General features: G+C 66.4%; 47 protein-coding genes, 12 tRNA genes and 1 pseudogene (1 of these 60 cut by a window edge). 42 read left to right on the plus strand and 18 right to left on the minus strand.

Translation table 11 applies throughout. The annotated features are described in order from the left end of the window. Together N7590_RS05015 and N7590_RS05020 are read right to left on the minus strand one after the other, a co-directional pair. On the minus strand, positions 1-589 hold a 589-nt coding region (locus N7590_RS05015), incomplete at its 3' end, for a hypothetical protein (protein WP_279935215.1). Between the two features lie 110 nt (positions 590-699). Continuing rightward, positions 700-1,719 (minus strand): zinc-binding alcohol dehydrogenase family protein, encoded by a 1,020-nt coding sequence (locus N7590_RS05020; protein WP_164088039.1) that lies wholly within the window; start codon positions 1,717-1,719, stop codon positions 700-702. 357 nt (positions 1,720-2,076) lie between these two features. On the opposite strand from N7590_RS05020, the gene N7590_RS05025 reads away from it, so the two are divergent. The 4 genes from N7590_RS05025 (at position 2,077) to N7590_RS05040 (ending at position 5,142) form a co-directional block, all read left to right on the plus strand. Beyond that, entirely contained in the window at positions 2,077-3,165 is a 1,089-nt protein-coding gene (locus N7590_RS05025) for an OmpA family protein (RefSeq protein ID WP_053448892.1), read from the plus strand. Positions 3,166-3,384: 219 nt separating this feature from the next. After that, positions 3,385-3,891: a hypothetical protein gene (locus N7590_RS05030; protein ID WP_053510889.1), complete on the plus strand. Its 507-nt coding sequence runs from the start codon at positions 3,385-3,387 to the stop codon at positions 3,889-3,891. Positions 3,892-3,911: 20 nt separating this feature from the next. Beyond that, positions 3,912-4,721, plus strand: coding sequence for a pseudouridine synthase (locus N7590_RS05035; RefSeq protein ID WP_279935216.1), 810 nt, complete (start codon positions 3,912-3,914; stop codon positions 4,719-4,721). 85 nt (positions 4,722-4,806) lie between these two features. Further along, positions 4,807-5,142: a hypothetical protein gene (locus N7590_RS05040; RefSeq protein ID WP_053448895.1), complete on the plus strand. Its 336-nt coding sequence runs from the start codon at positions 4,807-4,809 to the stop codon at positions 5,140-5,142. Between the two features lie 161 nt (positions 5,143-5,303). On the opposite strand, the gene kbl is transcribed toward N7590_RS05040, so the two are convergent. After that, positions 5,304-6,512: a glycine C-acetyltransferase gene (gene kbl / locus N7590_RS05045; protein ID WP_008268606.1), complete on the minus strand. Its 1,209-nt coding sequence runs from the start codon at positions 6,510-6,512 to the stop codon at positions 5,304-5,306. A gap of 197 nt (positions 6,513-6,709) precedes the next feature. Between kbl and N7590_RS05050 the strand changes: the two genes are divergently transcribed. Beyond that, positions 6,710-7,402, plus strand: coding sequence for a TorF family putative porin (locus N7590_RS05050; protein WP_164242999.1), 693 nt, complete (start codon positions 6,710-6,712; stop codon positions 7,400-7,402). Between the two features lie 150 nt (positions 7,403-7,552). Here the strand turns inward: N7590_RS05050 and tdh are convergent, their stop codons facing one another. Further along, positions 7,553-8,575, minus strand: a complete 1,023-nt coding sequence (gene tdh, locus N7590_RS05055; protein WP_008267065.1) for an L-threonine 3-dehydrogenase — start codon at positions 8,573-8,575, stop codon at positions 7,553-7,555. A gap of 432 nt (positions 8,576-9,007) precedes the next feature. Between tdh and N7590_RS05060 the strand changes: the two genes are divergently transcribed. The 7 genes from N7590_RS05060 to N7590_RS05090 all read left to right on the plus strand — a co-directional run bounded on the left by N7590_RS05060 (position 9,008) and on the right by N7590_RS05090 (position 17,582). Then, positions 9,008-11,173 (plus strand): S46 family peptidase, encoded by a 2,166-nt coding sequence (locus tag N7590_RS05060; protein WP_053448897.1) that lies wholly within the window; start codon positions 9,008-9,010, stop codon positions 11,171-11,173. Positions 11,174-11,351: 178 nt separating this feature from the next. After that, entirely contained in the window at positions 11,352-11,996 is a 645-nt protein-coding gene (locus N7590_RS05065; protein ID WP_008268389.1) for a histidine phosphatase family protein, read from the plus strand. A 41-nt stretch (positions 11,997-12,037) separates the two neighbouring features. Continuing rightward, a complete protein-coding gene (folC, locus tag N7590_RS05070) occupies positions 12,038-13,309 on the plus strand; it encodes a bifunctional tetrahydrofolate synthase/dihydrofolate synthase (protein WP_164241305.1) in 1,272 nt (423 codons plus the stop codon). 81 nt (positions 13,310-13,390) lie between these two features. Beyond that, positions 13,391-14,446 carry an SPOR domain-containing protein gene (locus tag N7590_RS05075; protein ID WP_053448899.1) on the plus strand — a complete coding sequence of 352 codons (1,056 nt, stop codon included), beginning with the start codon at positions 13,391-13,393 and terminating at the stop codon, positions 14,444-14,446. Between the two features lie 43 nt (positions 14,447-14,489). Beyond that, positions 14,490-15,251, plus strand: coding sequence for a CvpA family protein (locus N7590_RS05080; RefSeq protein WP_164241306.1), 762 nt, complete (start codon positions 14,490-14,492; stop codon positions 15,249-15,251). A 30-nt stretch (positions 15,252-15,281) separates the two neighbouring features. Then, on the plus strand, positions 15,282-16,748 hold the full coding sequence (gene purF, locus N7590_RS05085; RefSeq protein ID WP_008265108.1) for an amidophosphoribosyltransferase: 1,467 nt from the start codon (positions 15,282-15,284) through the stop codon (positions 16,746-16,748). 12 nt (positions 16,749-16,760) lie between these two features. Beyond that, entirely contained in the window at positions 16,761-17,582 is an 822-nt protein-coding gene (locus N7590_RS05090; protein WP_204275101.1) for a ferritin-like domain-containing protein, read from the plus strand. 67 nt (positions 17,583-17,649) lie between these two features. Here the strand turns inward: N7590_RS05090 and N7590_RS05095 are convergent, their stop codons facing one another. Next, positions 17,650-19,107 (minus strand): DUF2235 domain-containing protein, encoded by a 1,458-nt coding sequence (locus N7590_RS05095; RefSeq protein WP_164241308.1) that lies wholly within the window; start codon positions 19,105-19,107, stop codon positions 17,650-17,652. Positions 19,108-19,332: 225 nt separating this feature from the next. Here N7590_RS05095 and N7590_RS05100 point away from each other — a divergent pair. Further along, positions 19,333-20,584: pseudogene (locus tag N7590_RS05100) on the plus strand (M12 family metallo-peptidase). Between the two features lie 87 nt (positions 20,585-20,671). Here N7590_RS05100 and lpxH read toward each other — a convergent pair. The 9 genes from lpxH to N7590_RS05145 form a co-directional block, all read right to left on the minus strand. Then, positions 20,672-21,418, minus strand: coding sequence for a UDP-2,3-diacylglucosamine diphosphatase (gene lpxH / locus N7590_RS05105; protein WP_053510875.1), 747 nt, complete (start codon positions 21,416-21,418; stop codon positions 20,672-20,674). A gap of 56 nt (positions 21,419-21,474) precedes the next feature. Further along, the gene (locus N7590_RS05110) at positions 21,475-22,014 is read right to left on the minus strand and encodes a phosphatase PAP2 family protein (RefSeq protein ID WP_004154533.1); all 540 of its coding nucleotides are present in this window, start codon (positions 22,012-22,014) and stop codon (positions 21,475-21,477) included. Next, positions 21,995-23,140, minus strand: coding sequence for a glycosyltransferase family 1 protein (locus N7590_RS05115; protein WP_053510873.1), 1,146 nt, complete (start codon positions 23,138-23,140; stop codon positions 21,995-21,997). Before N7590_RS05115 ends, N7590_RS05110 begins: the two co-directional genes overlap by 20 nt. A gap of 157 nt (positions 23,141-23,297) precedes the next feature. Continuing rightward, a complete protein-coding gene (locus tag N7590_RS05120; protein ID WP_164241310.1) occupies positions 23,298-26,264 on the minus strand; it encodes a TonB-dependent receptor in 2,967 nt (988 codons plus the stop codon). 268 nt (positions 26,265-26,532) lie between these two features. After that, positions 26,533-28,059 carry an exopolyphosphatase gene (ppx, locus tag N7590_RS05125; RefSeq protein WP_164241311.1) on the minus strand — a complete coding sequence of 509 codons (1,527 nt, stop codon included), beginning with the start codon at positions 28,057-28,059 and terminating at the stop codon, positions 26,533-26,535. 302 nt (positions 28,060-28,361) lie between these two features. After that, positions 28,362-30,449, minus strand: coding sequence for a polyphosphate kinase 1 (gene ppk1, locus N7590_RS05130; protein WP_164241312.1), 2,088 nt, complete (start codon positions 30,447-30,449; stop codon positions 28,362-28,364). A gap of 4 nt (positions 30,450-30,453) precedes the next feature. Further along, positions 30,454-31,785: a phosphate regulon sensor histidine kinase PhoR gene (gene phoR, locus N7590_RS05135; RefSeq protein ID WP_164241313.1), complete on the minus strand. Its 1,332-nt coding sequence runs from the start codon at positions 31,783-31,785 to the stop codon at positions 30,454-30,456. Positions 31,786-31,891: 106 nt separating this feature from the next. Next, positions 31,892-32,581, minus strand: a complete 690-nt coding sequence (gene phoB, locus N7590_RS05140) for a phosphate regulon transcriptional regulator PhoB (RefSeq protein ID WP_005408258.1) — start codon at positions 32,579-32,581, stop codon at positions 31,892-31,894. A gap of 116 nt (positions 32,582-32,697) precedes the next feature. Next, positions 32,698-34,398, minus strand: a complete 1,701-nt coding sequence (locus tag N7590_RS05145) for a M48 family metalloprotease (RefSeq protein WP_180878948.1) — start codon at positions 34,396-34,398, stop codon at positions 32,698-32,700. 88 nt (positions 34,399-34,486) lie between these two features. On the opposite strand from N7590_RS05145, the gene grxC reads away from it, so the two are divergent. From grxC to N7590_RS05175, 6 genes are all read left to right on the plus strand, one after another. Then, positions 34,487-34,777 (plus strand): glutaredoxin 3, encoded by a 291-nt coding sequence (gene grxC / locus N7590_RS05150; RefSeq protein WP_004154541.1) that lies wholly within the window; start codon positions 34,487-34,489, stop codon positions 34,775-34,777. Then, positions 34,774-35,166, plus strand: a complete 393-nt coding sequence (locus N7590_RS05155; RefSeq protein WP_005408260.1) for a carboxymuconolactone decarboxylase family protein — start codon at positions 34,774-34,776, stop codon at positions 35,164-35,166. The genes grxC and N7590_RS05155 overlap by 4 nt, the downstream gene beginning before the upstream one ends. A gap of 318 nt (positions 35,167-35,484) precedes the next feature. Continuing rightward, positions 35,485-36,489 (plus strand): isocitrate dehydrogenase, encoded by a 1,005-nt coding sequence (locus N7590_RS05160; RefSeq protein WP_014036138.1) that lies wholly within the window; start codon positions 35,485-35,487, stop codon positions 36,487-36,489. Between the two features lie 259 nt (positions 36,490-36,748). Continuing rightward, positions 36,749-37,492, plus strand: coding sequence for a cysteine hydrolase (locus tag N7590_RS05165; RefSeq protein WP_164241314.1), 744 nt, complete (start codon positions 36,749-36,751; stop codon positions 37,490-37,492). 53 nt (positions 37,493-37,545) lie between these two features. After that, a complete protein-coding gene (locus N7590_RS05170; RefSeq protein ID WP_164241315.1) occupies positions 37,546-38,454 on the plus strand; it encodes a LysR family transcriptional regulator in 909 nt (302 codons plus the stop codon). Positions 38,455-38,479: 25 nt separating this feature from the next. Further along, positions 38,480-39,229 (plus strand): sulfite exporter TauE/SafE family protein, encoded by a 750-nt coding sequence (locus tag N7590_RS05175; RefSeq protein WP_164241316.1) that lies wholly within the window; start codon positions 38,480-38,482, stop codon positions 39,227-39,229. Positions 39,230-39,288: 59 nt separating this feature from the next. On the opposite strand, the gene N7590_RS05180 is transcribed toward N7590_RS05175, so the two are convergent. After that, positions 39,289-40,047 carry a Bax inhibitor-1/YccA family protein gene (locus tag N7590_RS05180; RefSeq protein WP_164086056.1) on the minus strand — a complete coding sequence of 253 codons (759 nt, stop codon included), beginning with the start codon at positions 40,045-40,047 and terminating at the stop codon, positions 39,289-39,291. Positions 40,048-40,227: 180 nt separating this feature from the next. On the opposite strand from N7590_RS05180, the gene N7590_RS05185 reads away from it, so the two are divergent. The 18 genes from N7590_RS05185 (at position 40,228) to N7590_RS05270 (ending at position 51,274) form a co-directional block, all read left to right on the plus strand. After that, positions 40,228-40,304, plus strand: a tRNA-Pro gene (locus tag N7590_RS05185). Positions 40,305-40,343: 39 nt separating this feature from the next. Beyond that, positions 40,344-40,420: transfer RNA gene (locus N7590_RS05190), tRNA-Arg, on the plus strand. 173 nt (positions 40,421-40,593) lie between these two features. Further along, positions 40,594-40,670: transfer RNA gene (locus N7590_RS05195), tRNA-His, on the plus strand. Positions 40,671-40,749: 79 nt separating this feature from the next. Next, a tRNA-Lys gene (locus N7590_RS05200) sits at positions 40,750-40,825 on the plus strand. A gap of 196 nt (positions 40,826-41,021) precedes the next feature. Further along, positions 41,022-41,097 (plus strand) — tRNA-Lys (locus N7590_RS05205). Between the two features lie 220 nt (positions 41,098-41,317). After that, the gene (locus tag N7590_RS05210) at positions 41,318-41,596 is read left to right on the plus strand and encodes a hypothetical protein (protein ID WP_164241317.1); all 279 of its coding nucleotides are present in this window, start codon (positions 41,318-41,320) and stop codon (positions 41,594-41,596) included. Positions 41,597-41,706: 110 nt separating this feature from the next. Next, a tRNA-Leu gene (locus N7590_RS05215) sits at positions 41,707-41,791 on the plus strand. A gap of 189 nt (positions 41,792-41,980) precedes the next feature. Further along, positions 41,981-43,276 (plus strand): trigger factor, encoded by a 1,296-nt coding sequence (tig, locus tag N7590_RS05220; RefSeq protein WP_008268226.1) that lies wholly within the window; start codon positions 41,981-41,983, stop codon positions 43,274-43,276. A gap of 76 nt (positions 43,277-43,352) precedes the next feature. Continuing rightward, on the plus strand, positions 43,353-43,979 hold the full coding sequence (clpP, locus tag N7590_RS05225; RefSeq protein ID WP_004146318.1) for an ATP-dependent Clp endopeptidase proteolytic subunit ClpP: 627 nt from the start codon (positions 43,353-43,355) through the stop codon (positions 43,977-43,979). Positions 43,980-44,105: 126 nt separating this feature from the next. Beyond that, positions 44,106-45,395, plus strand: a complete 1,290-nt coding sequence (gene clpX, locus N7590_RS05230; protein ID WP_004154600.1) for an ATP-dependent Clp protease ATP-binding subunit ClpX — start codon at positions 44,106-44,108, stop codon at positions 45,393-45,395. A gap of 142 nt (positions 45,396-45,537) precedes the next feature. After that, entirely contained in the window at positions 45,538-47,985 is a 2,448-nt protein-coding gene (gene lon / locus N7590_RS05235; protein ID WP_053512047.1) for an endopeptidase La, read from the plus strand. 217 nt (positions 47,986-48,202) lie between these two features. Further along, the gene (locus N7590_RS05240; protein ID WP_004146343.1) at positions 48,203-48,475 is read left to right on the plus strand and encodes an HU family DNA-binding protein; all 273 of its coding nucleotides are present in this window, start codon (positions 48,203-48,205) and stop codon (positions 48,473-48,475) included. An 11-nt stretch (positions 48,476-48,486) separates the two neighbouring features. Then, positions 48,487-48,561, plus strand: a tRNA-Val gene (locus N7590_RS05245). Positions 48,562-48,587: 26 nt separating this feature from the next. After that, positions 48,588-48,664 (plus strand) — tRNA-Asp (locus tag N7590_RS05250). A gap of 83 nt (positions 48,665-48,747) precedes the next feature. Further along, positions 48,748-48,824, plus strand: a tRNA-Asp gene (locus N7590_RS05255). Positions 48,825-48,911: 87 nt separating this feature from the next. Continuing rightward, a tRNA-Asp gene (locus tag N7590_RS05260) sits at positions 48,912-48,988 on the plus strand. A 106-nt stretch (positions 48,989-49,094) separates the two neighbouring features. Then, positions 49,095-49,171: transfer RNA gene (locus N7590_RS05265), tRNA-Asp, on the plus strand. A gap of 147 nt (positions 49,172-49,318) precedes the next feature. Then, positions 49,319-51,274 carry a peptidyl-prolyl cis-trans isomerase gene (locus tag N7590_RS05270; RefSeq protein WP_164241318.1) on the plus strand — a complete coding sequence of 652 codons (1,956 nt, stop codon included), beginning with the start codon at positions 49,319-49,321 and terminating at the stop codon, positions 51,272-51,274. Positions 51,275-51,492: 218 nt separating this feature from the next. Here the strand turns inward: N7590_RS05270 and N7590_RS05275 are convergent, their stop codons facing one another. Together N7590_RS05275 and gloB are read right to left on the minus strand one after the other, a co-directional pair. After that, positions 51,493-52,692: a lytic transglycosylase domain-containing protein gene (locus N7590_RS05275; RefSeq protein ID WP_053512060.1), complete on the minus strand. Its 1,200-nt coding sequence runs from the start codon at positions 52,690-52,692 to the stop codon at positions 51,493-51,495. Next, on the minus strand, positions 52,689-53,453 hold the full coding sequence (gene gloB, locus N7590_RS05280; RefSeq protein ID WP_053448921.1) for a hydroxyacylglutathione hydrolase: 765 nt from the start codon (positions 53,451-53,453) through the stop codon (positions 52,689-52,691). Before gloB ends, N7590_RS05275 begins: the two co-directional genes overlap by 4 nt. A gap of 11 nt (positions 53,454-53,464) precedes the next feature. On the opposite strand from gloB, the gene N7590_RS05285 reads away from it, so the two are divergent. The 3 genes from N7590_RS05285 to dnaQ are packed head-to-tail and all read left to right on the plus strand — an operon-like array spanning position 53,465 to position 55,310. Beyond that, complete coding sequence (locus N7590_RS05285; protein ID WP_053448922.1) at positions 53,465-54,109, plus strand: hypothetical protein; 645 nt, start codon at positions 53,465-53,467, stop codon at positions 54,107-54,109. A 12-nt stretch (positions 54,110-54,121) separates the two neighbouring features. After that, positions 54,122-54,574, plus strand: a complete 453-nt coding sequence (gene rnhA / locus N7590_RS05290; protein WP_014036151.1) for a ribonuclease HI — start codon at positions 54,122-54,124, stop codon at positions 54,572-54,574. Between the two features lie 4 nt (positions 54,575-54,578). Further along, a complete protein-coding gene (dnaQ, locus tag N7590_RS05295) occupies positions 54,579-55,310 on the plus strand; it encodes a DNA polymerase III subunit epsilon (protein ID WP_053448923.1) in 732 nt (243 codons plus the stop codon). A gap of 65 nt (positions 55,311-55,375) precedes the next feature. Here the strand turns inward: dnaQ and N7590_RS05300 are convergent, their stop codons facing one another. Next, a complete protein-coding gene (locus N7590_RS05300; protein WP_279935218.1) occupies positions 55,376-56,080 on the minus strand; it encodes a protein phosphatase 2C domain-containing protein in 705 nt (234 codons plus the stop codon). A 165-nt stretch (positions 56,081-56,245) separates the two neighbouring features. Here N7590_RS05300 and N7590_RS05305 point away from each other — a divergent pair. Both N7590_RS05305 and N7590_RS05310 read left to right on the plus strand, forming a co-directional pair. Next, positions 56,246-56,336: transfer RNA gene (locus tag N7590_RS05305), tRNA-Ser, on the plus strand. A gap of 306 nt (positions 56,337-56,642) precedes the next feature. After that, positions 56,643-56,713, plus strand: the 5' end (the start) of a protein-coding gene (locus tag N7590_RS05310) for a DUF6165 family protein (RefSeq protein WP_053448924.1). 334 nt of this gene lie beyond the right edge of the window; 71 of the gene's 405 nt are visible here — the first part of the coding sequence; the start codon lies at positions 56,643-56,645; the stop codon falls past the right edge of the window.

Genomic DNA, 56,713 nt, shown 5'->3' on the forward strand with positions numbered 1-56,713 from the left:
CGGGCCGGCCGATGCCGAACCAGCCCAGCGTTACTCCGCACAGCGGACCGATCAGCAGGGCGAAGGCCAGGGTGCCGAGGCCGACGTTGCCGCCCAGCCACCAGCCCAGCAGCAGCACGCTGCCCTCGATCAGGCTGCGCACCTTCCAGATCGGCCAGCCGGTGCGGGCGTGCAGGCCGGTCATCAGGCCATCGCGCGGGCCCGGGCCGAGCTTGGCGCCGATGTACAGGCCGGTGGCAAGGGCGACCAGCAGCATGCCGGCGCAGAACATCGCCAGCTGCCAGCCGAGGCCGACGGCAGGCGGCAGCAGCCACAGCCCGAACTGCGCGGACGGGCCGATCAGCAGCACGTTGAGCACGGTGCCGACGCCCGGCTTCTGCCGCAGTGGCCACCACAGCAGCAACACCAGAGCACCGATCACGTTGGTGGCGAGGCCGAACGAAAGCGGGGTCTGTGCGGCGATACCCTGTGACAGCACGTCCCATGGCGCGACTCCGATCGCGGCACGGATCATCAATGAGGCGCCGAAGCCATACAGGAACAGGCCGACGATCAGTTGCAGCAGGCGCAGGGGCAGGGCGGTGGGCATGACGGGGCTCGGGGTGGAGGATCTGTTTCCACCGTAAGCTCGATTCAGCCGCTTCCATAGATACAGATGACGGCCAATCCGACCGCACAGGTGGATGCGCCGCGCCGGCGTCAGTCGTCCCAGCCTGCCAGCGCCAGCTTGCCCACCGTGCGGCCGCTGGCCAGGCGTTGATGCGCGCTGTCCAGGTTGGCTGCATTTATCCTGCCCAGCGTTTCGCTGAGGGTGCCGCGCAGCTGGCCGGCGTCGATCATGCTGGCCGCGCGGCTGAGAATCCGGTGCTGTTCGATGCGGTCGGCGGTGCCGAAGCGCGAGCGCGCGAACATGAATTCCCAGTGGATGCCGATGCACTTGGCCTTGTAGGGATCGCCGATGCGCAGCGCGCCGCGCGGTTCGACGATCAGGCCGACATGGCCCTGCGGTGCCAGCAGCTGGCCCAGCTCATCCCAGTAGTGGTCGGTGTCGGCCAGGTTGAGCGCGACCTGTACCGCATCGATGCCCAGCGCCTGCAACTGCGGGAGCAGCGCATGCCGATGGTCGATCACATGCTGGGCGCCCATCTGCCGGCACCAGTCAACCGAGGTTTCGCGGGACGCTGTGGCGATCACCTCGAAGCCTGCGTGGCGGGCCAGCTGGATCGCCATCGAGCCGACGCCGCCTGCGCCGCCGATCACCAGCAGGTGCTGGCCGGCATGACGGCGGTCATCCAACTGCAATGGCATGCGCTGGAACAGCAACTCCCAGGCGGTGAGCGTGGTCAGTGGCAGGGCCGCGGCTTCGGCGAAATCCAGCGTGGTCGGTTTGCGTGCGACCAGGCGTTCATCCACCCACTGGTACTGGGCGTTGCAGCCCGGGCGAGTGACATCGCCTGCGTAGTAGACCTCGTCACCGGAGGCGAACAGGCTGGCCTCGTCACCGATCGCCTCGACCACGCCGGCGGCATCCCAGCCCAGTACACGGGGCGTTGCGAGCGTGGCCGGATCGGTGGCGGCACGCTGCTTGCCGTCGACAGGGTTGACCGAGACCGCTTCGACCCGGACCAGCAGATCGCGGCCACTCGGAGGCAGCGGTGGTGGCAGGCGGACATCGCACAGGGAAGGGGCGGATTCACGACTCAGGGCGACGGCTTTCATCTCGGCTCCGGCTGGGTTCGTGGTCCCATCATAAGGTTCCTCACCTTTCCGCAAGTGCGCTGAAGGCTGTGGAGCATCGGGTTGCGCGGCATGTCGTTTTCGCCACTTAAACACCGTCAAACCCTTGCAGCGCGCGGGTCTTGCGGATTTTCATCATCCTGTATAGGGTTTCAACGTCGGACCGGTGGAGGGTCGGGCGCGATATTTCACATGTTACGGGACTGTTAACATGACCTTCACCCGCCTGAGCATAATGTTCGCGGCGGTGGCGTGCTGAATCGGCTGTCGAACATCGACGCACTAGTGCTGGCCCATGCCTCTACCGGTTTCATACCCCCGAAATAGGAGCTGTACTCAATGAACAAGAAGATCCTTACTGCCGCGCTGCTGGGTGGTCTGGCTTTCGCCCAGGCTGCGTCGGCGCAGGAGTTCGATGACCGCTGGTACCTGACCGGTTCGGCCGGCTTCAACTTCCAGGACAACGACCGTCTGACCAATGACGCTCCGTTCGTGACCCTGGGCCTGGGTAAGTTCATCAGCCCGAACTGGTCGCTGGACGGTGAGCTGAACTATCAGAACCCGAACTTCGATTCGAACAAGGACCAGAACTGGTCGCAGTACGGCGTCTCGCTGGACATGCGTCGCCACTTCATCAAGGAAGGCCGTGGCTGGAACCCGTACATCCTGGGTGGCCTGGGCTACCAGAAGTCGGAAGAGACCTACCCGCTGAGCGCCGCTGGCCCGGGCAAGCGCAAGGACGGCAACCTCGCCGCCAAGGTCGGCGTCGGCCTGCAGACCACCTTCGAGAAGCGCGTTGCCGTGCGCGCCGAAGTGGCCTACCGCGCTGACTTCGACGACCAGAGCATCGCTGCACGCGACGAAAGCTGGTTCGGTGACGTGCTGGCTTCGGTCGGCGTCGTGATCCCGCTGGGCCCGGCTCCGGTCGCGGCTGCTCCGGCTCCGGCTCCGGTTGCCCCGAGCTGCGCCGACCTGGACGACGACGGTGACGGCGTCAACAACTGCGACGACAAGTGCCCGAACTCGCAGCCGGGTCAGACCATCGGTCCGGACGGTTGCCCGGTGCCGGTCTCCATCGACCTGAAGGGCGTCAACTTCGACTTCGACAAGTCGAACCTGCGTCCGGACGCCGTGGCGATCCTGAGCGAAGCCACCGAGATCCTGAAGCGTTACCCGGATCTGCGCGTTGAAGTTGCCGGTCACACCGACTCGAAGGGTACCGACGCTTACAACCAGAAGCTGTCGGAGCGTCGCGCCACCGCCGTGTACAACTACCTGACCAAGAACGGCGTTGACGCCGGTCGCCTGGTCGGTCCGATCGGCTACGGCGAGAGCCGTCCGATTGCTCCGAACACCAACCCGGATGGTTCGGACAACCCGGAAGGTCGCGCCAAGAACCGTCGTACCGAGCTGAACGTCCAGAACTAAGTTCTGACGCTCTGCCCGTAGGACACAGCAGGACCCGGCTTCGGCCGGGTCTTGTTGTTTCTGCGGCCCGGAATTCGGCGTTTTCAACGGTATGACACGACCGTTCGTCGGTATTTTGTTCGTAGAACCAATGGGTTGCTGTATTCATTGAAAGTGGCGCTTGAAAGATGACGTGGCATTGCTAAACTCGCCGCGTCACTTCCTTCCGTGGATGTCCTCATGCTGCGCTCTGCATCGGCCGCCGTCCTGGCACTGGCCCTGGTTCCCGCCGCCCACGCTGCGGTCGATTGCTCGGTCAACACCAGCGCCGCGCCGCTGCCGTTGCCGGCCACGACCATCGCGCCGGTGGCCGACGAGCTGTACATCCGCGGCAACCAGCTGGGCATGCCCGCCGGCGTGCTGAGCGGCAACTACGATCCGTCGCAGTCGCTGGACCAGGTGCTGCAGCGACTGCGCATCGATGGCTGCCAGAACGTCGCCAAGGCCATTCCGAGCGCGCCGGCGGTGAAGCCGAACGATCCGGCCGCCTACAAGCCGCAGACCGAGTTCGACAACACGCCGTGGCGCTTCGACATGAGCCAGAACGGCAAGCGCATGACCGCCGAAGAATTCGACGCCTGGATGAAGGCGCGCGGGGTGCGCGTGGTCAAGGCGCGTCCGGCTCCGGCCGCCACCCCGGCTGCGGCCGAAGCACCGGCTGAGACCAAGCCGGTCGACAAGAAGTAAGCGCCGCGGGGAGCAGAGGCTTGCGCACGCGCCGCCCACCTGCCGCCCCCGCCGCCCGCTCCCACGCACCGCGTGGGCGTACGACGCCCGCTGCCACCGCCACCGGTGTCCGTCATGGCCTGGCGCGCGTGCTGTCCAAGGCCGGCGTGTGCTCGCGCAGCGAGGCCGCGCGCTGGATCGCCGACGGCCGCGTTCGGGTGTCCGGCCGCATCGTCCGCGATCCGGAGTTCCCGATTGGCCAGCCGGCACCGCCGATCGAGGTCGACGGCCAGCCGCTGGCAGCGCCACAACGCCTGTACCTGATGCTCAATAAGCCGCGCGGAGTGGTGACCACCGTGCAGGATGAGCGCGGCCGCGACACCGTGTATCGCTGCTTTGATGGTGCCGGCCTGCCGTGGATCGCACCGGTCGGGCGGTTGGACAAGGCCAGCGAAGGGCTGCTGTTGTTCAGCAATGATCCGCAGTGGGCCGCGCGCCTGACCGATCCGCAGACCGGACCGGTCAAGACCTACCACGTGCAGGTGGATGGCATGCCCGATGACACCACGCTGGTGGCGCTGCAGGCGGGCGTGGAGGACGAAGGCGAGTTCCTCGCTGCCCAGGCCGTGCGCGTGCTGCGCAGCGGCGACAAGACCGCATGGCTGGAGGTGGTCCTCGACGAGGGCCGCAACCGCCATATCCGCCGCCTGCTGGCGGCCTTCGACCTGCAGGTGCTGCGCCTGGTCCGGGTCGCGATCGGTGGGCTGGTGCTCGGCGATCTCGGCAAGGGCCAGTGGCGGGTTCTGGAGGTCAGCGACCAGCAGCGGCTGGAGGCCGCTGCACCGGGCTGACCATCGCCCGCGGCCGGCGGTTGCCGGCCACCGTTCCAGGCGTAGGGGGCGCCTGGTTGTTGAATTTCCCGAACGGAGCCTGCCCATGTACCACCCGACCCTCAACCAAACCCTGCGCTGCGCAGGCCTGCTGCTGCCGATGGTGCTGCTGACCGCCTGTGGTGGCCACAAGAAGGTGGCCAAGGCGGAAACGCCGGCCGAGACCCCGGTGGTGGAAGTGAAGACCCCGGAGCTGGATGGCCGCGGCAGCTACCGCTTCCTGATGAGCGACGGCGACAGGAAGATGACCGCCGACGAGTTCGATGCCTGGATGAAGGCCAACGGCATCCGCGTTGCCAAGGGCAATGGCCAGGACGCCGCCGCCAAGCCGGTGGTGGTGGCCAGCAAGGATCAGCCCAAGGACAAGAAGAAAAAGAAGTGACGCCTGCGGGTGCCGACCTTGGTCGGCACGCGGTTCATGCCCCGGTGGGTGCCGACCCTGGTCAGCACGCCCTCAAGCCCCGGTGGGTGCCGACCTTGGTCGGCACGCTCTGATTGGGTCGGAACCCTTTCCGCAGGAAAGGGATCCGACCCCGGCCATGATCAGCCCTTGATCACGCCCAGCTCGACGCCGATGCGGGTAAAGGCATCGATCGCGCGGTCCAGGTGCTCGCGGCTGTGTGCCGCACTGATCTGGGTGCGGATGCGGGCCTGGCCCTTGGGCACCACCGGGAAGAAGAAGCCGATCGCATAGATGCCTTCTTCGAGCAGGCGCTCGGCGAACTTCTGCGCCAGCGGCGCGTCGTACAGCATCACCGGGCTGATCGGATGCACGCCCGGCTTCACGTCGAAACCGGCGGCGGTCATCTTCTCGCGGAAGTAGGCGGTGTTCTCGGCCAGCGTACCGCGCAGGTCGTCAGCGGCGGCCAGCATCTCGAACGCCTTGATGCCGGCGGCGACCACGTGCGGTGGCAGCGAATTGGAGAACAGGTAGGGGCGCGAGCGCTGGCGCAGCAGTTCGATCACCTCGGCGCTGGCGCAGGTGAAGCCGCCCAGTGCGCCGCCCATGGCCTTGCCCAGGGTGCCGGTGATGATGTCGATCTTCTCCAGCACGCCCTTTACTTCGGCCGAGCCGCGGCCGGTGGCGCCGAGGAAGCCGGTGGCGTGGCATTCGTCGATGTGTACCAGCGCGTTGTACTTCTTCGCCAGCGCGGTGATCTCGTCCAGCGGCGCGATGAAGCCGTCCATCGAGAACACGCCATCGGTGGTGATCAGCTTGGTCTTGCAGCCGGCGGCATCGGCGGCCTGCAGCTGGGCTTCCAGGTCGGCCATGTCACAGTTGGCGTAACGGAAGCGCTTGGCCTTGCACAGGCGCACGCCGTCGATGATCGAAGCATGGTTCAGCGCGTCGGAGATGATCGCGTCGTTCTCGCCCAGCAGCGGTTCGAACAGGCCACCGTTGGCGTCGAAGCAGGCGGCATAGAGGATCGTGTCCTGCTTGCCGAAGAAGTCGGCGATCTGCTTCTCCAGCTGCTTGTGCAGATCCTGGGTGCCACAGATGAAGCGCACCGAGGCCATGCCGAAGCCGTGGGTATCCAATGCGTCCTTGGCGGCCTGGATCAGGTCCGGATGGTCGGCCAGGCCCAGGTAGTTGTTGGCACAGAAGTTCAGCACCTTGCGGCCGTCGTCGAGGGTGATCTCGGCCGACTGCGGGCTGGTGATGATTCGCTCGGACTTGAACAGGCCCTGGGCGCGGATGGCGTCCAGTTCCTCGGCGTAGTGGCGGGTCAGGGCGGAGGAGGCGTCGGTCATGGCGTGGGCACGGCTCAGCACGGGAAACCGCTGATTCTACCGGGCAACGATGGCCATCGACCGGGCCGGGCGGGGCACCGCCATGGCTGGCACATGTTGCATCGCAATAGCAAACGGGTTAAAAATTCGTGAACCACGCCTGTCTGGCGCCGGTTGCCCGCTCCCCCTTCCCGCCCCCGCCACCCTCGGAGACGCCCATGAAGCACGCCCGTGCCTGCCTCGCCATTGCCGCCGCCCTGACCCTCGCGCCGTTCGCTGCCAGCGCCCAGGACAACGAATCGCCCTACAGCTGGAATGTCACTGCGGTGTCGGACTACCTGTTCCGCGGTGTGTCGCAGACCGACGAAAAGCCGACCCTGCAGGCGGGCTTCACCTACACCTCGCCGGTCGGCCTGTACGCCGGTGTCTGGGGTTCGGGCGTGGACTTCGGACCGGGCGACCCGAACACCGAGATCGACTATCAGATCGGCTACGGCGTGGACGTCACCCCGCGCGTCAACTTCGACGTGCTGCTGAACCGCTACACCTACCTCGGTGCCAGCAGCCAGAACTACAACGAGCTGGTCACCACCACCACGCTGGACGAGACCTACAAGCTGATCGTGGCCTACACCAATGACCAGTGGAACAGCGGTACCGACGGCTGGTACTACGGCGTCGGCGGCCAGTGGGGCCTGCCGCAGGACTTCACGCTGAACGCCAACGTCGGCCGCAGCAGCTTCGAGAAGGACCTGGCCAAGGACTACACCGACTGGAACGTCGGCGTCAGCCGCAAGTTCGGCCTGTTCGATGTCGGCCTGGGCTACTACGGCACCGACGGCAATGGACGCGACAACTCCGGCAAGCTCGCACACAGCCGCGTGCTGCTGACCGTGGCCATCGGCAAGTAACGCCGCAGGCGTTACCGGTAGTGCCGGCCGCTGGCCGGCAACACCAAAGAAAAAGGCGCCCATCGGGCGCCTTTTTCAGTTTCAGGGGGTGCCGAGCAAGCTCGGCACCCACCACAAGCTCGGCACCCACCCATCGCGCGCGGCGAAGGGTCAATTCCAGCTCAACACGACCTTGCCGGCCTTGCCTTGTTCCATCAGGTCGAAGCCCTTCTGGAAGTCGTCGATCGGCAGCTGGTGGGTCATCACCTTGCCGAGCGGGAAGCCGGACAGCACCAGCTGGGTCATCTTGTACCAGGTCTCGTACATCTTGCGGCCGTAGATGCCCTGCACGGTCAGGCCCTTGAAGATGATCTTGTCCCAGTCGCAGCCGGCGCCCTTGGGCATGATGCCGAGCATGGCGATCTTGCCGCCGTGGTACATGCAGTCGAGCATGTCGTTGAACGCACGCGGATTGCCGCTCATTTCCAGGCCCACGTCGAAGCCCTCCATGTGCAGCTCCTTCATCACGTCCTTCAGCGACTGGTTGGCGACGTTGACCACGCGCGTCGCGCCCATGTCGGCGGCCAGCTTCAGGCGGAAGTCATTGACGTCGGTCACCACCACGTTGCGTGCACCGATGTGCTTGCAGATGCCGGCGGCGATGATGCCGATCGGGCCTGCGCCGGTGATCAGCACGTCCTCGCCGATCACGTTGAATTCCAGTGCGCAGTGCGCGGCGTTGCCGTAAGGGTCGAAGAACGCGGCCAGTTCCGACGGGATCTGGTCGGGGATCGGCCACAGGTTGCTGGCCGGCATCACCATGTATTCGGCGAAGGCGCCGTTGACGTTGACGCCGATGCCGACGGTGTTCGGGCACAGGTGCGGACGGCCGCCACGGCAGTTGCGGCAGTGGCCGCAGACGATGTGGCCTTCGGCTGAGACGCGCTGGCCGATCTCATAGCCGGTCACCGCCGAGCCGAGCGCGGCGATGCGGCCGACGAACTCGTGGCCGATGGTCAGGCCCGGCTTGATGGTGCGCTGGCTCCACTCGTCCCACAGGTAGATGTGCAGGTCGGTACCGCAGATCGCGGTCTTCTCCAGCTTGATCAGGACCTCGTTCGGGCCCGGGGTCGGCACCGGAACCTCTTCCAGCCAGATGCCCTTGGCCGCTTCGCGCTTGACCAGGGCCTTCATCGTTTGCTGCGCCATCGGGGTGGAACTCGTCAGGGGGAAAGCGCGGATTATAGGGCGCCGCGCGGATTTCCCATGTTGCGCTGCGGGTGCAGTGGCGGAACGAAAGGCGTGCGCCGGGGGGCATTTCGAACGTACTGCGAACAGCGGCGCCGCTTCGCTCGCCGGGCATGGCTCGGCGCTACCGTCCGAGGCCAGGGGACTGTGGGGAGGCGAGAGGCCAGGCCGATGCAGGACCGTGAGCGCCATGGATGGCGCGACCGAGCCCCCATGGATGGGTTTACGGCGTGTCCTGCATCGGCCTGGCCTCTCGCCTCTGACCGATCGCAATGGAGACGCTGAACGGTGGAAGCACCTGATTGCATGACTTCCGGGGTTCGGGGCGGGGCAGGGTGGCGGGCTACAATCGAGGGTTCCACTACCAGGGGCCGCTCCATGCGCTCGAACCTGCTTGCATTCTCCATCGTCGCCAGCCTTGGGCTGGTCCAGGTCGCCCATGCCGCTGAAGGCATGTGGGTACCGCAGCAGCTGCCGGAAATCGCCGGCCCGCTGCAGAAGGCCGGCCTGAAGCTGTCCCCGGAGCAGCTGTCCAACCTCACCGGCGACCCGATGGGCGCCGTGGTCGCGCTTGGCGGCTGCACCGCCAGCTTCGTTTCGCCGCAGGGCCTGGTGGTCACCAACCACCACTGTGCCTACGGCGCGATCCAGCTGAATTCGACCGCCGAGAAGAACCTGATCAAGGACGGCTTCAACGCCCCGAAGCACAGCGATGAGCTGAGTGCCGGCCCGAACGCCCGTGTCTACGTGCTCGACCAGATCACCGACGTCACCGCCCAGGCGAAGGCCGCCATTGCCGCTGCCGGCAACGATCCGCTGGCCCGCAGCCGCGCGCTGGACGCCTTCGACAAGGCCCAGGTCGCCGCCTGTGAAGCCGAGGAAGGCTTCCGCTGCCGCCTGTACACCTTCTCCGGCGGCAACACCTACCGCCTGTTCCGCAACATGGAAATCAAGGACGTGCGCCTGGTCTACGCACCCCCGGGCAGCGTCGGCAAGTACGGCGGCGACGTCGACAACTGGATGTGGCCGCGCCACACCGGCGACTTCTCGTTCTACCGCGCCTACGTCGGCAAGGACGGCAAGCCGGCGGCGTTCTCGGCCGACAACGTGCCGTACCAGCCCAAGCACTTCCTGAAGTTCACCGACCAGCCGCTGGGCGCCGGCGACTTCGTGATGGTGGCCGGCTATCCGGGCCGCACCAACCGCTACGCGCTGGCCGGTGAATTCAACGAAACCGCCAGCTGGACCTACCCGACCATCGCCAGGCACTACAACGCGGTGCTGAAGATGATCGACGAGGCCGGCAAGGCCGACGCCGACGTCAAGGTGAAGTACGCCGCCACCGCGGCCAGCATGAACAACGTGGCCAAGAACTATGCCGGCCAGCTGGAAGGCTTCAAGCGCATCGACGCCGCTGGCCAGAAGCAGGCTGAAGAAGCCGCCGTGCTGGCCTGGCTGAAGAAGCAGGGCGCCGCCGGCAAGCCGGCCCTGGCCGCACACGCGCAGCTGATCAAGCACCTGGACGCCAGCAAGGCGACCCGCGAGCGTGACCTGTTCGTCGGCCAGTTCAACAACACCTCGGCGGTCAGCGCCGCCATCGGCCTGTACCGCCTGTCGATCGAGCGCACCAAGCCGGATGCCGAGCGTGAAGTCGGCTACCAGCAGCGCGACCTGCCGACCCTGGAAGGTGGCCTGAAGCAGATGGATCGCCGCTATGTGGCGAAGATGGACCAGCAGCTGCAGACCTACTGGCTGGACCAGTACGTCGCCCTGCCGGCCGCGCAGCGCAACAACGATGTGCTGAACACCTGGCTGGGCGGCAGCGATGCCAACGCGGTCAAGGCGCTGGTGGGCAAGCTGTCGGGCACCGAGCTGGGCAGCCTGGACGCGCGCCTGAAGTGGTTCAAGGCCGACCGCGCCGCGTTTGAAGCCAGCACCGATCCGGCCATCCAGTACGCGGTGGCGATCATGCCGTCGCTGCTGAAGCAGGAAGAGCAGAAGAAGATCCGCGAAGGCGAGTCGTTGACCGCGCGCCCGCTGTACCTGCAGGCACTGGCCGACTACAAGAAGAGCCAGGGCGAGTTCGTGTACCCGGATGCCAACCTGTCGCTGCGCATCACCTTCGGCAACGTGATGGGCTATGAGCCCAAGGACGGCGTGGCCTACACCCCGTTCACCACGCTGGAGGGCATCGTCGCCAAGGACACCGGCGTGGATCCGTTTGATGCGCCCAAGGCCCTGCTCGACGCGGTCAAGGCCAAGCGCTACGGCGGCCTGGAAGACAAGCGCGTCGGCTCGGTGCCGGTGAACTTCCTGTCCAACCTGGACATCACCGGCGGCAACTCCGGCTCGCCGGTGCTGGATGCGAATGGCAAGCTGGTCGGCCTGGCCTTCGACGGCAACTGGGAATCGGTCAGCTCCAACTGGGTGTTCGATCCGGTGATGACCCGCATGATCGCGGTCGACAGCCGCTACATGCAGTGGATCATGCAGGAAGTGGCGCCGGCACCGGAGCTGCTGAAGGAACTGAACCTGGCGAAGTAAGCCGGTTGCGGTAGTGCCGGCCGCTGGCCGGCAGATCCCAAAGCCCCGCGACCCACGTCGCGGGGTTTTTTCATGCCTGGCCCGGCCCGGTGCGCCGAACGGGTATCATCCGTGTTCCGCGTACTTCACAGGATGTGAACGAAACGCGGAACCTCCTCCCCCAGGACCCCTTGCACGCATGCGCATCCTGCTTGCCCGCCACGGCGAAACGCCGTGGAACGCCGAAGGCCGCTACCAGGGCCAGATCGACATCCCGCTTTCGCCGATCGGTGAAGCCCAGGCCCAGGCACTGGGTGCCCGCCTGGCCTCGGTGGACATTACCCGTGCCGTCGCCTCACCGCTGTCGCGCGCGCAGCGCACCGCGCAGCTGGCGCTTGGCGCTGCCCGCGCCGACATGCTGCTGACCGAGCCGGAGCTGCAGGAAATCGCCCACGGCGAATGGGAAGGGCTGCTGGCCAGCGAGATCCACGAGAAGGACCCCTCGCGCCTGCAGGCCTGGCGCGAGGAGCCGGACACCGTGCTGATGCCCGGCGGCGAATCGCTGCGGCTGGTGCTGGAACGCAGCTGGCGTGGCCTGGCGCGTGCCACCGAAGGTCTCGGTGAGCACGACACCCTGCTGGTGGTCGCCCATGACGCAGTCAATCGGGTGATCCTGTGCAAGGTGCTGGGCCTGCCGATCTCCCGCCTGTGGACCTTCCGCCAGGCCCCGACCACGCTCAACCTGCTTGAAGGCGCCGACCTGGACAGCCTGGAAGTGGTGCGCCTGAACGACTGCGCCCACCACACGCCGTTCTTCGGCGAAGCCAAGCACCGCGCCCTCTGATCCATCCCTTCGCATCAACTGCTTCTGCTGGAACCGCTGCCGTGACGAACACCCCGACCACCCTGGCCGACTGGCTGGACTACATTGAACGCCAGCACCCGGCGACCATCGACATGGGCCTGGAGCGCGTGCGCGCCGTGGCCACGGCAATGGGACTGGACGTGCCGGCCAAGCGCACCATCGTGGTCGGTGGCACCAATGGCAAGGGTTCCACCGTGGCCTTCATCGAAGCCATCGCGCGTGCCGCCGGCTGGAAGGTCGGCGCGTACACCTCGCCGCACCTGCTGCGCTACAACGAGCGCGTGCGCATCGACGGCCAGGACGTGGACGATGCGGCGCTGGTCGCCGCGTTCAACGCCATTGAAGCGGCGCGCGGCGACATCACGCTGACCTATTTCGAGTACGGCACGCTGGCCGCACTGCGGCTGTTCGCCGATGCCGGGCTGGATCTGGCGGTGCTGGAAGTGGGCCTGGGTGGCCGTCTCGATGCGGTCAACATCGTCGATGCCGATGTCGCGGTGATCACCACCGTCGACATCGACCATGCCGAGTGGCTGGGCGAGGATCGCGAAGCGATCGGCACCGAGAAGGCCGGCATCATCCGCGGTTGGAAGCCGGTGATCCTGGGCGAGACCGACCCGCCGTCGAGCGTGCTCGCACGTGCCTATCTGGTCGGTGCCAATGCAATCCGCGGCGGCAGCGACTACTTCTACGAGCCGATCGATGCCCAGCGCTGGCGCTGGCGTGATGTCGGCATGCGCATGGAACTGCCGACCCCGGCCCTGGCCGGCCCGATCCAGCTTGCCAATGCCGGTGCCGCCATCGCCGCGCTGCGCGCGCTGGACAGGCCGGTGCCGCGTGCCGCCTGGGCCGCCGGTATCGCCGCGGCGCGCATCGCGGGCCGGATGCAGGCGTTCGAGCGTGATGGCGTGCAGATCCGGGTCGATGTCGGCCACAACCCGCAGGCCGCGGGCCAGCTGGCGCGCGCATTGAAGGCCGAAGTGGTGCCCGGGCGCACCCTGGCGGTATACGCCGCGCTGCAGGACAAGGACGCAGTGGGCGTGGTGCAGGCCCTGCAGGACGTGGTGGGCGAGTGGACCCTGGCCGGGCTCGATGGCCCGCGTGGGCAGGATGCTACCCAGCTGCAGGCACGCCTGGCCGGTACCGTGGCCGCCTCGGCAGCACTGGCCGGCAGCGTCGAGCAGGCGCTGGCACAGGTGCTGGCGCAGGCCGGGCGCGGCGACCGCGTGCTGGTGTTCGGCTCGTTCCATACCGCTGCGGCCGCCCTGCACTGGTTGAGCGGCGAAGCCTGATCTGCGTTCAGCCAACGCCGACGCCGTCCGGTCCGGCACCCGTATAATCGATGGCAACCTCCGGACAGTTGCCTGCCTCACGTGGATACGCCCCTGAAACAGCGTCTGATTGGTGCCATCGTGCTGGTGGCGCTGGCCGTGATTTTCCTGCCGATGCTGGTCAAGGGGCCGGCACCTGACAGTGGTGTCGCCAATGTGCCGATCGCCGCACCCAATGCGCCGGCCGATGGCCAGTTCGAAACCCGCGAGCTGCCGCTGGTCGCGCCGGCAGGCGGCGCCACCGGGCTGCAGACCGGCCAGGCCAGGCCGGTGCAGGAGGCTGCAACGCCTGCCTCACCGCCGACCGTGGACACCTCGCCGGCGGTTGCCGCCGGCAACTATGCGGTCACCTTCGGCGCTTACGGCAGCAAGGCCGACGCCGATGCGGTGATTGCCTACCTGAAGCGCTCGCAGCTGCCGGGCTTCGCCGAGACGGCCACCATCAACGGCCGCCAGGCGTGGCGCGTGCGCGTCGGGCCGTATGCGGACCGCGCCCAGGCCGAGGCCGCGCGCCTGCAGGCGGTGAAGATCCGCGCCGACGTGAAGGCCGAAGTCATTGCCCTGGATGCGCCTGCGGCCAACAGTGCCGCCGTTGCCGCGACTACGGCCCCGGCTGCGTCCAGCGCCAGCACACCGGCTGCAGCCACTGCACCGTCGGCCAGTAGCAATCCGGTGCGCAGTGAAAGCCTGCCGCCGAGCACGCCGACGGCCACCACCACTCCGGCAACGAGGCCGGAACCGCCGAAGCCGGCGCCGAAGCCCGAGGCGGCGAAGCCGGAAGCCAAACCCGAGCCGAAGCCCGATGCGACGGCCAGCAAGCCGGCGACGGCCCCGGCGACGCCGGCGGCACCGGCCGCCAGCGGCGTCGGCTTTGCCGTGCAGCTGGGCGCGTTCGGCCAGGCCAACGATGCCAACGCGCTGCGCGACAAGGTCCGCGCCGCCGGCTTCAGTGCCTTCGTCGAGCAGGTGCGCACCGAAAAGGGCACCCTGCACCGCGTCCGCGTCGGGCCGGTGGCCAACCGCGCCGATGCGGAGCAGCTCAAGGCCCAGGTCGCCGCCAAGGTCGGCGTGGCCGGCATGGTCCGACCGCACCCGTGACCGCGCGCGTCGCCCGCTGCAGCCACCGGCAGGAGCGGGCGGCGTGATCGATATCGTGCTGGGCGTGCTGATCGGCGCCTCCGTACTGTTCGGTTTCATCCGCGGCTTTGTCGGCACGGTGGTCGCGCTGGTGTCATGGTTGCTGGCCGGCTGGATGGCCTTCACCTTCGGCAATCAAGCCTCGCACTGGTGGGCGGCCCCCCATGCACCGGGTACCGGCCACTATCTGGCCGGATACCTGGGCGTGTTCGTTGTGACCGTGGTGGTGGTGGGGGTGATCGGCCTGCTGCTGAAGGCCGCCATCAAGCTGACCCTGCTCGGCGGCGTCGACCGCCTGCTCGGCGGTACCCTGGGCCTGGTCCGCGGGCTGTTCCTGTCCAGTGTCCTGTTGCTGCTGGCCGGTTTCACGGCGCTGCCGGGCGAACCGGCCTGGCAGCAGTCGCAGCTGCGGCCCGTGCTGCAGCCGGCCGTGGCCTGGATGCAGGCCCAGCTGCCGCAACTGGACGAACTGTTGCCGCAGGCCCTGCCACTGGACGGCCTGTTGCCTGTGCAGCTGCCCTTGCCCCTGGCCGAGAATGCCCCATCTACACCGCAGGTGTTGGGCAAGCCGACGGCGACAGGCGATAATGGTGTCCTCAACGCGGTAGTGGCGGGTGGCGGATGGCCGCAGCCCGTGGACGTGGAGCGGGAGCCCCGGCCGGCCCCCACACTGCCCAGCAACATCGAGCCGGCGCCTGCGCGTCCGGCGCGGCCCGCGCCTGCTGCGGGCGCCCCCCCAGGCCAGGTACGGCCACCTTCCCTGTAACTGGGCACAGCCCAGCGGAGACCTCGCACCATGTGTGGCATCGTCGGAATCGTCGGCAACCAGAACGTCGCCGGGCAGTTGTATGACGGCTTGACCGTCCTCCAGCACCGTGGCCAGGACGCGGCGGGTATCGCCACCGCCAGCGGCAGCCGCCTGCGCGTGCAGAAGGCCACCGGCCTGGTCCGCGATGTATTCGATGCGCGCACCATGTCGACCCTGGAAGGCAGTGTCGGCATCGCCCATGTGCGTTATCCCACCGCTGGTTCGGAAGGCATGGACGAGGCACAGCCGTTCTACGTCAATTCGCCCTACGGCATTGCGCTGGCCCACAACGGCAACCTGATCAATACCGAAGCGCTGCGCCAGCAGGTGTTCGAGCAGGACCGCCGCAACGTCAACACCGATTCGGACAGCGAAGTGCTGCTGAACGTGTTCGCCTTCGAACTGGATGCGCAGCGTCAGCTCAGCCCGGAAGCCGCGATCCGTGCAGTGGCCGGCGTGCACCGCCGCTGCAAGGGCGGCTACGCGGTGGTCAGCGTGGTGCTCGGCCTGGGCCTGGTCGCCTTCCGTGACCCGCATGGCATCCGCCCGCTGGTGCTGGGCAAGCGCAGCCACGCCGAGGGCGATGAGTACATCGTCGCCTCCGAGTCAGCGGCGCTGGACGTGCTGGGCTTCCAGCGCGTGCGTGACGTGCAGCCGGGCGAGGCGCTGGTGATCACCGCGCGCGGCGAGCTGTTCTCGGAGATCTGTGCCGAGCCGGCCGAGCACACCCCGTGCATCTTCGAATACGTGTATTTCGCGCGTCCGGATTCGATGATCGACAACGTCTCGGTGCACAAGGCGCGCATGCGCATGGGCATCAAGCTGGGCGAGAAGATCCTGCGCCTGCGCCCGGACCACGACATCGACACCATCATCCCGATCCCGGATACCTCGCGCGATGCGGCGCTGGAGATCTCCAACGTGCTCGGGGTGAAGTACCGCGAAGGCTTCATCAAGAACCGCTACATCGGCCGCACCTTCATCATGCCGGGGCAGGGCGAGCGGGTGAAGTCGGTGCGCCGCAAGCTCAACCCGATCCACCTGGAGTTCCGCAACCGTGTGGTGCTGCTGGTGGACGACTCGATCGTGCGCGGCACCACCAGCCAGCAGATCGTGCAGATGGCCCGCGATGCGGGTGCACGCAAGGTCTATCTGGCCAGCGCGGCGCCGCCGGTGCGCTTCCCGAACATCTACGGCATCGACATGCCGGCCGCCGAAGAACTGGTCGCGCACAACCGCACGGTGGAAGAAATCGAAGCCCACCTGGGCTGCGACTGGCTGATCTACCAGGATCTGGAAGACATGGAAGCGGCGGTGAGCGAGGGCAACCCGGCACTGCGCAACTTCGATTCGTCCTGCTTCAACGGCCATTACCCGACCGGTATCGAACCGGGCTATTTCGAGCGCATCCAGCAGCTGCGTTCGGACGACGCCAAGCACAAGCGTCGCGCCTGAGGCCCAGGCGTGATGGACGTGCCCGAGGTTGGAGGCGACCTGCTGCGCGCCGCGCAGCGGTGCCTGGCCGAAGCCGATCCGCTGCGCAAGGTCGCGCTGACCCAGGCCTGCGCCGCCGCGTTCCGTGCCGGCCGCCTGAAGGTGGCCGCTGATGCACCGCCGCCGGAGCCGATCCGCATGCCGGGCCGGCCAGCGCAGCTGCGGCTGGTGCATCCGCGTGAAGTGCCGCGGCGCGGACTGGGCGGCGTGGAGGGGCGTGCCGCCTTCATCCACGCCATTGCCCACATCGAACTCAACGCGATCGACCTGGCCTGGGATGCGGTGTACCGCTTCCGCGGCCTGCCGCCGGCGTTCCACGCCGACTGGGTCAGCTGTGCCGACGACGAATCGCGGCACTTCATGCTGCTGCGCGAGCGCCTGCAGGTGCACGGTCACGATTACGCTGATTTCCCTGCGCACAACGGCCTGTGGGAAATGTGCGAGAAGACCGCGCATGACGGCCTGGCACGCATGGCGCTGGTGCCGCGCGTGCTGGAAGCGCGCGGCCTGGACGTGACCCCGGGCATGATCGAAAAGCTGCGCAATGTCGGAGATGGCGAAACCGCCGATGTGCTGGAAGTGATCCTGCGCGAGGAAGTCGCGCATGTCGCAGCCGGATCGCGCTGGTACCGCTGGTACTGCGACCGCGCCGGTGTCGAGCCGCGCGCGCGTTTCAAGGAGCTGCTGCTGGAGTACGCCGGCGGCTACCTGCATGGGCCGTTCAACATCGAAGCACGCCTGCTGGCCGGCTTCGATGCCGACGAGCTCGCCAACCTGGTCGAGCAGGCCGGCTGAGAAAAAGGGGACGGAGGAAATCAAGTCGCTTATGGCACAAGCGACTTGATTCCCTCCGTCCCCTTTTTCATGCGTTCGGCAGCACCACGCGCTTGCCATCCACGGTCGGCCGGTTGATGTAGAACAGTCCGGGCCCCGGTCGATACGGCAGCTCGCTGACGCCGGCGTCGGCGGCGTAGGTCAGTGCGGTATCGCCCAGGGCATCGAAATTCCAATGTGCCGACTGCATCAGGTAGCGACGGCGCAGCAGCGCTTCCTGGGTCTGGGTCAGTGCCTGCCCGGCGACCAGGCGACGGGCGATCGGCTGCAGTGCGGATGGAAGTTCCCAGCCCTGGACCCCGGCGGCCTGCGCTCGCCATTGCACGCCGGCATCGATCGCATGCTGCTGCATCACCTGCAGGGCGATCAGCTGGTAGCGCCAGTCGATGCGCCTGCGCAGCACCACTGCGGCGGTGACGTACAGCACCGGTGACAACAGCACGCTGCGGCTGCCGGCCCGGCGCTGCTGCTGCCATTGGTGCCAGACATCCACCCAGATTTCCTTGTCGCCGACGCCCAGCTGCTGCCGCCAGCGCTCGGCATCGGCCTGCGTTTCAGCGTAGGCGGTGGTGGCCTGCAGCATCGCCAGCGGCGGTATCTGGTAGTCAGCAACAGCGGGGCGACGCAGCTGCTGCCGCCGTGGCCGGCTGAGCAGCTTGGGGCCTTCCTCAAGCTGGTTGTAACCGCCACCGATGTTGGCATGCACCCCGGGCAGGGCGATCTCGGTGAACGGCGGTGCCACGCTGGTCAGCGGGTAGTGCTGGCGATGTTCGTCGCGCGCGGTGAGCTGCACGACGTGCGCGGCGATGCCACTGCGCAGGGCGAGACGTGGTTGCTCGTCGGCGCGGCCGCCGCTGACCGCGACCACGGTGTCGAACAGGCCGATGAAGCGCACCAGCGGCACCGCGGGGGTGAAGTCGGCGGCACAGGCCAGGCCCGCCCCCTGCAGCAGCTGGCGCCAGCGTGAACCGTCCCAGCTCTGCAGCTGGTTGGCGATATCACGCGCCGCGGCAGCGCCCCGCGAAAAGCCGAACAGATCCAGCTGCACGCGGCGCAGCGGCTGTCGCCAGCGCGCGGCCAGCCCGGCAAGCGCAGCCGGCAGCAGCACCTGCAGCGCGCGCTGCACCTTCGCACGCACGCCGCTGGCACCGATGCCGAAGGCCAGTCCGATCAGATCATCGTCGGCATCATCGCGGGTGCCGACCCCTTCTACATAGATCGACAGCGAGGGCGTGGCCACGGCATCGCGGCGGCTGTCCGGATACAGCTGCTGCAGCCGGGCGATGTTGGTCTCACCGTTGTCGTAGCTGCTGGTCAGCCGGCTCTGGTAGGTCGAGTCATCATCCGCGCGCAGCTGCACCGGGCGTGGATGCGGCTGCTGCGGCCGGCCGCGGGCCAGGTTGTGGGCGTTGTTGCGGGTGCCATCGAAGAACAGGCCGATCCGCAGCAAGCCGACATCTTCGTCCGTGTCCTGCGATCGTGCCATGTGCATTCCTCGTCGTGGCCGCGTCAAAGTAGCGCGAAAAATGTGTATTTGCGATGTGTAGTGACGCTTTTGACCTGACTGAACGCAGATGCGGTTGATCACAATTCCTGATTTTCATTCGCATCAACTATTGAATTCACACGACCCGCGCAGGCCATATGGCCAGACCCGGCAAACCCGGGCGTGCTGCATCAACGCTGTTCACATCATTCAAGGAGCGACGCAATGTTGTCCAGATCGATTGGCAAAGCGGCAGGTGGCCTGGTGTTGGGTTTGTCGGTGGCAGCGGCCGCGCATGCGGCACCGTTGTTCGAGCCGGTGACGGTCATCAGCCGCGCATCGGCAAACAGTGAGCCCGCGCTGGGCAAGCTGCTGGCCACCCCGTCCACTGCGACGGTGCAGGAAGTCCGTGTCGACGCAGCGGCCACTGCGCAGCCACAACTGGAGTTCGAGCTGCTTGGCCAGCGCGTGCAGGCAGTGCGCAGCAAACTCGAGGCGCTGCCCGAGGGTGGCAGCATCTGGTACGGCCAGTTCCGCTCGCCTTCGGACAAGCTGACCGCGGCAACCTCCAACGGACAGGACGATCCCGGCAACTCGCTGATCCTGGTGCGCTCGGGCAACACCATCACCGGTTCCATCCGCAAGGACGGCAAGCTGTACCGGCTGCGCCCGCTGGGCAACCGCCATGTGCTGGTGGAGGTGGATGAGTCGCGGATGCCGGCCGACCATCCGGCCGATTACAACCAGCTGCCGAAGATCCCGATGGGCGACAACGATCGCATAGGTATCGCACAGGCCTCGTCCGGCACCCCCGCGACCATCCGTGTGCTGGTGGTAGCGACCAATGCCGCGGTGGCGGCCTACGGCGGCAACATGCAGTCGCTGGTGCAGCTGGCGGTGGCCGAGTCCAACCAGGGCTACGTCAACAGCAACGTCGGCATCACCATGCAGCTGGCCGGTTACGAGACCACCAGCTACACCGAGTCGGGCAGCTTCGATACCGACCTGGCGCGCTTCCGTGGCACCAGCGATGGCTACATGGACAGCATCCATACCAGTCGCAACTCCACCGCCGCCGATGTGGGCGTGCTGCTGATCAACAACACCGCCTACTGCGGCCTGGCCTCGGGTATACTCGACGGCATCGACCGCGTTCGCGGCGGTGTACTGGGATTGCGCGACCGGCTACTACTCGTTCGCACACGAGATCGGTCACCTGCAGAGCGCGCGGCATGACATCGCCACCGATTCGAGCACCTCGCCCTATGCCTATGGCCACGGCTACCGCTACGAGCCCGCCACCGGCACCGGCTGGCGCACGATCATGGCCTACAACTGCACCCGCAGCTGCCCGCGCCTGAACTACTGGTCCAACCCCAACATCAGCTACAACGGTATCCCGATGGGCAATGCCAGCACCGCCGACAACCAGCGCGTGCTGGTCAACACCAAGGCCACCATCGCGGCCTTCCGCTGAGTCCAGGCGCCGACCAAGGTCGGCGTCTACCCGGGCGCATGTACCTGCTCCGGTAGATGCCAACCTTGGTTGGCAACCTGCGATCCATCAGCCGCGCGCGAGGGTATCCAGCGACCAGCCGCTGGCATCCACGCGCAGCACCGAACCCTGTTCGTACCAGTCACCCAGAACGATGCGGGTACAGCCGCGTCCACCGGCCTGCAGCGAGTGGATTGCCGGGCGGTGGGTATGGCCATGGATCATGGTGTCCACCCCGTGGCGGACGAAGGTGGCCTCGACTTCGGCAGGGGCCACGTCGGTCACCGACTCGAACTGCGCACGGTTGTCCTGCTTCATCTCGGACTGGCGCGCCTGGCTGGCGTCGCGGGCTTTCTGTGCGAAAGCGATGCGTGCCGCCAGCGGCTGTGACAGGAACTGCGCCTGGAACGCCGGGTCGCGCGTCTGCGCACGGAACTGCTGGTAGGGGATGTCATCGGTGCACAGCAGGTCACCGTGCTGCAGCAGCACCGGGCGGCCGTACAGCTCGATCATGCACGGGTCGGGCAGGATGCGCAGGCCGGCACGGCGTGCGTAGTCCTCGCCGAGCAGGAAGTCGCGGTTGCCGCGGATGAAGTACACCGGCACGCCGCTGTCGGACAGCACCTTCAGCGCATTGGCCACCGCGTCGGCGGCAGGCGAGGGTGTGTCGTCGCCGATCCAGGCTTCGAACAGGTCGCCGAGGATGTACAGGGCATCAGCGCCGGGCGCCTGCTCGCGCAGGAAGCGCAGGAACAGGTCGGTGATTTCCGGACGGCTGGGGTCCAGATGCAGGTCGGAAATGAACAGCGTGGTCATGCCTGCATTCTAGGCCATGAACGATGACGGTAGCGCCGGGCCATGCCGGGCGGCCGTCACACCGGCAGCGGCAACCAGGCCAGGCTGGCCGAGGCCAGCAGCACCGCGATGCCCGTCGCGGCCAGCACGTCGCTGGGGTAATGCAGGCCGAGCACCACCCGCGACAGCGCAACGCCAGCGGTGAACGGCACCAGCAGCGGCGCCAGCCACGGGTAGTAGGCCAGCGCGACAATGGTGAACGACACCGCGTGCAGGGTGTGGCCGGAGGGGAAGCTGAACTCGTCCAGCGGTGCCACCCAGGCGCGGATGCGCAGGTCGGCCGCGTACGGGCGCGGGCGCCGGGTCCAGCGCTTGAGGCCCTTGTACAGCAGCAGTGCGGCCAGGCCGGTGGCCGCCATGTGCACCGAGGCGCGCAGGCCGTCGAAGCCATCCAGCAGCACCAGCGCGCCCATCAGCACGTACCAGAACACGCCATCGCCGAGCCGGCTGATGACCGAGAACAGGCGACGCACGCGGCGACGCCGGCAGTAGTGGTTGGCGCGCCTGCACAGGCGCGCTTCGCGGTCGGCCAGCAATTCAAGCCGCGTGGTGCGCATGGCCGCTCCTCCGCGAGTGGGCCAGCTCGGCCAGCAGGGCATCGAATTCGGCGACCACCTGCTGTGGATGCAGGCGCTTCATCGCGCGCGCGGCGTTGCTGCCCAGCAGGTGGCGTTGCGCATCATCGGCAGCCAGCCGCACGGCGGCCTCGACGAACTGCTCATCATTGTCCACTGCTGCGCCATTCTCGCCGTTGCGCAGGTACTCGCGCGCGGCGCCATAATCGAAGGCGACGGTGGCTACACCGCTGGCCATGCTTTCCAGAGTCACGTTGCCGAAGGTCTCGCTGCGGCTGGGGAACAGGAACAGGTCACCGCTGGCGAAATGCCGTGCAAGCGCTTCGCCGCGCTGGATGCCGCAGAAGATGAAGTCAGGATTCTCGTGCGCCAGCTTTTCGCGTGCAGGACCATCGCCCACCCACACGAAGCGCGCCTTGGGGCGGATCTGCTGCAGCTTGCGGAACGCTTTTACAGCCAGGCCAAGGTTCTTTTCCGCGGCGATGCGGCCAACGTAGATCGCTACCAGGCCGTTGCCGTCCACGCCCCATTCCTCGCGCAGTGCCGGGTCGCGCCTGCCCGGATCGAACTGCTGGCTGTCGACCGCGCGTGCCAGCAGGCGCACGCGCTCGAAACCCTGTTCGCCAAGGAACTGCTGCAGCTCGCGGGTCGGCACCAGGGTGGCATCGGCCTGGTTGTGGAAACGACGCATCCAGCGCATCGCGGCAGCCTGCAGCCAGGCCACGCCGTAGTCGGGCAGGTACTCGTCGAAGCGGGTGTGGAAGCCACTGGCGACCGGGATGCCGAGACGGCGTGCGGTACGCAGTGCGGACCAGCCCAGCGGGCCTTCGGTAGCGACGTAGACGGCGTCTGGACGCTGTTGCTGCCAATGGCGGCCCAGCCGGATCGGCGCCGGCAGGCCGAAGCGCAGGCCGGGGTAGCGGGGCAGCGCGGCGCCGGGAACCAGCAGGGTGCCCGGTGCCGAGTCCAGTGCTTCGCTGGCCTGGCGTGGCCGGACCAGGTCGATTTCATGGCCGGAATCACGCAGTCCCTGCTCCAGGCCCTGCACGGTGAGGGCAACGCCGTTCACTTCCGGCGGATAGGTCTCGGTGACGATGGCATAGCGCATGGCGGGCCTCCGGGTTTCCGGCATGCTCGGCCATGGCGATGTAGTGGACATGACGGATATGCGACCGCCAGATGACGCCGGTGCCGGCCACCGTGGGCAAGAAAAAACCACGGCCCCGAGGGGCCGTGGTTCCTGTTGCAGGTGACAGCGCGATGGATCAGAAGCGCTGCTGGTACTTCATGTACATGAAGCGTCCGATGTCGTAGCCACCGTAGTAGGAGAACGACGAGTTCGGCTTGCTGTACATCACCGGGGCTTCCTTGCCAAACACGTTGTTGGCGCCCACCGACACGGTGGCGTCCCACGGCAGGTTGTAGCGGAACTGCACATCGTGGAAGGTCACTGCGCCGCGTTCGTTGTAGGCGGTCGGCGCCTTCAGCCACGGCGCCAGGAAGGTCGGATCGGAGCATTCGTCCGGATACAGGCTGGCATTGGCGCAGCGCTCCTTCACGCCGGAGTAGTAGCGCGTCGTCCAGCTGACGCCGAAGTCACCCACATCCCAGCCCAGCACCAGGTTCGAGCGCACGCGGAAGGCGAGGCTGGTGGCGGTGCCGATGGTGTTGGCAACGCCGTTGATCGGCGTGATCGCATCGCGGACATCGTTGGTGGAGCGATAGACGTTCTTGCTGACATAGGTACTGGTCCAGCCTGCGCTCAGCTTGCCGTAGCCGGTGTCGACGCGATAGCTGACATCCAGGTCGTAACCTTCGGTCTCGGCGAAGCCGGCGTTGCGGTTGCCGAACTTCAGGCCGGTGACGATGCCGTTGGACGGGTCACGGGTGAAGCGGCTGCAGCGTGCTTCGATGCCCTGCTCATAGCAATCCTTAAGGATCTGGTTCGGGCTGTCACCGACGATGGTGTTGTCGATGCGGATCTTCCACCAGTCCAGCGCAACGTTGAAGTTGCTGATGAAGGTCGGGCTCCACACCAGGCCCAGCGTCTTGCTGGTCGAGGTTTCCGGAACCAGCAGCGGATTGGAACCGGACACGAACGGCGTCGGGGTTGCATCCTGCGCCGTGGTCACCGGGACATTGCCCTGCTTCAGCTGGCGGAAGTTGGCAGCATTGGCGATGTCACGTGCGCAGCGCGAGCGGACTTCAGCACTGCCCTTGGCCGAGCCGAACACGGTGTCGCACGGGTCGCTGAACTGCGCGAAGGTTTCCGAACCGCCACCGTACAGGTCGTTGATGGTCGGGGCGCGGAAGCCTTCAGCCCAGGTACCACGGACCAGCAGCTGGTCGATCGGCTTCCACTTGAAGCCGAACTTGCTGTTGAGGGTATTGCCGAAGGTGTTGTACTTGGAGAAGCGGGTGGCGGCATTGAAGCTCAGTTCGCGCGCGCCGGGCAGGTCGGCCAGCACCGGTACGTTGAGCTCCAGGTAGGCTTCCTTCACGTTGTAGCTGCCACCGGTCGGGCCGGCGGCCAGGTTGGTGGTAGCGCCAGTCTGGGCCAGGGCATCGGGGGTGTAGCGCCCGTCTTCCTTGCGGCTTTCCACGCCGAAGGCGAAGCCCAGGTCGCCGGCCGGCAGGGTCATGATGCTGCCGGACAGGTTGGCGAACGCGTTCTTGGTGGTGGTCCGGCCGGTGGTCCGCTCCGCCGGGAACAGCCAGGCCATCAGTTCTTCATTGCCGGTCAGCCCGTTCGGATCGTTCCTGCCGTAGGGCACCAGCGGATTCCACGGCTTGCAGCCGTCGATCACCGCACCCGGGCGGCCGCACATCACCTTGCCGGTGGCCGGATCCAGGAACGACGGACCCACGGCGTCACGCACGCGCTTCTTGTGCAGGTTGCCGGTAGCGGTGGCGGTCAGCTCGTTGCGGTTGTACTGGTAGCCCACGTCCCAGTCGAAGTAGCGCTGGCCGATCTCGAAGGTGCCATCCAGCGAAACGACCGCACGGTAGGTCTTCAGTTCGCTGGTGCTTACACGCGGAATTTCCCAGGTACGGCGGTTCCACGCGATGTCGGTCGGCCGGGCATAACCGTGCTGGTTGCCGAACGGATTGAAATAGCTGTCCTTGGACATCAGGCCGGTGGCGGTCGGGTCACCCGAGATCGACACCGAGCTGGACTGCAGTGGGTAGCCTGCGATCTGGCGCTCGGCCGAACGCTTGTTGTAGCCGAATTCGGTGCGCAGGTTGACCTGGTCGGTGATCTTGAAGCGGCCGTCGAAGTACACCGAATCACGCTTGAGCGGATACATCACGTGCATCTGCTCGTTGGCGTTGCTGACGTCGCCGGTGAACGGCGTCGCGTCGGTCAGGTGGTAGTTGGCCGGGTTGGTCGGGTCAGCGCCGCGGTTGAGCGAGTAGCCGCAACCCTGGCTGGTGTTGGTGCAGCCAGGGCCACCCTTCAGACCGGTGAACTGGCCCCACTGGCTCAGCGTGGTCCAGTTGGAGGGATCGTTCGGGTGGCGGTCGCTCACGCCGTACTTGCTGAACCAGCGGTCCTTGGCCCAGACGCTCTTTTCCTCGGAGTGTTCCAGTGCCAGGGTCAACGACACACGGTCATTGCTCCAGCCGCCGACCACGTCGAAGCGGTCACGGGCGCCGTCGCCTTCGCTGTACTGGCCGTGGTAGACATTGGCGGTCACGCCGTTGACGTTGGAACGGGTGATGATGTTGATCACGCCGGCCATCGCGTCGGAACCGTAGATGGCCGAAGCGCCATCCTTCAGCACTTCGATGCGCTCCACTGCCGACACCGGCAGCGACGACACGTCCTGGTAGCCGGAGGTGCTGATGCCCAGGCGCTTGCCGTTGACCAGCACCAGCGTGCGCTGTGCGCCCAGGTTGCGCATGTCGATGTAGGTGCCGCCGGTGTTCTCGCCCGCGCTCAGCGCGTTGGCGCGGCTGATGGCCGGGCTGCCCATCGCGGTGACGTTCTGCAGGATGTCGGCCACCGAGCTGAAGCCCTGGCGTTCGATCTCGACGCGGGTCAGCGCCAGCACCGGCTGGGCGGTTTCCACATCGACCTGGCGGATGCGCGAACCGGTGATCTCGATGCGATCCAGATTGGTCGGCGAGGCGCCGCCGGCATCCTGGGCGAACACCGGCACGGCGGCCAGAGCTGTGGTCGTCACCAGGGCGTGGGCAATCGCCTTGCCCAACACGGTACGTGAAGTCATTACGTTCTCTCTCTCTCTCAAAGACGTACGGAGATGCTCAAGAAAGGCATCCAATGGCCCAGCCGAACTGCGCCGGTGATCCGATACTAGTCTCGGTAGTTAAGAGGTTGTAAAGAACTTATGTCGAAATATTTCCTTGAATGTCATCGACGTGATGAATATGTGAGGAAAAACCAGAACTTGCGACGCAAGTGCCCATCGCCACCAAGGCGGCGATGTTGCGGCGCAGCGCGAATTGGCGCGCGGGACGCGCGTCGTCCCGGGGGAATCAGGCCACGAACGGACGGAACTGGATGCCCAGCCCGGCGATGCCGTCGGTCTCGCCGATCAGGTCGGCGCGCAGCAACGGGCGGGCATCGATGAACGCCTGCGGCACGATCAGCGACAGCCGGTTGTCGTCGGCGGTCAGTTCCAGCGCTGGCAGGGGGGCGTCCTCGTGCGCGCGGTTGAGCAGCACCGCCAGGCGCAGCAGGGCGGCCAGCCGGCGTGCGGTCAGCAGCAGGCGCTCGGGCAGGGCATCGAAGGCGGTCTTGGTGATGCTGCGGCGGTGGCTGCGCACCAGCGCGGCCAGCATCTGCTGTTCCTGCCGCGAGAAACCGGCGATGTCCGAGTGTTCCAGCACGTAGCTGCCGTGCACGTGGTAGCCGCTGTGCGCGATCATCAGGCCCAGCTCATGCAGGCGCGCAGCCCAGCCCAGCATGCGGGCATCGTCGGCATCCAGTTTCCATTGCTCCTGCACCTGCTCCAGCAGTGACAGTGCGGTCTCCTGCACGCGGTCGGCCTGCGTCATGTCGATGCCATAGCGCTGGCTGAGCGCGGCCACCGATTCGTCACGCAGGTCGTTCTCGCCGGCCCGGCCGACGATGTCATACAGGATGCCTTCGCGCATCGCCGCCTTGCTGACCAGCAGCTTCTGCAGGCCCAGCGCCTGGAAGGCCGCTTCCAGTACCAGGATGCCGCCGGCGATGATCGGGCGCCGGTCGCTGGACAGGCCCGGCAACTGGATGTCGTCGATCTTCTTGGCTTTCAGCAGTTCGTCGCGCAGCTGTGGCAGGGCTTCGGCGGTGATCGCGCCCTTGCTCAGCTTCATCGTCGCGCAGATCTCGCTGATCGCCTTGTGCGTGCCCGAAGAACCCAGTGCTTCCTGCCAGCCCAGCGCGCGGTACTTGCTGGCGAAGGGCTGGAACTCGCGGCCGATCTCGGCCAGCGCGTCCTTCCAGCGCTTCTTGCTCAGCTTGCCGCCGGGGAAGAAACGGCGGGTGCTGGCGATGCAGCCGGCCTGCAGGCTTTCGCGCTCCAGGGTCTGCATCCCCATGCCGATGATGAATTCGGTGGAACCGCCGCCGATGTCGATCACCAGCCGGCGCTCGCCCGGCTTGGGCGGTTGTGCATGGGCGACACCGAGGTAGATCAGGCGCGCTTCTTCGCGACCGCTGACCACTTCGATGGCGTGCCCCAACGCGGTTTCGGCCGGGACCAGGAACGACTGCGGCGAGCGCAGCTGGCGCACGGTGTTGGTGGCCAGTGCGCGCACCCGGTGCGGCGGCACGTTGCGGATGCGCTGGCCGAAGCGGGCCAGGCACTCCAGCGCGCGCTGGCGGGCCGCCGCGGAGAGTCCACCCTTGCCATCCAGCCCGTCGGCCATCCGCACCGTCTCGCGCAGGCGGTCGATCACCCGCAGCTGGCCGAGCGTGTAGCGCGCGATGACCATGTGGAAACTATTGGAGCCAAGGTCGATGGCGGCCAGCAGGTCGCCATCCTGCAATGCGGGCGGAGTCGTGGTGGTATGCGGCATGGACGAATGTTAGCCGAAGGGGCGGTGTGCTCGTCACCGCGCGGCCTTCACATTTTGTAGGGGGGAGTGCGGCAGGGCTGCGCCCTGCACCCGCCGAATCAACGGCAACGGCAACGGCAACGGCAAAAGCGGGCTATCCGTGGGATGGCGGGGTGGGTCCGGTTGAGGGGGACGCCGTAAACCCGTCCTTGGGGGCTTGGTCGCGGCATCCATGCCGCTCACACCCCCTCAACCGGACCCACCCCGCCTTCGACAGATTTCTGCTGCTGTTGGTGGGTGTCGACCTGGGTCGACACACCGGGTTACAGCCCCTGCATCAACGCCATCTGCGCCGAATGCGGGGCTTCGTCGTGGGCCGGGGCACGTTTGTGGTAGATGCCCTCGGCGTCCAGTTCCCAGGCGTTGAGGTTGTCGTCCAGGTAGTTCTGCAGCACCTCTCGGTACACCCGCTTGGCCAGTTCCGGATCGAGGATCGGGAAGCAGGTCTCGACCCGGCGCAGCAGGTTGCGTTCAAGCCAGTCGGCGCTGGCGCAGTACATTTCCGGCGCACCATCGTTGCCGAACCAGTAGACGCGGCTGTGCTCGAGGAATCTACCGACGATCGAGCGCACCCGGATGTTGTCCGACACGCCCGGCACGCCCGGGCGCAGGGTACAGGCGCCACGGATGATCAGGTCGATCTGCACGCCGGCCTGCGAGGCGGCATACAGCGCGCGCACCACCTGCGGTTCGTTCAGTGCGTTCATCTTGGCGATGATCCGCGCCGGACGGCCCGCGGCGGCGATGCGGGTTTCGCGCTCGATGCGGCCGAGGATGCCGGTGTGCAGGGTGAAGGGCGACTGCAGCAGGCGCTTGAGCTTCATCTTCGACGCCAGGCCGGACAGCTGCTGGAACAACAGGTGCACATCGTTGCCGATGTCCGCATCGGCGGTGATCAGGCTGATGTCGGTGTACGCGCGGGCGGTGCCGCTGTGGTAGTTGCCGGTGCCCAGGTGCACATAGCGGCGCAGCTTGCGGCCCTCGCGGCGAACGATCAGCAGCATCTTGGCGTGGGTCTTGTAGCCGACCACGCCGTACACCACCTGCACGCCGGCTTCCTGCAGGCGATCGGCCAGGCCCAGGTTGGCCTCTTCGTCGAAGCGCGCACGCAGCTCGACCACCACGGTCACATCCTTGCCGTTGCGCGCGGCCTGGATCAGTGCGTCGACGATCAGCGAATCCTTGCCGGTGCGGTACAGGGTCTGCTTGATCGCCAGCACGTTCGGATCCACCGCCGCCTGCCGGATCAGGTCCAGCACTGCGGTGAAGGCATCGAAGGGGTGGTGCAGCAGCAGGTCCTGGCGCGCGACGGTCTCGAAGATGCCATCGCTGTCGCGCAGCGTGCGCGGGGTCATCGACGGGTACTTCAGGTCCGGCTGCGCGATCAGGTCGTACAGCTGGATGATGCGGTTGAGATTGACCGGACCGTCGATGCGGTACACGGCATTTTCGGTCAAACCGAAATTCTGCAGCAGGGTGCGCACGATGTCGCGCGGCATGTCATGGGCGATCTCCAGGCGCACCGCCGGCCGGTAACCGCGGTCGACCAGCTCGTCACGCAGTGCCAGCGCCAGGTTCTCCACTTCTTCCTCGTCCACCACCAGCTCGGAATTGCGGGTGACGCGGAACTGGTAGGCGCCCAGCACTTCCATGCCCGGGAACAGTTCATCGACGAAGGTCGACAGCACCGATGACAGGAACACGAAGTTCTGCGGACCGCCAAGCTTTTCGGGCAGCTGGATGATGCGCGGCAGCGAGCGTGGCGCACGCACGATGGCCAGGTGGCCGGCGCGGCCGAAGGCATCGGTGCCCTTCAGCACCACCACGATGTTCAGCGATTTGTTGAGGATCTTCGGGAACGGATGCACCGGGTCCAGGCCCAGCGGCGACAGCACCGGCATGATCTCGTTGCGGAAGTACGCGCGCAGCCAGCGCTTCTGGCGGTGGTTCCAGGAGTGGCGGCCGAGCACACCGATGCCGGCTTCCGCCAGTGCCGGGCGCAGCGTCTCGTTCCAGCAGCGGTACTGCTGGTCCACCAGCTCGGCGGCACGGTCATGGATGGCGGAGAGGATGGTCTGCGGGCTCATGCCGTCCGGCGCCGGCGGCAGGCCGAACTCCTGCGCGTGGCGCACGGCAGCGGCGCGGATCTCGAAGAATTCATCGAGGTTGGTGCAGGAGATGCACATGAAGCGCAGGCGCTCCAGCAGCGGTACCTGCGGGTCCATGGCCTGCGCCAGCACGCGGAAGTTGAAATCCAGCTGCGACAGTTCGCGGTTGATGTAGAGCGCCGGATCACGCAGCGGATCGTTGTCCGGGCTCACGGGGAGGGGGAGGGATCCGAGGCTGCTCATGGCGTCATTCTTCGATGGAAGTCAGGGGGGCGGACTCGCGTGGGCGCACGTGGTCGGCATCGAAATGGCAGGAGAACACCGAGCCCTTGCCGACCTCGCTTTCAATCTCCAGCCGCGCGTGGTGCAGGCCGAGGATGTGCTTGACGATGGACAGGCCCAGGCCGGTGCCGCCGCTTTCGCGGGAGCGGCTGCTGGAGACGCGGTAGAAACGTTCGGTCAGGCGCGGCAGATGCGTGGCCGGGATGCCGTAGCCGGAATCACGCACGGCCAGCACCGCGCCATCGCCTTCGCGGCGGAACTCGACGGCGATGCGGCCACCGGCCGGGGTGTAGCGCACCGCATTGGTGACCAGGTTGGAAAACGCGCTGTGCAGTTCCTTTGTCGAGCCCTGCAGGTCCACTCCAGCCAGGTCGTCGATGCTGATCTGGTGGCGGCCCTGGCTGTGTGCTTCGGCTTCGCGGCGCAGGGTGGCCAGCATCGGCTGCATGGCCACGGTCTCGTCCTCGCTGTGCTCCTGCGATTCCAGCCGCGACAGGGTCAGCAGGTCTTCCACCAGCTGGGCCATGCGCTGGCTCTGCTTGCGCATTTCCTCCAGCATCGGCCCGGTGCCGGGGAAATCGTCCGGGTCCATCATGTCCAGATAGCCGTGGACCACGGTGAGCGGCGTGCGCAGCTCGTGTGAAACGTTGGCCACGAAGTCGCGGCGGACCTGTTCCAGGCGCAGCAGCTTGGTGACGTCGCGGGCGATCAGCAGCCAGTAGTCCGACGAATAGGGAATCAGGCGCAGGTTGAGGCGGATCGCCGGATCGACCGGCGAGGGCACGTCCAGGATCGGTTCGGCATTGCGGCCACCGGCCAGCCAGTGGGCCAGCGGCATCGGCTGCAGCCGTTCGACCAGCGCTTCGCCGAGATCACCGGGATGGTGCAGGCCGAGCAGGGCAGTGGCCGCTTCGTTGAACCACTGCACGCGCTGGCTGTTGCGGTCCAGCACCACCACCGCATCGGGCAACGCGGCGGCGGCAGCGCGATAACTGCGCAGCATGTCCAGCAGGCGGCGCTTGCGCACGCGCATTTCCACCTGGTTGCGGTACAGCAGGCGGTCCAGTTCGTTCCAGACGCCGGTGCCTTCGTCGGCGGTGTCCCAGCGCTGGCGTGCGGTCAGGCGGCGCAGCACGCTGCGCAGGCGCCAGTAATGCCAGGCCAGGGTAGCCAACGCGCCCAGTGCGATGCACAACCACAGATGGCCCGAGAACCACCCCACCAGTCCGGCGAACAGCAGTACCGCGGCGACGGTGGCCAGGGTCTTCAACCAGGCAGAGCGGATGTGGCGGGGCATTGCGATCTCGTCGTTGAGGTGCGGCGGTTCACTGGGGTGAACCGAGGGTTATAGCAGAGTTGCCGGCACCGGCACCCGCGGGTGCGCGGCGCCGGCACGACGAGACTCAGGTTGCAGTAGAGAAGCGGTAGCCGGCGCCGCGCACGGTCTGCACCATGTTCTCGGCGTTGAACGGTTCCAGCGTCTTGCGCAGGCGGCGGATATGCACGTCGATGGTGCGCTCCTCCACGTACACGCTGCCACCCCAGACATGGTCCAGCAGCTGGGCGCGGGTGTAGACGCGCTCGGGGTGGGTCATGAAGAAGTGCAGCAGGCGGTATTCGGTCGGGCCGATCGGCACCGGCTGGTCGTTGGCGAACACGCGATGGGCGGCGCCATCGATGCGGATCGGGCCGACCGCCACGCTGCCGTCCTCGTCGTCCTCGCGGGCGCGGCGCATCACCGCACGGATGCGGGCCAGCAGTTCGCGCGCCGAGAACGGCTTGACCACGTAGTCGTCGACACCGGCTTCAAGCCCGCCGACGCGATCGTTCTCTTCGCCGCGGGCGGTCAGCATGATGATCGGCACTTCGCGGGTCAGCGTTTCCTTGCGCCAGCGGCGGGCCAGGTCCAGGCCACTGGTACCGGGCAGCATCCAGTCCAGCAGGATCAGGTCGGGCACGCGGTCGGCGATCGCGGTCTGCGCCTCGCGGGCATCGCCGGCGTGGACAGGTTCGTAGTCGCCCTTGCGCAGGGCGAAGGCGACCATTTCACGGATCGCGGGCTCGTCATCGACGATCAGGATGCGTTTCTGCACGAGGACACCGTAGGGCTCGGTTACTGGAGTGGTGCCAGTAGACTACGGTTTGATGACATGTTTGTGACTGCCTGGCCGGAACCGGCCTGGATTGCCATCGGTCGGTCATGCGGCGCTCAGCGGCGGTCGAGGTCGGGGTCCTGCACGCCCTGGCGGCGCAGTTCCAGCACGGTGGGGGTGATCGCTTCGATGCGCGCGTCCACCCGTGCCCGGCCGACATAATCCAGCGCCGGGTTGCGCTTGAGCGCCTGCAACTGGATCAGCGACTGCTCCGGACGACCGCTGAGGAAGGCGGCCTCGGCATAGGCCTCGCTGGCGCGCACGCTGTCACCGGCCAGTTCGCTGGCGCGGGCGTATCGCTGCTGGAAGACCGGATCGTTACCGCTTTGCGACAACAGCGGCCGCAGCATGGCCTGCGCGCGCTGGCCGGCCTCGCGGCTGCCCTGTTCGTTCAGGATCTCGGCATAGGTCAGGGCCACCGGGCGGCTGTTGGGGTGCTCGCGCAGCAGCTGTTCGAAGCGGCTGTTGGCCTGGGCGGCCTGGCCGGCGCGCGATTCGGCCTCGCCCAGCCCCAGCGCCAGCCACAGGTTGTCCGGGCGGGTCTGCAGCAGGGTGGCCAGGGTCTGCCGGGCCTGCCCGGCACCGGCGCGGCCGCCGCGCATGACGGCCAGGGCCTGGCCATAGCGCTGGGCGTCGTTCAGGCCATCCTTCTGGCGCTTGGCCATGTCGGCGTATTCGCGCTCCAGTTCGGCGGTGGAGTCGGCGCTGAGCACCCGCAGGCGCTCGCGTGCCCAGTCGAAGTCGCCGCTGGCACCGCGGCTGAGCTGGCCGATCGGGATGCGCAGCACGCTGCTGGGCAGCAGCGGATTGTTGCCGCGCAGCAGCGGTTCGGCCAGGCTGGGGTCAGCCGGGTCCACCCGCTCCCTGCGTTCGCCGCTGGGGGTGCTGGTGGTCAGCAGCACCGTGTCCTTCTTCATCTGCTCGGCACGGGCCTTGGCTTCGCTGATGCGGGTGATGTTGACCGGGTGGGTGCGCAGGAACTCCGGCACGCTGTAGCCGCCTTCGTTGCCACGCATCGCCGCCGCCATCCGCTCGAAGAAGCCGGCCATGGCGTCCACGTCGTAGCCGCTGCGGGCCAGGGTGCGGATGCCAAGGCGGTCGGCCTCGGATTCGTTGGACCGGGTGTAGTTGATCTGCCGCTGCTGCATCAGGCCCATGCCCGAGCTGATCGCGGCCATGGTCGCGTTGCCGGAGGAGGTGCTGTTGCTGGCCTGCGCGGCCACCACCGCGGCCAGCATGCCCAGCAGGATCGGGATCTGGTCGCGCTGGGCGCGCTCGACCCCACGCAGTACGTGCTGCTGGGTGACGTGGGCGATTTCATGCGACAGCACTGCCGCTACCTCGTCCTCGCGCTCGGCGGTCAATACCAGGCCGGCGTTGACCCCGATGTAGCCGCCCAGCGTAGCGAAGGCGTTGATCTGGCGGTCCTTCATCACGAAGAACGTGTACGGCTGCCGCGGCTGGTCGCTGTTGGAGCCAAGCCGGGTACCCATGGTCTGCAGCCAGTCGTTGACCAGCGGATCGTCGAGCAGATAACCGTAGTTGCGCAGCTCGCGCAGCATCATCGCGCCATACTCGGCCTGGCGCGCCGGGGTCAGCAGTTCGCCGGCCGAGGAGCCGATGTCGGGCAGCTTCTCCTGGGCCTGGGCCAGCGGCATGGCCAGGGCCAGGGTGATGGCGGTAGTCAGCAGCAGGGCTCGCAAGCAGGAGGTCCTCGGGCAGGGCGCGCCCAGCGTGGCAGGGCAGGGGGCAACCATTCGTTAATCCACAGTGTTGCGGCCGTGGCGTGGAAATTCCAGCGCACCGGTACCATATATGGACCGTCGATCCATCGTGGAGTTTCCCGTGACAGCCCAGACCGCCGGCGGTGCCCCCGCCATCACCATCTATTCCACCGCCGTCTGCCCGTACTGCGTGGCCGCCAAGAACTTCCTGAAGAGCAAGGGCCAGCAGTGGACCGAGGTCCGCATCGACCTGGACCCGGCCGAGCGCGAGAAGATGATGGCGCTGACCCGCCGCACCAGCGTGCCGCAGATTTTCGTCGGCGACGTCCATGTCGGCGGTTACGACGACATGATGGCCCTGCACCGTGAAGGCAAGCTCGAGCCGCTGCTGGCCGGGCAGGGCCAGGCATGAGCGCGGCCGACGACGGCAGCAAGGACCGCATCGCCGAGTTCACCGACTTCCGCAAGCGCATGAACGAGCGCATCCTGGGCGAACCGAACCAGGTGGTGCGCCGCTTCTTCGCGCTGGATACGCAGACCTACCAGGCCGGCGCGCTGGACGTGAAGACCAAGGAACTGCTGGGCTTGGTGGCCTCGATGGTGCTGCGCTGCGACGACTGCATCAGCTACCACGTGGCCCAGTGCAAGGACGCCGGGGTGACCCGCGAAGAGTTCTTCGAGACCTTCTCGGTCGGCCTGGTGGTCGGCGGCTCGATCGTGATCCCGCACCTGCGCCGCGCGGTCGATTTCCTCGACCAGCTCGAAGGCGGCGCCGCCGCACCGGCAGCGCACGAACACTGAAGAAAGTGCCGGCCCTGGCCGGCATCGCCTGAACCCGACATGGCCGAAGTTGCCGGCCAGCGGCCGGCACTACCGAGCGCGCGGGGGGCCTTCCCCGCGATCCAAGAGCCCAGGAGCCCCTTCTTGTTGAAGGGGCGCGCCGACAGGCGGGGGTAGAGGAAGAATGCGCGGGCAATTATGCCTTTGCCGGGGTCAGGACCATGGTCTACTTGGGTAGCCGGGCCCGGCTAAGGCATAATTGCCGGTGAAACTTCCTTTGCGCCGGCGTTTCCGGGCACGTCCGGACGGCGTTTTTCCCCCTGTTCGGAACATCGATCAATGACGCAGAAAATTACGGTCATCCGCGGCGACGGCATTGGCCCGGAAATCATGGACGCCACCCTGTTCGTGCTCGACCAGCTCAAGACTGGCCTGGAGTACGAGGACGCCGACGCCGGCCTGGTGGCCCTGGAAAAGCACGGCGACCTGATGCCGGCGGTGACCCTGGAATCGATCGCGCGCAACAAGGTGGCGCTGAAGAGCCCGCTGACCACCCCGGTCGGTGGTGGCTTCACCTCGATCAACGTCAGCCTGCGCCGCCACTTCGACCTGTACGCCAACGTGCGTCCGGCGCACACCTTCCCGAACACCAAGTCGCGTTTCGACAACGTTGACCTGATCACCGTTCGCGAGAACACCGAAGGTGCGTACCTGGCCGAAGGCCAGGAAGTGTCGGCCGATGGCGAGACCGCCTTCTCCGGCACCCGCATCACCCGCAAGGGCTCCGAGCGCATCGTGCGCTACGCCTTCGAGCTGGCCAAGAGCACCGGCCGCAAGAAGGTCACCGCCGTGCACAAGGCCAACATCATCAAGTCGACCTCCGGCCTGTTCCTGAACGTCGCCCGCGAAGTGGCCGCGCAGTACCCGGAGATCGAGTTCCAGGAAATGATCGTCGACAACTGCTGCATGCAGCTGGTGATGCGTCCGGAACAGTTCGACGTGATCGTCACCACCAACCTGTTCGGCGACATCATCTCCGACCTGTGCGCTGGCCTGGTCGGCGGCCTGGGCCTGGCCCCGGGTGCCAACATCGGCAAGGACGCGGCGATCTTCGAAGCCGTGCACGGTACTGCACCGGACATCGCCGGCCAGGGCAAGGCCAATCCGTGCGCACTGCTGCTGGCAGCCGCGCAGATGCTGGACCACGTCGGCCAGCCGGAAAATGCCGAGCGCCTGCGCAAGGCGATCGTGGCCACCATGGAAGCCAAGGACTCGCTGACCGGCGACCTGGGGGGCACCGGTACCACCATGAGCTTCGCCCAGGCCATCGCCAGCCGCCTGTAAGCGGTCGGCCAGCCTCGGTTGGACCCACAGCGGGGCGCCTTCGGGCGCCCCGTTGCGTTTCTGCGCTTCTGTAGCGTCGAGCCATGCTCGACGGCTTTTGCTTTCTTATGGGGCTCACGCGAAGAGCAGTCGAGCATGGCTCGACACTACACTATCGGTCTGTGCGCTATCTGCACAGATCGTGTGCTGCTTCACTGCTGGTTCGTGCGCCATCCGCTCCGCATCCTGTGCCCACTTTCCACCGCACAGGAGTCGTCCGATGAACCTCACCGCCTTTGGCCTGGCCAGCCTGATCGGCATGGCCGCCACCGCCCCGGTCGTCGCCGCCGAGCCGGCCCATCCCACCATCCGCCACATGGCTGGCGCCCCGGTCCCCGCTTCGCTGGATGCGGCCAAGACCGCCGTGCTGGTGATCGATTTCCAGAACGAGTACTTCGATGCAAAGGCCGCGCCTGGCTTTGCCGGTGGCCGCATGGTCATCCCCGATGGCGTGGCCGCGCTGCGCCAGACCCGCCGCCTGATCGACTTCGCCGATGCCAATGGCATCCGCGTCATCCACGTGCAGCATGTGCTGCCAGCAGGTGCGCCGCTGTTCGCGCAGGGCAGTGCCAATGCCGCCTTCCATCGCGACATGCAGCCGCGGGCCGGCGAGACCGTGGTGCAGAAGGACAACGTCAGCGTGTTCGCTGGCGGCTCTGCGGCAGTGATCGACACCGTGCTGAAGCAGGCGGGCATCGACACCCTGATCGTCACCGGCCTGCAGACCCATGCCTGCGTGGCCGGCGCCGCCCGCGATGCCGCCGCGGCACCGCGTGGCTACCGGGTGATCGTGTCGTCCGATGCAACGGCCAGCCGCGACCTGGACCTGGCCGGTGGCCAGCACATCGGCCATCGCGCGCTGCACGAGGCCGCGCTGGCCCAGATCGAGGACACATTCGGCGATGTCATGACCACTGACGCGATCCTGGCGCTGCCGGTGCGCAAGGCCGGCGGCGGTGCTTGATAAGCTGGCAGGGCCCGCACATCGCGGGTCCTGCCAACCGGAGCCGCCCGCTGATGGATCAATTCGCCGCCCTGCGCGCGCTGCGTGCCATCGTCGATGCGGGTAGCTTCACCGCTGCCGCCGAGCGATTGGGGACGACCCATTCGGCCATGTCGCGGCAACTGCGGCAGCTGGAAGAACACCTGCAGGTACGCCTGCTGGACCGCAACAGCCGCCGGCTGTCACTGACCGAAGCCGGTCGCGACTACTACCGCGAGGCGGGAGCGCTGCTGGATCGCCTGCAAGAAGCAGATGATCGCGTGCGTGCCGGGCAGGCGCAGCCCAGTGGCACCGTACGCATCAGCGTGCCGCAGGTGGTGGCCAGCCAGGAGCTGCCGCATTGGCTGCCGACGTTCCTGCAGCGCTACCCGCAGGTGGCGCTGGATCTTTCCGCCGATGATCAGCTGGTCGATGTGGTGGGCGGTGGTTTCGATCTTGCGCTGCGCATCGCGCCATCATTGCCGGACAGCCAGCTGGTTGCACGCGAGCTGGCCAGCTGCCCGCGCATCCTGGTGGCCGCGCCTGGCTACCTGGCGCGCCACGGACTGCCCCGGCAGGCGTCGGATCTCTCGCAGCACCTGCGGCTGGGTTTCAGTCCCACGCCGTCGATGCCGCCCTGGCAACTGCACGGGCCACGCGGTGCGACCGTGACCATCGACGCCGGGCAACGCCTGCGCGTGGACGCCACACCGGCGCTGTATGCGGCGACGCTGGCCGGAATGGGCGTCAGTCTGTTCACTGCGCTGACCGTGCAGGAGGACCTGCGCGCCGGTCGTTTGATCCGGGTGCTGCCGGCCTGGCACGCCGGACAGCGCCGCTACTTCGCGCTGTATCCGCATGCGCGTGCACTGGCGCCGAAGGTGCGTGCGCTGGTCGAGCATCTCGCAGCGCACTACGCTGCGCAGAGTGGCGCGGCTGGGTAGCCATGCAACCGCAACCGAGGTGGTGATGGAGTCGGTCTATCTGCTGGTCGCGCTCGGCGCGATCGTCGCCGGATTCGTGCAGGGCCTGTCGGGTTTCGCGTTCGGCATGGTGGCGATGTCGTTCTGGGCGTGGGGGCTGGAGCCGCGACTGGCAGCAACGCTGTCGGTATTCGGCGCGCTGGTCGGCCAGCTGGTCGCGGTGTTCACCGTGCGCCGCGGATTCAACCTGCGTCTGCTGCTGCCATTCGTGCTGGGCGGTCTGGCGGGCATCCCGCTGGGCGTGATGGTGCTGCCGCAGCTGGACATGGAGTGGTTCAAGGCGCTGCTGGGGGGCTTCCTCGCGCTGTGGTGCCCGGTGATGCTGATGGCGCGGTCGTTGCCGCCGATCCGCGCGGGCGGCCGCCTGGGTGACGCGATCGCCGGCATGGCCGGTGGTGTGCTCAGCGGCATCGGTGGATTCGCCGGGCCCGTGCCGACGTTGTGGAGCACGCTGCGTGGTTTCGGCAAGGATGAGCAGCGCGCGGTCATCCAGAACTTCAACCTGGCGATGCTGGCGGTGACCATGGCCACCTATGTCGGCAGTGGCCTGGTGAACCGGCAGATGCTGCCGTATTTCGCCATCGTGGCGCCGGCCATGCTGGTGCCGGCCCTGCTCGGTGCGCGGGTCTACATCGGCATCAGCGAGGCGCGCTTCCGCCAGCTCGTGCTGAGCCTGCTGACCGCGTCGGGCATCGCGCTGCTGGCCTCGTCGCTTCCGGCGCTGCTGGCGCGCTGATGCGTCAAAGGAAAAGGGCGCCACCCGGGCGCCCTTTGTCGTTTACGGCATGGCGTGGCTCAGCGCTGCTGGATCTTCGACAGCAGGCGCAGGAATTCGATGTACAGCCAGACCAGGGTCACCATCAGGCCGAATGCGCCATACCACTCCATGTACTTCGGCGCGCGCTGGGCCACGCCCGTCTCGATGAAGTCGAAGTCCAGCACCAGGTTCAGTGCTGCGACCACCACCACGAACAGGCTGAAGGCGATGCCCAGCCAGCTGGAGTCGTGGATCACCGGGACGTTGATGTTGAAGAAGCCCAGTACGAAGGAGGCCAGGTAGAGCAGGGCGATGCCGCCGGTGGCAGCCACCACGCCCATCTTGAAGTTCTCGGTGGCCTTGATCACGCCGCTGCGGTACGCGAACAGCAGCGCGGCCAGCGTGCCGAAGGTCAGCAGCACGGCCTGGAAGACGATGCCCGGGTACTTCATGTTGAACAGCGCCGACACGGCGCCCAGGAACAGGCCCTCGACCAGCGCATACATCGGTGCGGTGACCGGCGACCATTCCTTCTTGAAGATGGTGATCAGCGCCAGCACCAGCCCGCCGATCGCGCCGCCCATGGCATACAGCTTGGCTGCGCCCATGACCTCGCCGTACTCGTTGACGGACTGGTTCCAGGCGAAGGCCGCGGTCAGCACGGTCAACAGCAGCAGGATGCCGGTCTTGTTGGCGGTGCCGTTGAGGGTCATCACCTGGCCGGGGCTGGTCACCACCGAACCGCTGGCGAGGTCGAGGAAGGTCGACTCGGAAAGAGCCGGGTTGCCGCTGCGCATGCGTGTTCTCCGTGCGAATGAGGGTCGGGACGGCCATCCGGCCGATGTCCACGAGCATAGCCGATGGACATGCAGGGCGCCGTGGCGGGTTCATGATCGGTCGCGCCTGCGTTGACAGTTCGCGATGCGCTTGGCGACAATGAACGACTCCCCGGGCCTGGCCCGAGGGGATTGCAAGACCGGGGTATAGCGCAGTCTGGTAGCGCGCCTGCTTTGGGAGCAGGATGTCGGGGGTTCGAATCCCTCTACCCCGACCAATCCCACGCCACGTCGGATTGGACATCGTTCCGGTTCGGGCGCCCGTAGCTCAACTGGATAGAGCACCGGCCTTCTAAGCCGGCGGTTACAGGTTCGATTCCTGTCGGGCGCGCCATTGGCGAGGCACCGGGGTCGTATCGGCAGATGTGAAGAAGTGCTTGCAAAAGCCCACAGACTCCACCAGAATATCGGACTCGCTTCGGCGGACCGGAACTTCGGTGACAGTCTCCAGGCAAAGGTTTGAGTTCCAGCGTCAGTGGTATCGGCGAGGGAGCAAAAGTTTCAGTGGTGGCTGTAGCTCAGTTGGTTAGAGTACCGGATTGTGATTCCGGTGGTCGGGGGTTCGAATCCCCTCAGCCACCCCACTGATTCAACCGCATCGGCGCAGCCGAAACGGTATTGCAATAAACAGAAAGCACGCTACAATGTGCGTCTGAGTTTCACGGGCCGTTAGCTCAGTTGGTAGAGCAGTTGACTCTTAATCAATAGGTCCAAGGTTCGAATCCTTGACGGCCCACCAAGACGGAAGCCACCTGGTACGCCAGGTGGCTTTTTTCTTATTAGTGTGACTCCTTCGTTGCGATGGATCACGCCCTGCGGAGTCCGGCCTGGTGCCGTTCTGCAGAGGCAGCTGGATGTGGTGCTGGTTTCAACGATGTTGAAGAAAGCGCTTGCACCCACCGAGCGGATCGGGTCATAATTCGCGCCCCGATTTCGGGCTGTTAGCTCAGTTGGTAGAGCAGTTGACTCTTAATCAATAGGTCCAAGGTTCGAATCCTTGACAGCCCACCAGACGAAAGCCACTTGGTTCGCCAAGTGGCTTTTTTCTTGTCCGTACGCCGGGTTGCGCTTCACCCACGCATGGCGTGGATCTACTGAAGCGGTGCTGAAATCAGTGGCATATGCGTCATCAGTGTTTTCAATGCTGTGCGCTGCTTCTCACCGCATCGCGTTCTCCATCGAACCCAATGGATCTTCCGCGCCGATGGCGCATGCACGAAGGAAGATGTTGATGGCCGATATCAATCGACTGCGCATGATGGCGTGGGTTCCCGTCGCACTGATGGCACTGGTGGCCTGCGCGCCCGGCAGTGATCCGGCGCAGACCGTCGAGCGCGATGCCAGCGTGGAGGCTGTTCCGGCACGGCCGGTATCGCCGGAGGGTGGCGCCGCCCCTGAGGCGGTGGAGCTGCGCGGCACCGACGAGGGGGGCGTGGAGGTCCGCGAAGCGGATCCAGCAGCCGGGCAGGGCGCCGCAACGGCGCCCGCCCGAACCGAACCGCCGCACTGAACCAGCGCCGTCCCGGAGGGCCGTTGCTCGCCGGGACGGCCATGTTCAGTTTTGTGCAGGACTTCCGCTTCCCGCCCCTGCCTGCGACAATGAACGCCTGTGCCGGCCACGCGAAAGTGGCGGAATTGGTAGACGCCCTGGATTTAGGTTCCAGTGCCGCAAGGCGTGGGGGTTCGAGTCCCCCCTTTCGCACCAGTGCCGGCCTGTCCCCGCCCTGATCGGGCCCTCTGCGCCCCTTGACCCGGCACGCGCTGGCAGTGCAGGCCGAATTGGGCGAAACTAAAGGGCTGCGGCAAGCAGGCGCGTCCCAGACGCCGTGTCCTTACAACCGTTTCATCCCAATCATCGAGCCGGGGGCCTGGGCCACCGGTGGCAGGAGTCAACATGCAAGCTTCGATCGAATCCACCGGCAACCTGGAACGCCGCCTGAGCTTCTCGCTGCCGGAAGACCGTCTGCAGAGCCACATCGTCGGCCGCCTGGGCGAAATCGCCCGTACCACCCGCATCAAGGGTTTCCGTCCGGGCAAGGTGCCGGCCAAGGTGATCGAGCAGCGCTTCGGCGCGCAGGTCCGTGGCGAAGCGCTGGACGGCCTGCTGCGCGAAACCTTCGATGCCGCCGTGCGTGAGCACGACCTGCGCATCGTCGGCAGCCCGCGCATCGACAAGGGCGACGAGGGTGAGTTCTCGTTCGTGGCCACCGTGGAAGTGGTGCCGGACTTCGGCGACATCGACGTCAGCAAGCTGACCGTGGTGCGCCACAGCGCCGAAATCACCGACGCCGACATCGACCAGATGATCGAGAACCTGCAGAACCAGCGTCGTACCTGGGCCCCGGTCAGCCGTGGCGCGCAGGACGGCGACCTGGTCGCAGTGGAAACCTGGTCGCAGGCCGGCGAAGAGCGCCTGCCGGCCGAGGGCACCGAGAAGGGTTCGATCGTGCTCGGCCAGGGCATGATGTTCGACACCATCGAGAAGGGCCTGGTCGGCCTGGCCAAGGGTGAAGAGAAGACCCTGGACGTCGAGTTCCCGGCTGACTGGCGCGTGCCGGTACTGGCCGGCAAGACCGTGCAGGTCACCGTCAAGGTTGCCGAGGTGTCCGAGCCGGTCGTGCCGGCGGTCGACGAAGCCTTCATCAAGAGCTTTGGCGTGAAGGGCGGCGACGTCGAGCAGTTCCGCAGCGACATCCGCGCCAACCTGGAGCGCGAGCTGAAGGGCGCCCTGATGAACCGCCTGCGTCGCGAAGTGGGCGAGCAGCTGATCGCCGCCTACGCTTCGGTGGAAATGCCGCCGCGCCTGGTCGAGAACGAAGCCCGCGCCATGCTGGCCCAGCAGGTGGAGCAGATCCGCCGTAACGGCCAGAACGTCGGTGAGATCCCGGCCGATGCCCATGAGGGCTTCAAGGACGCTGCCGCCAAGCGCGTGCTGGTCGGCCTGCTGGTCGGTGAAGTGGCCCGTACCAACGACCTGCGCCTGGAAGCCAAGCGCCTGAACGAAACGATGCGCCTGATCGCTTCGACCTACGAAGAGCCGGAGCAGGTCATTGAGATGTACCGCAACGACCCCCAGCTGATGTCTGGCCTGCAGAACCGCGTGATGGAAGAGCAGGTGATCGACTGGATCGCCGAGCGTGCCCAGCACACCGAAGAAAAGCTGTCGTTCCAGGACGCGATCCGCCAGTAAGCCCGGGCGGATCACCGAATGCCCCGCGCCTTTGCCGGCGCGGGGTTGTTTCCCCCCAAGATAGGTACCTCACGTAATGGACAACCGAACCAAAGCCCTGAACCTGGTTCCGATGGTGGTCGAGCAGACCAGCCGCGGCGAGCGTGCCTACGACATCTATTCGCGCCTGTTGAAGGAGCGCCTGATCTTCCTCGTGGGCCCGATCGACGATCACATGGCCAACGTGGTGGTGGCGCAGTTGCTGTTCCTGGAGTCGGAAAACCCGGAAAAGGACATCAACATCTACATCAACTCGCCTGGTGGCGTGGTCACCGCCGGCATGGCGATCTACGACACCATGCAGTACATCAAGCCGAATGTGAGCACCACCTGCATCGGCCAGGCGGCCTCGATGGGCGCCCTGCTGCTGGCTGCCGGTGAAGCCGGCAAGCGCTACGCGCTGCCGAATTCGCGCGTGATGATCCACCAGCCGCTGGGCGGCTACCAGGGCCAGGCCACCGACATCGACATCCATGCGCGTGAGATCCTGACCCTGCGTTCGCGCCTGAACGAGGTGCTGGCCAAGCACACCGGCCAGTCGCTGGAGACGATCGCCCGTGACACCGAGCGCGACAACTTCAAGAGCGCTTTCGAAGCGCAGGCCTACGGTCTGGTCGACCAGGTCCTGGAGCGTCGTCCGGATGAGTCGATCCAGGCCGGTTGACCGGCCTTCACGGGGCCCGGCAGGCCCCGTTCCTGCAGGGTCGGGCGGGACTGGTGTCCCCTCGGCCCTGTGCTATTCTCGAATCGAACCCCCGTTCAGCGGGTGGGGTAACTGGGTAAGCGAAGCATGAGCGAAGACCGCCAAGGTCGTTCCACGGACACCGGCAAGATCCTCTACTGCTCTTTCTGCGGCAAGAGCCAGCATGAAGTGCGCAAGCTGATTGCGGGTCCGAGCGTATTCATCTGCGATGAGTGCGTGGAGCTGTGCAACGACATCATCCGTGAGGAACTCGAGGAAAAGGCGCAGTCGGCGCGCAGTTCGCTGCCCAAGCCGCGCGAGATCCTCGAGGTTCTCGACCAGTACGTGATCGGCCAGAACCGTGCCAAGCGCACCCTGGCCGTGGCCGTGTACAACCACTACAAGCGCATCGAGAGCCGGCAGAAGAACGACGACGTCGAACTGGCGAAGTCGAACATCCTGCTGGTCGGCCCGACCGGTTCGGGCAAGACGCTGCTGGCCGAGACCCTGGCCCGCCTGCTCAACGTGCCGTTCACCATGGCCGACGCCACCACGCTGACCGAAGCCGGTTACGTGGGCGAGGACGTGGAGAACATCATCCAGAAGCTGCTGCAGAAGTGCGACTACGACGTCGAGAAGGCGCAGCAGGGCATCGTCTACATCGATGAGATCGACAAGATCTCGCGCAAGAGCGAGAACCCGTCGATCACCCGCGATGTGTCCGGCGAAGGCGTGCAGCAGGCCCTGCTGAAGCTGATCGAAGGCACCGTGGCCAGCGTTCCGCCGCAGGGCGGGCGCAAGCATCCGCAGCAGGAATTCCTGCAGGTGGACACCAAGAACATCCTGTTCATCTGCGGCGGCGCGTTCGCCGGGCTGGACAAGGTGATCCAGGCCCGTTCCACCGACGTCGGCAGCATCGGCTTCGGCGCCAAGGTCAAGAGCAGCGAGCGCAAGCAGGAAGTGGGCAAGGTGCTGGCCGAAGTCGAGCCGGAAGACCTGATCAAGTTCGGCCTGATTCCCGAGTTCGTCGGCCGCCTGCCGGTGGTGGCGACCCTGGAAGAGCTGGACGAGCCGGCCCTGATCAAGATCCTGACCGAGCCGAAGAACGCCATCACCAAGCAGTTCAAGAAGCTGTTCGAGATGGAGAATGTCGAGCTGGAGTTCCGTCCGGACGCGCTGTCGGCCATCGCCAGGAAGGCGCTCAAGCGCAAGACCGGCGCCCGCGGCCTGCGCACCATCGTCGAATCGGTCCTGCTGGACACCATGTACGACCTGCCGTCGCAGGAAAACGTCAGCAAGGTGGTGGTGGACGAGTCGGTGATCGAGCACAAGTCCGAGCCGTACCTGATCTACCAGACCCCCGCGGCCCCTGAACAGAAGGCCGCAGGCGCCGAGTGATCCTTCCAGGTTGTTGATTGGAAAGGATTTTCAAGGAATGCCTTGCATCTGAAAGCCGATGGCCCCATAACGGGGCCATCGGCTTTTTTTGTCTCCGGAAGATGCCCTCCCGGAGGCGGTTTTCCCCTTCCCTGGAGCCCCCATGGCCCGTTCCCCAAGTGAAACCCTCGACCTGCCGGTCCTGCCGCTGCGCGACGTAGTGGTGTTCCCGCACATGGTCATCCCGCTGTTCGTCGGCCGTGACAAGTCCATGCACGCGCTTGAACAGGCAATGGAATCGGACAAGCGCATCCTGCTGCTGGCGCAGAAGTCGGCCGAGACCGATGACCCGCACGCGGCCGACCTCTACCAGGTCGGCACGCTGGCGCAGGTGCTGCAGCTGCTGAAGCTGCCCGACGGCACCATCAAGGTGCTGGTTGAAGGCCTGTCGCGCGTGCAGGTCACCCACGTCGACGAGCGCAACGGCTCGCTGCACGGCCAGGCCGTGGAGATCGATGCCACCGACGAGCGCGAAGCCCGCGAGGTCGAGGCGATCGCCCGCTCGCTGATGTCGCTGTTCGAGCAGTACGTGAAGACCAACCGCAAGCTGCCGCCGGAACTGCTGCAGACGCTGTCGGGCATCGATGAGCCGGCGCGCCTGGCCGACACCATCGCCGCGCATATCAGCGTGCGCCTGGCCGACAAGCAGCGCCTGCTGGAAACGCTGGCCGTGGGTGACCGCCTGGAGATGCTGGTCGGCCTGGTCGACGGCGAGATCGACGTGCAGCAGATGGAGAAGCGCATCCGCGGCCGCGTGAAGTCGCAGATGGAGAAGAGCCAGCGCGAGTATTACCTCAACGAACAGATGAAGGCCATCCAGAAGGAACTGGGTGACCTGGACGACGCGCCGGGCGAGCTGGAAGAACTGGCCCGCAAGATTGCCGAAGCCGGCATGCCGAAGGCCGTTGAAGCCAAGGCGCGCAACGAACTGAACAAGCTCAAGCAGATGTCGCCGATGTCGGCCGAAGCGGCGGTCGTGCGCAACTACCTGGAGTGGCTGCTGGGCGTGCCGTGGAAGAAGCGCAGCAAGGTGCGCAAGGACCTGAAGGCCGCGCAGGACACCCTCGATGCCGATCACTACGGCCTGGAGAAGGTCAAGGAACGCATCCTTGAATACCTGGCGGTGCAGTCGCGCGTGAAGCAGATGAAGGGCCCGATCCTGTGCCTGGTCGGGCCGCCGGGCGTGGGCAAGACCTCGCTGGGCCAGTCCATCGCCAAGGCCACCAACCGCAAGTTCGTGCGCATGTCGCTGGGCGGCGTCCGCGACGAAGCCGAGATCCGTGGCCATCGCCGTACCTATGTGGGTTCGATGCCGGGCCGCATCGTGCAGAACCTCAACAAGGTCGGCAGCAAGAACCCGCTGTTCGTGCTCGACGAGATCGACAAGATGTCGATGGATTTCCGCGGCGACCCGTCGTCGGCGCTGCTGGAAGTGCTCGACCCGGAGCAGAACAACGCGTTCAACGACCACTACCTGGAAGTGGACCTGGACCTGTCCGAAGTGATGTTCGTGGCCACCTCGAACTCGCTGAACATCCCGGGCCCGCTGCTGGACCGCATGGAAGTGATCCGCATCCCCGGCTACACCGAGGATGAGAAGCTCAACATCGCCACCCGCTACCTGGTGCCCAAGCAGATCAAGGCCAACGGCCTGCAGCCGGAAGAACTGGAGATCGGCAGCGATGCCATCCAGGACATCGTGCGCTACTACACGCGCGAATCGGGCGTGCGCAACCTGGAACGCGAGATCGCCAAGATCTGCCGCAAGGTGGTGAAGGAGATCGCGCTGGCCGGCCCGCAGCCGGTGAAGGCAAAGAAGGGTGCCAAGAAGAAGGCGCTGGTGAGCGTGTCCAGCAAGAACCTGGACAAGTACCTGGGCGTGCGTCGCTTCGACTTCGGCCGTGCCGAGGAAGAGAACGAGATCGGCCTGGTCACCGGCCTGGCCTGGACCGAAGTCGGTGGCGATCTGCTGCAGATCGAATCGACGCTGGTGCCGGGCAAGGGCCAGCTGATCCTGACCGGCCAGCTCGGCAACGTGATGAAGGAATCGGCGTCGGCGGCGTTGTCGGTGGTGCGCTCGCGCGCGGTCGGCTTCGGCATCGACAGCGACTTCCTGCAGAAGCACGACGTGCACCTGCACGTGCCGGACGGTGCCACGCCGAAGGACGGCCCCAGTGCCGGTGCGGCGATGGTCACCTCGCTGGTGTCGATGCTGACCAAGGTGCCGGTGCGTGCCGACGTGGCGATGACCGGCGAGATCACCCTGCGCGGTCGTGTCACCGCCATTGGTGGCCTGAAGGAGAAGCTGCTGGCTGCGCTGCGCGGCGGCATCCGCACGGTCATCATTCCGGAAGAGAACCGCAAGGACCTTGCTGACATCCCGGCCAACGTCACCCGCGATCTGAAGATCGTGCCGGTGAAGTACATCGAAGAAGTGCTGGACCTGGCACTTGAGCGTCCGTTGGCACCGAAGAAGGCGCGCAAGAGTGCGCAACGTGTCACGGTGCGGAGCAAGGCCAAACCGAGCGGAAACGCGCGCGTCAAGCATTGACGCGCGCTGTCCAATGGCCCGAAACCCGCGTCGTTACTGGCTTTCCAGCTTGCGTGGGGGTAGGGCCGCTGGTATAAAAGCAGCACTCGCGAATGAGTGATCGCTGTCAGCGATCACTGAATCGGCGAACCGTTTCCACATGGCGGCCGCATGCAGAAGGCGTGCGGTTGCTTCCCTGTCGAATCCGCGGAACCCACCGCCAAAGGAGTTGTAGAGAATGAACAAGACCGAATTGATCGATGCCGTTGCTGAAGCTGCCGACCTGACCAAGGCCGAGTCCAGCCGCGCTGTCGATGCCGTCGTTGCTGCCGTCACCAAGGCGCTGAAGGACGGCGATGCGGTCACCCTGGTTGGCTTCGGTACCTTCCAGGTCCGCGACCGTGCTGCCCGCACCGGCCGCAACCCGAAGACCGGCGACACCATCAAGATCGCTGCTTCGAAGAATCCGTCGTTCAAGGCTGGCAAGGCCCTGAAGGATGCTGTAAACTAAGCGGCTCGCTGGGGTGCTTAGCTCAGCGGTAGAGCGTCTCCTTTACACGGAGAGGGTCGGGGGTTCGAAACCCTCAGCACCCACCACAGCACCGCGGTAAAAGTTTGAGTGTGGAGCGGTAGTTCAGCTGGTTAGAATGCTGGCCTGTCACGCCGGAGGTCGCGGGTTCGAGTCCCGTCCGCTCCGCCATTCAACGAGGCCTCCGGCCAAAAGCTGGAGGCTTTGTTTTCTTCCCGGTCCAGGCCGGCGGAAAACAGGAAAGGTAACAACGCGGAGCGGTAGTTCAGCTGGTTAGAATGCTGGCCTGTCACGCCGGAGGTCGCGGGTTCGAGTCCCGTCCGCTCCGCCATTACAACGAGGCCCCCGGTCTGAAGCCGGGGGCCTTGTCTTCTCCCCGGAAGGTTCGGGAAGAAGGCAAAAAGGTTTTTGCAAGAACGGAGCGGTAGTTCAGCTGGTTAGAATGCTGGCCTGTCACGCCGGAGGTCGCGGGTTCGAGTCCCGTCCGCTCCGCCATTGCAGAATTCTTAAGTCCCTGTGAAAAAACTTTGAAAAAAGTGTTCATCGGGCTGGGTTTCCAGAGAGTCTTCGGATATACTGGGCACCTGCAAAGTTTCAGCGCGGAGCGGTAGTTCAGCTGGTTAGAATGCTGGCCTGTCACGCCGGAGGTCGCGGGTTCGAGTCCCGTCCGCTCCGCCAACTCTAAAAGCCCTCGGCACACGCCGGGGGCTTTTTCTTTGTGCGCTCGCGAAGAGGCGCGCAGGCCGCGCCGGTGCTGCTTTTGGTCCCTGCGGCGAAGCGGGTTACACTGCCGGGCTCGCCAATCAGGCCTTGTGATTCCTCACCATGCTGCAGAAACTCCGCGACAAGACCTCAGGCTGGATCGTCACCGTGATCCTGGGGCTGCTGATGATTCCGTTCCTGTTCGTGATCGACAACAGCTACCTTGGTGGCGTTGGCGCTCAGAACGTGGCCAAGGTTTCCGCACCTCCGACCTGGTGGCGTTCGGCGCCGTCGTGGTGGCCGGTGCGCATGCTGTGGCAGCACCACGAGATCAGCGCGCAGGATTTCCGCACCCGTTTCGAGCAGGAACGCATGCGCGAGCGCCAGCAGCAGGGCGAGAACTTCGACCCGCGCGCGTTCGAAAGCACCGAAAACAAGCTGGCCGTGCTCGACCAGCTGATCGACGAGCAGGTCGTGCGCCTGGTGGGTGAGCAGGCCGGTGTCGTGATCGGCGATGGTGCCGTGCGCGAGTACATCGCCACCATCCCGGCCTTCCTCGATTCGAACGGCAAGTTCAACGAGAACAACTATCGCCTGGCGCTGGCCGGTGGCAATCCGCCGCGTACCCCGACCCAGTTCCAGGAACTGGTGCGTGAGAGCCTGCAGCAGTCGGTGATTCCGTCGGGCCTGCAGAACTCCGGTTTCGTCACCCAGTCCGAGACCGAGCGCCTGCTGAAGCTGCTGGGCGAGACCCGTGACGTCGAGCTGGCCGCGCTGCCGGAAGTGCCGGCCGATACCGCGCCCGTCACCGATGCGCAGATCAAGCAGTGGTATGACAGCCACGGCAAGGATTTCCGCCAGGCCGAGAGCGTCTCGCTGGAGTATGTCGAGATCAACGGCGGCAACCTGCCGGCACCGGCCGCGGCCGACGAAGCGACCCTGCGCAAGCGCTATGAGGACGAGAAGGCGAAGTTCACCTCGCCGGAGCAGCGCCAGGCCGCCCACATCCTGATCACCGGCGACGGTGCCGAAGCCAAGGCCAACAAGATTGCCGCCGAAGCCAAGGCCGCCGGCGCCGACTTCGCCGCGCTGGCCAAGGCCAACTCGGAAGATCCGGGCTCGAAGGCGCAGGGCGGTGACCTGGGTTGGGTCGAGCGTGGCGCGATGGTCAAGCCGTTCGAAGACGCACTGTTCGCCGCCAAGGCCGGCGACGTGATCGGCCCGGTCAAGACCGACTTCGGCTACCACATCATCAAGGTGGCCGCTGTGCGCGGTGGCCAGGGCAAGTCGTTCGAGGAAGTGCGTGACACGCTGGCCGCCGAGCAGCTGAAGGCCGATGGTGAGCGCGGCTTCAACGAGCTGGCTGGCCGCCTGGTCGACGCCATCAACAAGAGCCCGAGCGATCTGGCGGCTGCAGCCAAGGAAGTGAACCTGCCGCTGCAGACCCTGGGCCCGATCACCCGCGCCACCGCCAGCGGCATCGCCGCTGATCCGGCGGTGCTGCGCGCCGCCTTCTCCGACGTGCTGGTACAGGATGGCACCGCCAGCGACCCGATCGCCCTGGGCGGCGCCAGCAACCACAGTGTGGTCATCCGCGTCTCCGCGCATACGCCGGAGCAGGCGATGCCGCTGGACAAGGCCCGCGAGCAGGTGATTGCCGCGATCCGCGCCGATCGCCAGCGCCAGGCCAGCGACAAGGCTGCTGACGCCGTGCTGGCCAAGCTGAAGGGCGGCGCCACCCTGCAGTCGCTGGCAGCCAGCGAGAAGCTGCAGCTGAGCCCGATGCCGGGCCTGCCGCGCAGCCAGCCGGTGCCGACCCCGGACATCCACCGCGCGATCTTCAGTGCGCCGGCGCCGGTCAATGGCAAGCCGAGCTACGGCAAGGTTGACGTGAACGGCCACGCGCTGCTGTTCGCGGTGAACAAGATCAACCCGGGCGACATCAAGGAAGTGACCGCCGAGCAGCAGAAGCAGCTGAAGGACCAGCTGAGCCAGATCGATGGCATGGCGGCAGCCAAGGCCTACGTCGAGGCCATGCGCAAGAAGTTCGTGGTCCAGACCACCGAAGCCAACCTGTAAGCCCCGCGGCGAGCAGGAACGAAAAGGCCCGGCATTGCCGGGCCTTTTTTGTGGAGCCGGTTGGCGCCGAACTTGCTCGACCGCCTTTTGTAGAGTCGAGCTTGCTCGACTGGATACACAAAAACAGTCGAGCAAGCTCGACTCTACGGGCGATGTATCGAGGGCAAGAAAAAAGCCGAGCATGGGCTCGGCTCCAGGGGCAGTGCCTGGCTGGCGCGTCAGTCTTCGACGCGCAGCACCGCACCGGGCTTCAGCACGCTGCTGCCGCTCAGGCCGTTGAGCGAGAGCAGGGCCTTCACCGGCATGCCGTAGCGACGGGCGATGGTCCAGGCCGACTCGCCATCACGTACGGTGTGGCGACGGCTGCGCGGGCGGTCGGCGATTGCGGCAACGGTCTTGGCGACCGTCGGCGTGGGCACAGCAGTGGCCGCCGGGACCGCGCTGGCGACCAGCGCGGTCGCCGCCTCCGTGACCGTCGCATTGGCGGCCGAGACAGGAGCCAGCACGCGGGTCGTGCCGGAAGCGCGGCCGCCCGATGCCAGCGCGGGGTTGAGCCGGGCGATCTTCGCCGGGTCCAGGGCGCGCTGTGCGGCCCACTGCTGGACGCTGGTGCCGGCCGGCAGGGTGTGGTCCTTCAGCACCGGCACGGTGCGGTCCAGAGAGGCCATCACGCCGGGCTGGTCTTCCACGTCTTCCAGCACGCAGGCCAGGGCATGCAGCTTCTCGACGTAGGCATGGGTGACCGGGGACAGGCCCGGCAATGCCGAGGGCTTGGCGTTCTGCGCATTCATGCCGGCCTTGCGCATGGACTGCAGCACGCGGTACTCGCCGGCGTTGTAGGCCATGGTGGCCAAGCGCCAGTCGCCGCCGAACATGCCGTGCAGGGTCTTCAGGTAGCGCACCGCGGCCTGGGTCGAATCGACTGCCGACAGGCGGCCGTCATAGCCGTTGGCCATCGGCACGCGATGGTTGCGCGCGGTGGTGGCGATGAACTGCCACAGGCCGGTCGGGCCACTGCCATTGCGGGCATTGGGCCGGTAGCCGCTTTCCACGAACGGAATCAGTGCGAATTCGGTCGGCAGGTTGGCCTTGCGCAGTTCTTCGACCACGTAGCCGAACAACACCAGTGCATCATCATCCTGGTTGGCCAGGCGCGAGGGGGCGTGGGCGAACTGCTTCTGCCAGCGCGGGCTGGTGGCCTCGGCGTCACAGCGGGGTTCGGCCAGGCCGTCGCGGAAGCTGGTGAAGATTTCCTGGCCATTGCGTACCGAGGCGGCCGGCAGCGTGGACGGATCCAGCGGCAGCGCCGCGGCAGCGGTCAGGTTCTGGCTGATGCCGGCGCCCAGCGACTGCGCGCCCGCGGTTCCGGCCAGCCCCAGGGCAAGGCCCAGGGCCAGCGGCAGACTTCGGCGCATCATGCGCGAAAGCCGTCTTTCCAGTGCCGGAGACCGGCCATCACGTCGACGTCGTCCACGACGTCACGGCCCAGGTGTGCCGATACCGACGCACGAATCGGCGTCGCGTGCACACGCAGGAAGGGATTGCAGTCGAATTCGTTGGCCAGAGTTACCGGCAGGGTGGAACGGTCATCGCGGCGCATGGCCAAAGCCTCCTCTTGGCGCTGCCACAGGGCAGCGTTGGCGGGGTCGACATGCCGCGCGAAGACGGCATTTGACACGGTGTACTCATGAGCGCAACAAAGCAGCAGTTGCGCGGGCAAGGCACCCAGCTTGCGCATCGATGCCAGAAGCTGGGACGGCGTACCTTCGAACAGTCGTCCACAGCCCAGGCTGAACAACGAATCTCCGCTGAAAAGATGTTCAGCAGTGTGAAACGCGATGTGGCTGCGGGTATGCCCGGGCACGGATAGTACGTGGAACATCCGGCCCAGTGCCTGAACGCGTTCACCTTCGCCGACCCGTTCGGTGGCCGTGGGGATGCGCTCCTCGACGGGGGCGATCACCCGCACGCCGGGAAAACGGGCCTGCAGCGCGGGCACGCCACCAATGTGGTCGTCGTGGTGGTGGGTGAGCAGGATCGTGTCCACGCGCAGGCCCTGATCGGCCAGCGCGAGCACCGGCGCAGCATCGCCGGGGTCGACGACCACGGCGGCGCCATCGTCGTCGATCAGCGTCCAGATGTAGTTATCCGCAAATGCGGGCAGGGCAGTCAGTCGCATAGAATTGGACCATGCCCGCGCTGCAGAGCACCCGTCAAGCGAGCCAGACCCCGTGGTTCGACAGTGAACCGGCGGCGGCGTTGCGCGTGCTGGAGCGGCAATTGCTGCTGCCGCAGCTGTCGGTGTTGCCGTCCCAGCCCTGGTTGTGGATCGCGCCGAGTGCGGCCTGGCTGGACGACGCACAGCTGGGGGGGCGCGGCCTGCGACTGCACCGGCACGGCCACGGCTATGCCGGCGATACCCGCTGCGCGTTGCCGCTGCCGCTGGCCAACGAGAGCGTCAATGCGATCGTGCTGCAGCATGTCACCGCCGCCGATGCCGACCTGCTGCTCGACGAGTGCGAGCGCGTGCTGATGCCGGGCGGCCACCTGTGGCTGAGCAGCCTCAATCCGTTCAGCCCGTACCGCACGCGCTGGCGCCAGCATGGGCTGGTGGTGCGTACGCCGCAGCGGATCCGCCTGCTGCTCGGCCGGCATGGGCTGGAATGCGACGATATGCGTTACCTCGGCCCGCTCTGGCGCGGCGCCGGCAGCCGCCGCCCGGGCGGTTGGGCGCCGCTGCGCGCGGCCTGCCTGTTCCATGCGGAAAAACGCACGCTGGCCCTGCCCGGGCCGAAACCGTTGCCGGTGCGTTGGCACGGCACCGTTGCTACCTGATCTGGAGTTGTATTGAAAACCATCGAAATCCACACCGACGGATCCTGCCTTGGCAATCCAGGTCCTGGCGGCTGGGCCGCGCTGCTGCGCTACAAGGGCCATGAGCGCGAACTGAGTGGCGGCGAAGCGCATACCACCAACAACCGGATGGAGCTGATGGCGGCCATTTCCGGGCTGGAGACGCTGACCGAGCCCTGCAACATCGTGCTCTACACCGACTCGCAGTACGTGCGGCAGGGCCTGACCCAGTGGATGCCGGGCTGGATCCGCAAGAACTGGAAGACCGCTGGCGGCGACCCGGTGAAGAACCGCGAGCTGTGGGAGCGACTGCATGCGGCCACGCTGCGGCACCAGATCGACTGGCGCTGGGTGAAAGGCCACTCCGGCGATCCGGACAATGAGCGGGTGGATACCCTGGCGCGCAACGCGGCCATCCAGATCCGCGACTCCAGCCCGGTAAACTGAGCCCATGCGTCAGATCATCCTCGATACCGAAACCACCGGCCTGGAGTGGAAGAAGGGCAACCGCATCGTCGAAATCGGCTGCGTGGAGCTGTTCAAGCGCCGCCCGACCGGCAACAACTATCACCAGTACATCAAGCCGGACTGCGAGTTCGAACAGGGCGCGCAGGAAGTCACCGGGCTGACCCTGGAGTTCCTCGACGACAAGCCCGGTTTCGCGCAGATCGCCGACGAGTTCCTGGCCTTCATCGATGGCGCCGAGCTGATCATCCACAACGCGGCATTCGACCTGGGCTTCCTCGACAACGAGCTGTCGCTGCTGGGGCCGCAGTACGGGAAGATCACCGACCGCTGCACGGTGATCGATACCCTGGTGATGGCGCGCGAGCGCTTCCCGGGCCAGCGCAACTCGCTGGATGCACTGTGCAAGCGGCTGGGCGTGGACAACTCGCACCGCGCATTGCACGGCGGCCTGCTCGATGCGCAGATCCTGGGCGATGTCTACATTGCGCTGACCTCGGGCCAGGAAGAGATCGGCTTCGGCCTGGGCGATGAGGACGGCGGTGGCGCAGGTGCAGCGCTGCAGGCGTTCGATACCAGCAAACTGCTGCCGCGCCCGCGGGTGATGGCGACGCCATCGGAACTGGAGGCGCACGCTGCGCGCCTGGAACGGCTGCGCAAGAAGGCCGGCCACGCGCTGTGGGATGGCCCGAAGCTGGAAGAACCCGCCAGCGCGTAACGCGCGGCGGTAGTGCCGGCCGCTGGCCGGCATCGCCCCATCCACGCACGGCGTGGATCTACGGGCTAATGGCAGCGCACCAGGATCACGCTGATGTTGTCGCGGCCGCCGCCATCGAGCGCGGCGGCGACCAGCGTGTCCACGCATTCCTGCGCGCTGGCGTCCTCGAACGCCAGGGTGCGGGCGATGCCGCGGTCGTCCACTTCCTCGGTGAGGCCGTCACTGCACAGCAGCAGCTGCATGCCCGGGCGAAGCTCACCGCTGGTGGTGGCCACGTTCAGATGCGCCGGATCGGTCACGCCCAGGGCCTGGGTGACCACGTTGCGATGCGGATGCGCGCGCGCCTGTTCGGCGGTCAGGTTGCCCTGCGCGACCAGTTCCTGCACCACGCTGTGATCCTGGCTGAGCTGGGCCAGCTGGCCATCGCGCCACAGGTAGGCACGGCTGTCGCCCACCCACGCCACTTCATAGCGGTTGCCCTGCACGCGCGCGGCAACGACGGTGGTACCCATCGGCAGGGTGTCGTTGCGCCGCCGCGAGGCGCGGATGATTTCTTCGTCGGCGGTGCGGATGGCCTGAACCAGCGGCGCGCCGCAGCGGATTTCGCGCACGATGGTTTCGCGCGCCAGCGCACTGGCTACTTCACCGCAGGCATGCCCGCCCATGCCATCGGCCACCAGCCACAGGGCCAGCTCAGTGTCACCGTAGTAGGTGTCCTCGTTGAGCTCGCGGCGCATGCCGGGGTGGGTGAGGTGTCCGAATTCGATCATGGTGGGCAGGGGCGGGGTAATGCTGGGGAGACGGGCATCATCGGGCGGCTGCAGGCATCCGGCAAGGCGTGCGCTCAGGAAATTTTCACTTCATTGGCCGCAATGACTTGTCGTCGGCCTCACTTCCTCGTATGATGCGCGTCCCCGGTCCGCCGGGGACCACCCGGAGAGGTGGCAGAGTGGTTGAATGTACCTGACTCGAAATCAGGCAGGCGTTTATAGCGCCTCGGGGGTTCGAATCCCCCCCTCTCCGCCAGATAAAGAAAAAGGGCTGCCGAAAGGCGGCCCTTTTTCTTTATCTGGCGTGGGACGCGCCGCGCTCTGCACGTCGCCCCACACGTTGCTGCGCAACCTGTGGGCCCCTCCCTTTGCCTGCCTCTCCCCGCCCCTGTCGGGGCAGCCCCTCAACAGAGGGGCTTGTTCCTCCAGATGCATCGGTAGATCCACCCCATGCGTGGAGGCTGTTCCTGCCGAGCTGAACCATCCACGCATGGCGTGGATCTACCCATTCCGTCGCGAGCTGCGGGTTAAACTGCCTGCATCAACTGCTGGAGCTTTCCCCATGACCGCTGAAATCCTCGTGCCCGTTTCCTTTGGCGAGCTGCTGGACAAGATCTCGATCCTGCAGATCAA

This window comes from Stenotrophomonas sp. GD04024 (assembly GCF_029837545.1).
In the GTDB taxonomy this organism is placed as follows: Bacteria; Pseudomonadota; Gammaproteobacteria; order Xanthomonadales; family Xanthomonadaceae; genus Stenotrophomonas; species Stenotrophomonas forensis.

What these genes read in the sequence shown, in the direction of transcription:
- tig (WP_008268226.1), top strand. Translation starts at nt 41,981, where the DNA reads ATGCAAGCTTCGATCGAATCCACCGGCAACCTGGAACGCCGCCTGAGC.
- clpP (WP_004146318.1), top strand. Translation starts at nt 43,353, where the DNA reads ATGGACAACCGAACCAAAGCCCTGAACCTGGTTCCGATGGTGGTCGAG.
- tdh (WP_008267065.1), bottom strand. Translation starts at nt 8,575, where the DNA reads ATGAAGGCCCTGGTCAAGCGCGAAGCGGCCAAGGGCATCTGGCTGGAA.
- N7590_RS05040 (WP_053448895.1), top strand. Translation starts at nt 4,807, where the DNA reads ATGTACCACCCGACCCTCAACCAAACCCTGCGCTGCGCAGGCCTGCTG.
- N7590_RS05030 (WP_053510889.1), top strand. Translation starts at nt 3,385, where the DNA reads ATGCTGCGCTCTGCATCGGCCGCCGTCCTGGCACTGGCCCTGGTTCCC.
- clpX (WP_004154600.1), top strand. Translation starts at nt 44,106, where the DNA reads ATGAGCGAAGACCGCCAAGGTCGTTCCACGGACACCGGCAAGATCCTC.
- N7590_RS05065 (WP_008268389.1), top strand. Translation starts at nt 11,352, where the DNA reads ATGCGCATCCTGCTTGCCCGCCACGGCGAAACGCCGTGGAACGCCGAA.
- N7590_RS05240 (WP_004146343.1), top strand. Translation starts at nt 48,203, where the DNA reads ATGAACAAGACCGAATTGATCGATGCCGTTGCTGAAGCTGCCGACCTG.
- dnaQ (WP_053448923.1), top strand. Translation starts at nt 54,579, where the DNA reads ATGCGTCAGATCATCCTCGATACCGAAACCACCGGCCTGGAGTGGAAG.
- N7590_RS05210 (WP_164241317.1), top strand. Translation starts at nt 41,318, where the DNA reads ATGGCCGATATCAATCGACTGCGCATGATGGCGTGGGTTCCCGTCGCA.
- lon (WP_053512047.1), top strand. Translation starts at nt 45,538, where the DNA reads ATGGCCCGTTCCCCAAGTGAAACCCTCGACCTGCCGGTCCTGCCGCTG.
- N7590_RS05300 (WP_279935218.1), bottom strand. Translation starts at nt 56,080, where the DNA reads ATGATCGAATTCGGACACCTCACCCACCCCGGCATGCGCCGCGAGCTC.
- lpxH (WP_053510875.1), bottom strand. Translation starts at nt 21,418, where the DNA reads ATGACCACGCTGTTCATTTCCGACCTGCATCTGGACCCCAGCCGTCCG.
- N7590_RS05270 (WP_164241318.1), top strand. Translation starts at nt 49,319, where the DNA reads ATGCTGCAGAAACTCCGCGACAAGACCTCAGGCTGGATCGTCACCGTG.
- kbl (WP_008268606.1), bottom strand. Translation starts at nt 6,512, where the DNA reads ATGACCGACGCCTCCTCCGCCCTGACCCGCCACTACGCCGAGGAACTG.
- N7590_RS05145 (WP_180878948.1), bottom strand. Translation starts at nt 34,398, where the DNA reads ATGGTTGCCCCCTGCCCTGCCACGCTGGGCGCGCCCTGCCCGAGGACC.
- N7590_RS05090 (WP_204275101.1), top strand. Translation starts at nt 16,761, where the DNA reads ATGGACGTGCCCGAGGTTGGAGGCGACCTGCTGCGCGCCGCGCAGCGG.
- N7590_RS05170 (WP_164241315.1), top strand. Translation starts at nt 37,546, where the DNA reads ATGGATCAATTCGCCGCCCTGCGCGCGCTGCGTGCCATCGTCGATGCG.
- N7590_RS05060 (WP_053448897.1), top strand. Translation starts at nt 9,008, where the DNA reads ATGCGCTCGAACCTGCTTGCATTCTCCATCGTCGCCAGCCTTGGGCTG.
- N7590_RS05155 (WP_005408260.1), top strand. Translation starts at nt 34,774, where the DNA reads ATGAGCGCGGCCGACGACGGCAGCAAGGACCGCATCGCCGAGTTCACC.
- N7590_RS05050 (WP_164242999.1), top strand. Translation starts at nt 6,710, where the DNA reads ATGAAGCACGCCCGTGCCTGCCTCGCCATTGCCGCCGCCCTGACCCTC.
- N7590_RS05115 (WP_053510873.1), bottom strand. Translation starts at nt 23,140, where the DNA reads ATGCGCTATGCCATCGTCACCGAGACCTATCCGCCGGAAGTGAACGGC.
- N7590_RS05095 (WP_164241308.1), bottom strand. Translation starts at nt 19,107, where the DNA reads ATGGCACGATCGCAGGACACGGACGAAGATGTCGGCTTGCTGCGGATC.
- N7590_RS05165 (WP_164241314.1), top strand. Translation starts at nt 36,749, where the DNA reads ATGAACCTCACCGCCTTTGGCCTGGCCAGCCTGATCGGCATGGCCGCC.
- N7590_RS05285 (WP_053448922.1), top strand. Translation starts at nt 53,465, where the DNA reads ATGCCCGCGCTGCAGAGCACCCGTCAAGCGAGCCAGACCCCGTGGTTC.
- ppk1 (WP_164241312.1), bottom strand. Translation starts at nt 30,449, where the DNA reads ATGAGCAGCCTCGGATCCCTCCCCCTCCCCGTGAGCCCGGACAACGAT.
- N7590_RS05175 (WP_164241316.1), top strand. Translation starts at nt 38,480, where the DNA reads ATGGAGTCGGTCTATCTGCTGGTCGCGCTCGGCGCGATCGTCGCCGGA.
- N7590_RS05160 (WP_014036138.1), top strand. Translation starts at nt 35,485, where the DNA reads ATGACGCAGAAAATTACGGTCATCCGCGGCGACGGCATTGGCCCGGAA.
- N7590_RS05020 (WP_164088039.1), bottom strand. Translation starts at nt 1,719, where the DNA reads ATGAAAGCCGTCGCCCTGAGTCGTGAATCCGCCCCTTCCCTGTGCGAT.
- ppx (WP_164241311.1), bottom strand. Translation starts at nt 28,059, where the DNA reads ATGCCGCATACCACCACGACTCCGCCCGCATTGCAGGATGGCGACCTG.
- N7590_RS05275 (WP_053512060.1), bottom strand. Translation starts at nt 52,692, where the DNA reads ATGATGCGCCGAAGTCTGCCGCTGGCCCTGGGCCTTGCCCTGGGGCTG.
- N7590_RS05025 (WP_053448892.1), top strand. Translation starts at nt 2,077, where the DNA reads ATGAACAAGAAGATCCTTACTGCCGCGCTGCTGGGTGGTCTGGCTTTC.
- purF (WP_008265108.1), top strand. Translation starts at nt 15,282, where the DNA reads ATGTGTGGCATCGTCGGAATCGTCGGCAACCAGAACGTCGCCGGGCAG.
- N7590_RS05110 (WP_004154533.1), bottom strand. Translation starts at nt 22,014, where the DNA reads ATGCGCACCACGCGGCTTGAATTGCTGGCCGACCGCGAAGCGCGCCTG.
- N7590_RS05180 (WP_164086056.1), bottom strand. Translation starts at nt 40,047, where the DNA reads ATGCGCAGCGGCAACCCGGCTCTTTCCGAGTCGACCTTCCTCGACCTC.
- N7590_RS05120 (WP_164241310.1), bottom strand. Translation starts at nt 26,264, where the DNA reads ATGACTTCACGTACCGTGTTGGGCAAGGCGATTGCCCACGCCCTGGTG.
- gloB (WP_053448921.1), bottom strand. Translation starts at nt 53,453, where the DNA reads ATGCGACTGACTGCCCTGCCCGCATTTGCGGATAACTACATCTGGACG.
- phoR (WP_164241313.1), bottom strand. Translation starts at nt 31,785, where the DNA reads ATGCCCCGCCACATCCGCTCTGCCTGGTTGAAGACCCTGGCCACCGTC.